The 57,671-nt window shown below is 49.5% G+C and carries 48 protein-coding genes and 1 tRNA gene (1 of these 49 only partly in view); 25 read left to right on the top strand and 24 right to left on the bottom strand.

The genetic code is table 11. The annotated features are described in order from the left end of the window. Positions 1 to 3: the 5' portion of an RNA-binding protein gene (locus DACE_RS01905; RefSeq protein WP_005997890.1), read on the bottom strand. 234 nt of this gene lie to the left of the window's left edge; only the first 3 of its 237 coding nucleotides appear in the window; it begins with the start codon at positions 1 to 3; its stop codon lies beyond the left edge, outside the window. A 385-nt stretch (positions 4 to 388) separates the two neighbouring features. Between DACE_RS01905 and DACE_RS01900 the strand changes: the two genes are divergently transcribed. The 12 genes from DACE_RS01900 (at position 389) to DACE_RS01845 (ending at position 17,299) form a co-directional block, all read left to right on the top strand. Then, positions 389 to 2,134: a hypothetical protein gene (locus tag DACE_RS01900; protein WP_005997888.1), complete on the top strand. Its 1,746-nt coding sequence runs from the start codon at positions 389 to 391 to the stop codon at positions 2,132 to 2,134. A gap of 196 nt (positions 2,135 to 2,330) precedes the next feature. Beyond that, positions 2,331 to 3,491, top strand: a complete 1,161-nt coding sequence (locus tag DACE_RS01895; RefSeq protein ID WP_005997885.1) for a NifS family cysteine desulfurase — start codon at positions 2,331 to 2,333, stop codon at positions 3,489 to 3,491. Between the two features lie 42 nt (positions 3,492 to 3,533). Then, positions 3,534 to 4,505, top strand: a complete 972-nt coding sequence (locus DACE_RS01890) for an iron-sulfur cluster assembly scaffold protein NifU (protein ID WP_005997882.1) — start codon at positions 3,534 to 3,536, stop codon at positions 4,503 to 4,505. 311 nt (positions 4,506 to 4,816) lie between these two features. Then, complete coding sequence (locus DACE_RS01885; protein ID WP_005997881.1) at positions 4,817 to 5,893, top strand: cytochrome c3 family protein; 1,077 nt, start codon at positions 4,817 to 4,819, stop codon at positions 5,891 to 5,893. A gap of 156 nt (positions 5,894 to 6,049) precedes the next feature. Continuing rightward, positions 6,050 to 6,565 (top strand): peptide deformylase, encoded by a 516-nt coding sequence (def, locus tag DACE_RS01880; protein ID WP_005997880.1) that lies wholly within the window; start codon positions 6,050 to 6,052, stop codon positions 6,563 to 6,565. A gap of 5 nt (positions 6,566 to 6,570) precedes the next feature. After that, the gene (fmt, locus tag DACE_RS01875; RefSeq protein ID WP_238326385.1) at positions 6,571 to 7,506 is read left to right on the top strand and encodes a methionyl-tRNA formyltransferase; all 936 of its coding nucleotides are present in this window, start codon (positions 6,571 to 6,573) and stop codon (positions 7,504 to 7,506) included. A 141-nt stretch (positions 7,507 to 7,647) separates the two neighbouring features. Then, positions 7,648 to 8,484 (top strand): zinc metalloprotease HtpX, encoded by an 837-nt coding sequence (htpX, locus tag DACE_RS01870; protein ID WP_040365939.1) that lies wholly within the window; start codon positions 7,648 to 7,650, stop codon positions 8,482 to 8,484. Between the two features lie 86 nt (positions 8,485 to 8,570). Next, a complete protein-coding gene (gene rsmB / locus DACE_RS01865) occupies positions 8,571 to 9,959 on the top strand; it encodes a 16S rRNA (cytosine(967)-C(5))-methyltransferase RsmB (RefSeq protein WP_040365898.1) in 1,389 nt (462 codons plus the stop codon). A 41-nt stretch (positions 9,960 to 10,000) separates the two neighbouring features. Beyond that, positions 10,001 to 10,654, top strand: coding sequence for a ribulose-phosphate 3-epimerase (gene rpe, locus DACE_RS01860; RefSeq protein WP_005997876.1), 654 nt, complete (start codon positions 10,001 to 10,003; stop codon positions 10,652 to 10,654). A gap of 10 nt (positions 10,655 to 10,664) precedes the next feature. Continuing rightward, positions 10,665 to 12,509, top strand: coding sequence for a bifunctional homocysteine S-methyltransferase/methylenetetrahydrofolate reductase (locus DACE_RS01855; protein WP_005997875.1), 1,845 nt, complete (start codon positions 10,665 to 10,667; stop codon positions 12,507 to 12,509). Positions 12,510 to 12,759: 250 nt separating this feature from the next. Continuing rightward, entirely contained in the window at positions 12,760 to 14,715 is a 1,956-nt protein-coding gene (locus DACE_RS01850) for an FAD-dependent oxidoreductase (RefSeq protein ID WP_005997872.1), read from the top strand. Positions 14,716 to 14,770: 55 nt separating this feature from the next. Further along, entirely contained in the window at positions 14,771 to 17,299 is a 2,529-nt protein-coding gene (locus DACE_RS01845; protein ID WP_081449908.1) for a molybdopterin-dependent oxidoreductase, read from the top strand. An 87-nt stretch (positions 17,300 to 17,386) separates the two neighbouring features. On the opposite strand, the gene DACE_RS01840 is transcribed toward DACE_RS01845, so the two are convergent. The 3 genes from DACE_RS01840 to DACE_RS01830 form a co-directional block, all read right to left on the bottom strand. Then, positions 17,387 to 17,782: a CoA-binding protein gene (locus tag DACE_RS01840; protein WP_005997868.1), complete on the bottom strand. Its 396-nt coding sequence runs from the start codon at positions 17,780 to 17,782 to the stop codon at positions 17,387 to 17,389. A 22-nt stretch (positions 17,783 to 17,804) separates the two neighbouring features. Then, positions 17,805 to 18,248 carry a ribonuclease HI gene (gene rnhA / locus DACE_RS01835; protein WP_005997867.1) on the bottom strand — a complete coding sequence of 148 codons (444 nt, stop codon included), beginning with the start codon at positions 18,246 to 18,248 and terminating at the stop codon, positions 17,805 to 17,807. A 164-nt stretch (positions 18,249 to 18,412) separates the two neighbouring features. After that, positions 18,413 to 19,036 carry a hypothetical protein gene (locus DACE_RS01830; RefSeq protein WP_005997866.1) on the bottom strand — a complete coding sequence of 208 codons (624 nt, stop codon included), beginning with the start codon at positions 19,034 to 19,036 and terminating at the stop codon, positions 18,413 to 18,415. A 294-nt stretch (positions 19,037 to 19,330) separates the two neighbouring features. On the opposite strand from DACE_RS01830, the gene DACE_RS01825 reads away from it, so the two are divergent. Next, a complete protein-coding gene (locus DACE_RS01825) occupies positions 19,331 to 20,047 on the top strand; it encodes a hypothetical protein (RefSeq protein WP_005997865.1) in 717 nt (238 codons plus the stop codon). A 299-nt stretch (positions 20,048 to 20,346) separates the two neighbouring features. Beyond that, positions 20,347 to 21,927 carry a sensor domain-containing diguanylate cyclase gene (locus DACE_RS16925; protein WP_005997864.1) on the top strand — a complete coding sequence of 527 codons (1,581 nt, stop codon included), beginning with the start codon at positions 20,347 to 20,349 and terminating at the stop codon, positions 21,925 to 21,927. Between the two features lie 39 nt (positions 21,928 to 21,966). On the opposite strand, the gene DACE_RS16920 is transcribed toward DACE_RS16925, so the two are convergent. The 9 genes from DACE_RS16920 to DACE_RS01775 all read right to left on the bottom strand — a co-directional run bounded on the left by DACE_RS16920 (position 21,967) and on the right by DACE_RS01775 (position 32,219). Continuing rightward, a complete protein-coding gene (locus tag DACE_RS16920; protein ID WP_162013577.1) occupies positions 21,967 to 24,336 on the bottom strand; it encodes a sensor domain-containing protein in 2,370 nt (789 codons plus the stop codon). A gap of 314 nt (positions 24,337 to 24,650) precedes the next feature. Continuing rightward, positions 24,651 to 24,728, bottom strand: a tRNA-Glu gene (locus DACE_RS01810). Positions 24,729 to 25,217: 489 nt separating this feature from the next. Beyond that, complete coding sequence (locus DACE_RS01805) at positions 25,218 to 26,600, bottom strand: multiheme c-type cytochrome (RefSeq protein ID WP_005997861.1); 1,383 nt, start codon at positions 26,598 to 26,600, stop codon at positions 25,218 to 25,220. Positions 26,601 to 26,640: 40 nt separating this feature from the next. Next, complete coding sequence (locus DACE_RS01800; RefSeq protein WP_005997860.1) at positions 26,641 to 27,168, bottom strand: cytochrome c3 family protein; 528 nt, start codon at positions 27,166 to 27,168, stop codon at positions 26,641 to 26,643. A gap of 179 nt (positions 27,169 to 27,347) precedes the next feature. Then, on the bottom strand, positions 27,348 to 27,785 hold the full coding sequence (locus DACE_RS01795) for a PAS domain-containing protein (RefSeq protein WP_005997859.1): 438 nt from the start codon (positions 27,783 to 27,785) through the stop codon (positions 27,348 to 27,350). 65 nt (positions 27,786 to 27,850) lie between these two features. Continuing rightward, on the bottom strand, positions 27,851 to 28,756 hold the full coding sequence (locus tag DACE_RS01790; RefSeq protein ID WP_005997858.1) for a protoglobin domain-containing protein: 906 nt from the start codon (positions 28,754 to 28,756) through the stop codon (positions 27,851 to 27,853). 71 nt (positions 28,757 to 28,827) lie between these two features. Next, on the bottom strand, positions 28,828 to 30,006 hold the full coding sequence (locus DACE_RS01785) for an FprA family A-type flavoprotein (protein WP_005997857.1): 1,179 nt from the start codon (positions 30,004 to 30,006) through the stop codon (positions 28,828 to 28,830). Between the two features lie 120 nt (positions 30,007 to 30,126). Continuing rightward, a complete protein-coding gene (locus DACE_RS01780) occupies positions 30,127 to 31,410 on the bottom strand; it encodes a multiheme c-type cytochrome (RefSeq protein ID WP_005997856.1) in 1,284 nt (427 codons plus the stop codon). A gap of 152 nt (positions 31,411 to 31,562) precedes the next feature. Beyond that, complete coding sequence (locus DACE_RS01775; protein WP_005997855.1) at positions 31,563 to 32,219, bottom strand: TetR/AcrR family transcriptional regulator; 657 nt, start codon at positions 32,217 to 32,219, stop codon at positions 31,563 to 31,565. Between the two features lie 658 nt (positions 32,220 to 32,877). Between DACE_RS01775 and DACE_RS01765 the strand changes: the two genes are divergently transcribed. Genes DACE_RS01765 through DACE_RS01740 form a run of 6 tightly spaced genes read left to right on the top strand, consistent with a single transcriptional unit; the run spans position 32,878 to position 38,541 of the window. Continuing rightward, positions 32,878 to 33,486, top strand: a complete 609-nt coding sequence (locus DACE_RS01765; protein WP_005997854.1) for a TetR/AcrR family transcriptional regulator — start codon at positions 32,878 to 32,880, stop codon at positions 33,484 to 33,486. Beyond that, on the top strand, positions 33,483 to 34,634 hold the full coding sequence (locus DACE_RS01760; protein WP_005997852.1) for an efflux RND transporter periplasmic adaptor subunit: 1,152 nt from the start codon (positions 33,483 to 33,485) through the stop codon (positions 34,632 to 34,634). The genes DACE_RS01765 and DACE_RS01760 overlap by 4 nt, the downstream gene beginning before the upstream one ends. Then, entirely contained in the window at positions 34,631 to 35,836 is a 1,206-nt protein-coding gene (locus DACE_RS01755; protein ID WP_005997850.1) for an ABC transporter permease, read from the top strand. Before DACE_RS01760 ends, DACE_RS01755 begins: the two co-directional genes overlap by 4 nt. A gap of 1 nt (position 35,837) precedes the next feature. Further along, positions 35,838 to 36,548 (top strand): ABC transporter ATP-binding protein, encoded by a 711-nt coding sequence (locus DACE_RS01750; RefSeq protein WP_005997848.1) that lies wholly within the window; start codon positions 35,838 to 35,840, stop codon positions 36,546 to 36,548. Between the two features lie 24 nt (positions 36,549 to 36,572). Further along, positions 36,573 to 37,034 carry a cytochrome c gene (locus tag DACE_RS01745; RefSeq protein ID WP_005997846.1) on the top strand — a complete coding sequence of 154 codons (462 nt, stop codon included), beginning with the start codon at positions 36,573 to 36,575 and terminating at the stop codon, positions 37,032 to 37,034. Continuing rightward, positions 37,024 to 38,541 (top strand): efflux transporter outer membrane subunit, encoded by a 1,518-nt coding sequence (locus DACE_RS01740; protein WP_040365893.1) that lies wholly within the window; start codon positions 37,024 to 37,026, stop codon positions 38,539 to 38,541. The genes DACE_RS01745 and DACE_RS01740 overlap by 11 nt, the downstream gene beginning before the upstream one ends. A 211-nt stretch (positions 38,542 to 38,752) precedes the next feature. On the opposite strand, the gene hcp is transcribed toward DACE_RS01740, so the two are convergent. The 3 genes from hcp to DACE_RS01725 form a co-directional block, all read right to left on the bottom strand. Continuing rightward, positions 38,753 to 40,381: a hydroxylamine reductase gene (hcp, locus tag DACE_RS01735; RefSeq protein WP_005997844.1), complete on the bottom strand. Its 1,629-nt coding sequence runs from the start codon at positions 40,379 to 40,381 to the stop codon at positions 38,753 to 38,755. Positions 40,382 to 40,645: 264 nt separating this feature from the next. Further along, complete coding sequence (locus DACE_RS01730; RefSeq protein ID WP_005997843.1) at positions 40,646 to 42,184, bottom strand: ammonia-forming cytochrome c nitrite reductase subunit c552; 1,539 nt, start codon at positions 42,182 to 42,184, stop codon at positions 40,646 to 40,648. Positions 42,185 to 42,410: 226 nt separating this feature from the next. Beyond that, a complete protein-coding gene (locus DACE_RS01725) occupies positions 42,411 to 43,772 on the bottom strand; it encodes a sigma-54 interaction domain-containing protein (RefSeq protein ID WP_040365892.1) in 1,362 nt (453 codons plus the stop codon). A gap of 369 nt (positions 43,773 to 44,141) precedes the next feature. On the opposite strand from DACE_RS01725, the gene DACE_RS01720 reads away from it, so the two are divergent. The 5 genes from DACE_RS01720 to DACE_RS01700 all read left to right on the top strand — a co-directional run bounded on the left by DACE_RS01720 (position 44,142) and on the right by DACE_RS01700 (position 47,219). Continuing rightward, positions 44,142 to 44,600, top strand: a complete 459-nt coding sequence (locus DACE_RS01720) for an HPP family protein (RefSeq protein ID WP_005997837.1) — start codon at positions 44,142 to 44,144, stop codon at positions 44,598 to 44,600. Positions 44,601 to 44,634: 34 nt separating this feature from the next. Further along, positions 44,635 to 45,087, top strand: coding sequence for a CGGC domain-containing protein (locus tag DACE_RS01715; protein WP_005997835.1), 453 nt, complete (start codon positions 44,635 to 44,637; stop codon positions 45,085 to 45,087). After that, positions 45,080 to 45,760, top strand: a complete 681-nt coding sequence (locus DACE_RS01710) for a hypothetical protein (RefSeq protein WP_005997833.1) — start codon at positions 45,080 to 45,082, stop codon at positions 45,758 to 45,760. Before DACE_RS01715 ends, DACE_RS01710 begins: the two co-directional genes overlap by 8 nt. Before the next feature lie 12 nt (positions 45,761 to 45,772). Continuing rightward, positions 45,773 to 46,777 (top strand): 4Fe-4S binding protein, encoded by a 1,005-nt coding sequence (locus tag DACE_RS01705; protein ID WP_005997829.1) that lies wholly within the window; start codon positions 45,773 to 45,775, stop codon positions 46,775 to 46,777. 73 nt (positions 46,778 to 46,850) lie between these two features. Continuing rightward, a complete protein-coding gene (locus tag DACE_RS01700; RefSeq protein ID WP_005997818.1) occupies positions 46,851 to 47,219 on the top strand; it encodes an STAS domain-containing protein in 369 nt (122 codons plus the stop codon). Positions 47,220 to 47,386: 167 nt separating this feature from the next. On the opposite strand, the gene DACE_RS01695 is transcribed toward DACE_RS01700, so the two are convergent. The 8 genes from DACE_RS01695 to DACE_RS01660 form a co-directional block, all read right to left on the bottom strand. After that, a complete protein-coding gene (locus DACE_RS01695) occupies positions 47,387 to 48,403 on the bottom strand; it encodes a hypothetical protein (protein WP_040365890.1) in 1,017 nt (338 codons plus the stop codon). A 133-nt stretch (positions 48,404 to 48,536) separates the two neighbouring features. Beyond that, positions 48,537 to 49,007, bottom strand: coding sequence for a hypothetical protein (locus tag DACE_RS01690; protein ID WP_040365889.1), 471 nt, complete (start codon positions 49,005 to 49,007; stop codon positions 48,537 to 48,539). Positions 49,008 to 49,010: 3 nt separating this feature from the next. Beyond that, on the bottom strand, positions 49,011 to 49,676 hold the full coding sequence (locus DACE_RS01685) for a hypothetical protein (RefSeq protein WP_005997816.1): 666 nt from the start codon (positions 49,674 to 49,676) through the stop codon (positions 49,011 to 49,013). A gap of 17 nt (positions 49,677 to 49,693) precedes the next feature. Next, positions 49,694 to 50,722, bottom strand: coding sequence for a hypothetical protein (locus tag DACE_RS01680; protein ID WP_040365888.1), 1,029 nt, complete (start codon positions 50,720 to 50,722; stop codon positions 49,694 to 49,696). 55 nt (positions 50,723 to 50,777) lie between these two features. After that, entirely contained in the window at positions 50,778 to 52,424 is a 1,647-nt protein-coding gene (locus DACE_RS01675; protein WP_005997814.1) for a hypothetical protein, read from the bottom strand. Beyond that, on the bottom strand, positions 52,408 to 54,342 hold the full coding sequence (locus DACE_RS01670) for a hypothetical protein (RefSeq protein ID WP_005997813.1): 1,935 nt from the start codon (positions 54,340 to 54,342) through the stop codon (positions 52,408 to 52,410). Before DACE_RS01670 ends, DACE_RS01675 begins: the two co-directional genes overlap by 17 nt. A 107-nt stretch (positions 54,343 to 54,449) precedes the next feature. After that, positions 54,450 to 55,946, bottom strand: coding sequence for a DNA primase family protein (locus DACE_RS01665; RefSeq protein WP_005997812.1), 1,497 nt, complete (start codon positions 55,944 to 55,946; stop codon positions 54,450 to 54,452). 126 nt (positions 55,947 to 56,072) lie between these two features. Further along, a complete protein-coding gene (locus DACE_RS01660; protein ID WP_040365886.1) occupies positions 56,073 to 57,320 on the bottom strand; it encodes a site-specific integrase in 1,248 nt (415 codons plus the stop codon). Between the last annotated feature and the right edge of the window lie 351 nt (positions 57,321 to 57,671).

Raw genomic sequence — 57,671 nt, 5'->3', positions numbered from 1 at the left:
CATGGTGCCAAAGATGTACGGAATACAGAAAGGAACAACGTGTTGCGGACGTTACGGATGACCGGTAACTTTTTTCCGGGCTGCGTATTTTCGGATTAATGGCTGCGGTGAGACCGGCTGTCGAACCGCCGATAATGGCAATTCCCGGGGTAAGCATAAACAGCACTCTCCTGTTAGCGGGAACAAGAAAGAACGTTCGTTGTGTGCTTTATATGGATTACTCTATGTCGTCAGTGTCAATCCTTGTCTTTTTGGTTAAGTGACTGTAATTTCATACTATTTTTTGAAAATAATTCCTGTGTAGGCACTGGTGGGGGGCTTTAAATCTAACCTGTTTGGTCAATAAACCGGCTTGCCAATCTTTTGTAGACGGGGTAAAGTTGCGCCCATGAATACGATAAATAACCACACTTCACAGAAACCGCCCGTTGTTGCCTCGGAGTTGCTGGAAAAATACTCCTCGGCTATTACGCTGTCGGACATGGAAATTTTCATCTACCCCGACCTGCTTTACAGCCTGGTGCTGGCGAACATCATGTCGCCGGTGGTCTGGCAGTGGCGTGATGATCCATGGTTCGCCAAAATTGACACAATGAACCCTTACCGGCGCATTGTTCGGCTCAAGCAGTTCATCATGGATCATTATGATTTTAATCTCGATCTGGATACCTGGGGCTTGACCCATAAGGATACCGAGCTGGATCGTTTTAAGGATGTGATGGACCCGGAGATCATTGCCGAGAGTAATGCGTTGTTCGGTTATACCGGGGATCGCTACTACTTCGACATGAATATCCGTAAGCATTTCGGTCTCGATAAATACGATAGCGATATGATTCCATACTGGAAGACGGAAACCGTTGAGGCCATGGATGCGTTCTGCTATCGCGACGGCTACCGGAACGGTGCTGGCGAATGTGTGTCGCTGTCCACTCTGTATGCGGCGGCATTGTTCGTCGTGTGTAAAATTCCGTTGGAAGATATCTTCCTCATGGCGACGCCGCTGCACTCGCAGAACTTTGTCGATGTCAAGGAAGGGCTGGTTACCAATAACCGGCGCATTGTCACCAAAAACATGTGGTTCAACGGCACGGAACTGTCGGCTCGCGCCCAGCGCGCCTTGCGGAATGAGCAGGTGACCATGGTGGCGCATTGCAGCGGTAATATTCATGTGGTTTATCCCGACGTGAGTATTGACCCTGAGGCCTATCAGCGTTTCTCCGACAAGTTAGTGACCTATCTCAAGGTTGATCTGAACCAGGAGATTCTCTGTAATTTTTTGCGCGAACACAGCTCGTTGCAGAAATGTTTTCAGATCAGTCAGATGCGCCACGGTAAAAAACGCTGGATTGCCGCAGAAAAGGTTTACAGCTATGAGCATGGCAGCTCGTTTAAAGCCAGCGATAATACCCGGGAGAAATTGCTCGACGAGATCGATTCCTATGATTATTCTCCGGAACCGCTTGAAGGCCGGATCGATTTGGAGCGCTTTGAAGCCTTTTTCAAAAAACACCCCAAGGTCAACCTCGACAAGCAGAAGATGCGCAGTGCGCTGGTGGCGGAGTTCAACTGCCCGCAACAGAATGCCTGTGAATTGATTGACAAACTGCGCGAGTTTGTCGAAATAAGTCCGCGGCTGCCGGAGTATGAAGAAAAGAGTGTCGTGGATGTGCCGCCCATTGTTCTGACCCAGGAGATGGACCGTCACCAGGTGATCGATGCCTTGACTGCGATTCGCCAACAGAATCCGGTGGTGGATCTGGGCTTTTATGCACTGCGCGATCTGCGCAGTTGTGATTGGGGTCCATTTGTCAAAGCGGCGATGGAGCGCAATCCGGTAGCCGTTGTAGCAACGGAAAATTTGAGTGATGACGCAGTGATTGAGCAATTGTCCGCCATGGAAAATGCCTCCATCTATTCCGAGGGCCGCTTGGCCCAACCGGATGAAGTGTGGAATTTTCAGCGCGGTGATGGTCTGGAGCGGGCGTTTTGCCTGGCCGATATCTGGCGAGCACGCTATGCCGACGACGAGATTGTCCTTGATGTTCAATCCGGTATCGCACGCTTGTCTTTTGGTGGTCGCCAGGTTGAGTGGTCGACAGCAAAAGGGTTGGAGCACCATCTGCTCCTGTAAGTCACCACAGCAGGAGATCTTTTATACTTGAGCAGTTCGATCAACTATGTTGACGGGCTGCTTTTTTTCATTTATGGTAGGCAAAGCTAAACCTTTCAGGTCATATTTAGGCCGCAGGTGTGATGACGGACACAATGGCGTGCCGCACAGAAGCGCTATTTTTTTCTTATCTTATCTCGATTAAGGCGGAAAGTTTATGGAACGAATCTATCTTGACAACAATGCCACCACCATTGTCGACCCGACAGTGCGTGAAGCCATGGATCCATTTTATTGCCACATGTACGGCAATCCCAACTCCTTGCACTCGTTCGGCATTGAAGTGCGTCCCTACCTTCATCAGGCGATGGAACAGATGTATGCGGCCATCAACGCCGGTGATGAAGATGATATTATCATCAACTCCTGTGCCACCGAGGGCAACAATACGGTGATCATGGGCATGTACTTCAGCCTGCTCAAGGAGACACGCAAAAAGCGTATTGTCACCACGCAATTGGAGCATCCGTGTATTCGTGAAGCCTGTCGATTTCTTGAAACTCAGGGCGTCAAAGTGACCTATCTGGCTCCGGACCGTCAGGGGTTGATTACGCCGGAAATGGTTAAAGAGGTAATTAGCGACAAGACGGCTCTGGTGTCAGTGATGTGGGCAAACAATGAAACCGGCTTGATTCTGCCGATAAAAGAGATCGCCGAAGTCTGTAAGGAGAAGGGTGTTTATTTCCATACCGACGCGGTGCAGGCAATCGGCAAAGTGAAGGTCGATATGCAGGATGTCCCGGCGGATTTTCTTACCTTCAGTGCCCATAAGTTCCATGGTCCGAAAGGGGCGGGCGGCCTGTATGTGCGTAAGGGGGGCATGTTGCCGCCGCTGTTACACGGTGGTGAGCAGATGGGTGGCCATCGTGCCGGAACCGTTGATGTGCCGGGGATGGTCGGCATGGGCAAGGCGATGGAGATTGCCGTTGAGAGTCTGGAATACGAAAACACCCATGTGCGCCGTCTGCGAGATAAGTTCGAAGATGCCTTGATGCAGATTGATGATGTGCTGGTGGTCGGTGACCGCGATCTTCGCACGCCGAATACGGTGTATGTCAGTATCCGTGGTGTTGAGGGAGAGGCGATGATCTGGGACTTGAACCAGAACGGCATTGCCGCTTCAACGGGCAGCGCCTGTGCATCGGAATCACTCGAAGCCAGTCCGATCCTTACGGCCATCGGGGCTGACAAAGAGCTGGCCCATACCGGCGTTCGTTTCAGTTTGTCACGCTTTACCACGGAAAAAGAGATTGACTTTACCATTGAGGTGGTCAAAAAAGCCGTGGTTCGTTTGCGTCAACTGTCCACCTCATACTAAGACCCTGGCGGGTCAGGGTTCACGAATATAGGAGTTACCGTTATGGGTAAAAATGATTTGATTGGCGGCTCTCTCTGGGAGCAGTATTCACAAAAAGTATCCGACCGCATGAACAATCCGCGTTATTTCGGTGAGCTGACCGAAGAGGACGCCAAGCGTCTCGGCGGGCGACTGGTGATTGCCAACGAGGGCGCTGAGTCCTGTGGCGATACCGTGCGACTGTTCTGGGTTGTTGGTGACGAAGATGAGGTGATCAAAGCGGCAACCTTTAAATCGTTTGGTTGCGGAACCGCGATTGCCTCCACGGATATGATGGCGGAGATGTGTATCGGCAAGACCGTTGATGAAGCCACCAAGATTACCAATTTGGATGTTGAGATGGCGCTGCGTGACACCGAAGACCAGGCGGCGGTGCCGCCGCAGAAAATGCACTGTAGTGTCATGGCCTACGAGGTGATCAAGCAGGCTGCGGCCATTTATCGCAATGTTGATGTCGAAACGTTGAAAGACAAGGATATTGTCTGCGAATGTGCCCGGGTGTCGCTGCAGATGGTTGAAGACGCGATCCGTATCAATGATCTGACCACCATCGAAGAGATTGCCGATTACACCAAGGCCGGCGCTTTCTGCAAGTCCTGTATTGAACCGGGCGGCCATGAAAAGCGCGATGTGTATCTGGTTGATATCCTCGCTCGAGTGCGTGCCGAGATGGAGGCGGAGCGCAATCCGGAAGGCGCCAAGGTGGATGATTTTGTCACCCTGTCGATCGTCAAGCAGGTCAAGGAGATTGAGGCCGTTCTCGACCGCCATGTCCGTCCGGCCCTGGCTGGTGATGGTGGTGGTATTGAACTCGATGATGTTCAGCCAGGTGAAAATGATGGCCAGGTGTATGTTCACGTCAAATACAAAGGGGCCTGTAAGGGCTGCGCCGGAAGTGTTGCCGGTACTCTTGGCTTTGTTCAGACAATGCTTCAGGAAAACCTCAGTGAAGCCATTCGCGTGGTTGTCGCCTGAGGCTGAGCGGTTATCCTCCCTGTGATTAAGGGCGTGGATTGAACTCACATTTAAACAACACGTCAAGGAGAGGGATGACCCTCTCCTTTTTTTTGTGGGGGATTTGCCCACCTGCTGCTGAACCTACCCCACATGAGACCTGTCTCAAAATTAGAAAATGATCCCAGTGAAACAGCTCTGACAATATTTTTCGTAACTACAGCTACTTATGCCTTCTTTGTGGGGTTATGAGTAAGCCCTAAAATGTTGGCCCGCCTTTTGCTAGACCATGTTAACCATCTGATTGATGTGCGTTTGATGTAGAGGGTTGTATGCGTGGGATTGTTATTTTATGTCTATTGCTGATGGGGGCGGATACAGTCTGGGGGATGGTGTCCGGACCCTGTGCAAACTGTCATACCATGCACAACAGCCAAAATGACTCGGCGGTCTATGCCGATGGACCGTCGAGTCATTTGCTCTCTAATAGCTGTGTCGGCTGTCACAGCCACGCCACCGATACCATTGTTGAACTCGGAGAAACGCGCATCCCCATTGTCTTCACCCAGAACCGGCCGACTTATCCGGCTGTTGGTACGCCGACTTCCACCTTGGCCGGAGGGAATTTCTACTGGGTGTCCCAAGAGGGCGGTGATGCTTATGGTCACAATGTCTATGGAATCTCAGGCGAGGATGGCACGTTAACCACCGCACCGGGAACGTCTCTGGGGGCGAGTGGCGGTGGTGCCGGTGAATGTGCGGATTGTCATGCCACGTTGGCCAGCAATAACCCCATCAGTGGGTGTACCGGTTGTCATGTGCCGCATCATCATGCCAATGACTCTGCTGATGTTGTTGATGGCGCGGGAGGTTGGTACCGTTTTCTCGGTGAGAATGAGGCCATGGTGGGTGATTCCGGAACCTATGGTGTTACGGGCATTGAAGACGAAGATTGGGAGCAGAATCCAACCTCAACACAGCACAACACCTATATGGGAACCACAGAGGTGTATGAAAAAAGCGTTAACTCCTATATGCGCACGGAATCCATGGGTCAGTTTTGCGCCGGTTGTCACGGCAATTTCCATCACGATATGAATGAGGATCAGGCTGGACTTACTGGCGCCTGGATTCGTCATCCCTCTGATGTGGTGTTGCCGGATACTGGTGATTATAAGGAATACACGGTCTATAATCCGTTGGTGCCGGTGGCGAAAACATCACTGACCGGCCAGAAAAACAGTTCTGAGGTGGTGCCGGGTTCAGATGTGGTGACCTGTATTTCCTGCCATCGTCCACACGGATCACCCTATCCGGATATGCTGCGTTGGGATTATGCGGCAATGGTTGCCAGCGCGGGCAGCAATACCAGTGGTTGCTTTGTTTGTCATAGCAGTAAGGATGATTAGACCATTTCTTGATCAGACATGAGGGAAGAACAAGGGGAGAAGCTGAGCTTCTCCCTTTTTTGCGTCTTGCGCATCAGTTGACTTGGCTCAGGGGGCGTATTATCATACTTAGATTGTTGGTTGAATGCGTGATAACACGGAAAGGAATTGCTCTCCATGAGCCTGTTGAAAATATATCATTATCCGGACGCGGTATTAGCTGAAATGTCCGAACCGATTGCTGTTGTTGATGACGAGATTCGTCAACTCGCCGCCGATATGGCGGAAACCATGTATGCCGCACCCGGAGTTGGTTTGGCGGCCCCGCAGGTGGGTATTTCCCGGCGATTGATTGTGCTTGATTGCGGTGGTGAAGAGAATCCGGAGCTGATCAAAGCCGTTAATCCGGAAATCCTCGAGCGACAGGGCGACTCGTGCGAAGAGGAGGGGTGTCTGTCGGTGCCCGGTTACTACGCGGCAGTCAAACGCAGTTCCTGGGTTAAGGTGCGCTATGTGGATATGGACGGTCAAACCGTTGAGCGGGAGGCGGAAGGGCTGTTGGCGATCTGTTTCCAGCATGAGATCGATCATCTTGACGGCAAGCTGTTCGTCGACCGTTTGTCCTCCCTGAAAAAGGGGATGTTTCGTAAGAAATATCCGAAAATTCTCGAACAGCAGCAGGAGCAGTTGTGATTAATATTCAAACCATTCGTACGGTTTTTATGGGCACCCCCGATTTTGCTCTGGATACACTACAGGGCCTGATTGAATCCGGCGTGCAGATGGTCGGTGTTTATACCCAGCCGGACCGGCCCAAAGGGCGGGGCAAAAAGCTGGCCGCACCGCCGGTCAAGGAACTGGCGTTGGAGCACGATATCCCGGTGTTTCAGCCACAGAAACTTCGCGATGAAGAGGCGGTGAAGCAGTTGCGCAGTCTGTCGCCTGACCTGATTGTGGTGGTGGCCTACGGCCAGATCCTTCCTCAGGCGGTTCTTGATATTCCCAAGTATGGCTGCATCAATGTCCATGCGTCGCTGTTGCCGCGTCATCGCGGAGCAGCGCCGATTAATAAGGCCATTGTCGATGGCGATCCGATGACCGGAGTCACAACCATGATGATGGATGTTGGCTTGGATACCGGTGACATGCTGGTAAAAAAATCGTTGTCCATCCATCCCGATGAGACGGCCGGCCAGCTTCATGATCGTCTGGCTCCATTGGGGCGTGAAGCGATGGAGGAGACATTGGCGCGTTTGTGTGCTGGAACCCTGGCGCGTGAAAAGCAGGATGACAGCTTGAGCACCTATGCGTCGATGATGAAAAAAGAGGACGGTTGCATTGATTGGAGTAAGGAGGCCCGGCAGATTCATAATCTGGTGCGCGGCCTTGATCCGTGGCCGGGAGCTTATACACTGCTGGACGGTCAGACGCTCAAATTGGCAAAAACCCGCTGTGTTGAAGGGCAGGGGGAACCGGGACAGGTTCTCGAAGCCAGTGGTGAAACGGTCATCGTTGCCTGTGGGCAGGGGGCGTTACAGTTGGGGGCGTTGCAGTTGCCGGGCAAAAAGATGCTCAGTGCTGCTGATTTTCTGCGTGGCCGTGGTCTGGAAAAAGGAAATCTTCTCGGTAGTTGATGGCGGATACGGTTATTTGCACAGTCCGCTTCTGGGGACATCTCCCTTGAAAAGCGCTTTGGGGATGGTTAGATTGTCGCTCAAATGGGGCGATTGGCGCCGTACTTCTAACCGGACCTATCCAATAAAGAGGAAATAATGCTGAACAATTTGAAGACCGTTGGCCTGATGGCCTTGTTGACCATCATCCTGATGGTGATTGGTGGTGCAATTGGTGGCCGTGGCGGCGCCATTGTGGCACTGGTTCTGGCTGGTGTGATGAATATCGGATCCTATTGGTTTTCCGATAAGATCGTCATCCGTATGTATAAAGGACAGGAAGTGAACAGCGGCATGCTCTACGATGTCGTCAGTGAGCTGTGCGAGCGCAACAATCTGATCATGCCGCGCGTTTACATGATTCCGCAGGACACACCCAACGCGTTTGCGACTGGGCGTAATCCGCAACATGCTGTCGTGGCTGCCACGCAGGGGATTGTTCATCTGCTCAGCCGTGAAGAGCTGATGGGCGTGATGGCTCACGAGTTGAGCCATGTCCGTCATCGCGATATTCTTATCGGTTCTGTCGCAGCAACCATCGCCGGAGCGATCTCATATCTGGCCCAGATGGGGCAGTGGGCCATGTTGTTCGGCATGGGCGGCAGCGATGATGAGGATGGCGGCGGTAACATGTTTGTCATGCTGATCACCATGATCTTTGCGCCGATGGCGGCCATGCTGGTGCAGATGGCGGTATCGCGCTCGCGTGAGTATGCGGCAGATCGTGGCGGCGCTGAACTGTGCGGCAATCCGCACTATTTGGCCAGTGCCCTGCGTAAGCTGGAGTCGGCCAATCATCAGCGGCCCATGCATGATGTCAACGATGCAACCGCGCATATGTTTATTGTTAATCCGCTCAGTGGTAAAGGGTTGCAAAGTCTTTTTTCCACCCATCCCCCCATGGATGAGCGAGTGCGTCGATTGGAAGCGATGGCGTAACGCTGTCGTTACGAGGGCAGAACGTTTCACGAAATGTGCGGGGGTGTGCCGACGAGCATACCCCCGCTTTGTTATTCGAGGTGTGTGTGGCAAAAAAAGCAGAGCCTAACGTCAAGGATGCGCGACGCATCGCTTTTGATGTGTTAACCCGGGTGGATGAGGGCGGTTATTCCGATCTGGTGTTGGATGCCGCACTGGAGGCGAATCCTGGCCTTGATCCGCGCGATCGTGCCTTGGCCACGGAGCTTGTTTATGGCGTGCTGCGCCGTCGCGGCAATCTCGATTTTATCCTCAAAGCCTATAGTCGTCAGCCGCTGAAAAAATTGCAACCCAAGGTGTTGCGTCTGCTGCGTCTGGGGATCTATCAACTGTGCTATCTTGACCGGATCCCGGATCGGGCCGTGGTTCACAGCATGGTGGAACTGGCGCGGCGCTGTGGTCTGGAGCGGGTCAGTGGTTTGGTCAACGGTGTGCTGCGTAGTTATTTGCGTGAGCCGAATCGGGTAGTATGGCCCGACCCGCGCCGGGATACCCAGGGCTGGCTGGAACATGGTCTGTCGTTGCCGCACTGGTTGGCGCAACGCTGGCTGGTGCAGTATGGTGCCGAGGGGGCCATGGCACTGGCTGAGAGTCAGTTGAGCGCACCGCCCGTCACTGTGCGCGTCAATACCCTGAAAATGACGCGGAACGCGTTTGTCGCTCAGCTTAAGCAGCGTGATATTGCGGCCGAACCGACCCGTTTTGCACCGGAAGGTGTGGTCTTGCCCCATGCCGGTGATCTACAGCGTTTGCCCGGACGCGAAGAAGGCTGGTATCAGGTGCAGGATGAAGCCAGTATGCTGATTGCACATCTGTTGTCGGTCGAACCCGGTCAACGCCTTCTCGATGGCTGTGCGGCACCCGGCGGCAAAACCACCCATCTGGCCGCATTGACCGACAATCGTTCAGAGATTCTCGCCCTTGATCTTCATTCGCAACGGCTTGAGATTTTACAGCAGGGCGCCAAGCGCCTTGGGTGTCAACAGATTCGTACACTGGCGTGCGATATGACCCAGCCGTGTGAGGACTTGTCTGCAGGTGGTTTTGATCGTGTTCTCATTGATGCACCGTGTAGCGGTCTGGGGGTATTGCGGCGCAATCCTGAGTCGCGTTGGCGACGTAAACAGACCGATATCAAGGTGCTGGCCAAAACCCAGCGGCAAATTTTACATCAGGCTGCAGAATTGGTTGTTCCCGGCGGCCTGTTGCTTTACTCTTTGTGTACCACGACCCCGGAAGAATCCACTGCGGTGGTGGCGGACTTTCTGGCCCACCATCCCATGTATGTCCAAGTTAACCTGGCCAACCGTGTTCCGAAACACTGGGAGGGGTTGTTTGATGATGACGGACAACTTGTAACGCGCACTGGTGAGCATGGCCCGATGGACTGCTTTTTTGCCGCTGGTTTTTATCGTCAGCCGGAGTGCTCATTTTAACGTTTATCCTGAACAGTTCCCGTAGCGGGAAGGAGTGAACCATGATCAAGATTTCTCCCTCGATCCTTTCGGCGGATTTTGCCCGTCTTGGTGCGGAAATTCGCACCGTAGAACAGGCCGGAGCCGACTATATCCATGTTGATGTCATGGATGGCCACTTTGTGCCCAATATTACCATTGGCGCGCCGGTTGTCGGTGCGTTGCGTCAGGTGACCGAATTGCCCCTTGATGTTCATCTGATGATCGAGAATCCCGATCTGTATATCCCCGACTTTGCCAAAGCCGGCTCCGATATTATTACTGTTCATCAGGAGGCGGTACCCCATCTGCATCGGACCGTTCAACTGATCCACAGCCTGGGCAAGAAAGCGGGTGTTTCAATTAATCCGGCAACACCGGCCGGGGCACTGGAGGTCATTATGGCCGAGGTGGATCTGGTGCTGGTGATGACGGTGAATCCCGGCTTTGGCGGACAGAGTTTTATTCCGGCGACACTGAACAAAATTACCCAACTGCGTGAGATGATCGATCGCACCGGCCGTGACATTGAGCTGGAAGTGGATGGTGGTGTCAAGGCCGACAATATTGGCGAGATCGCCGCTGCCGGAGCTGATGTGTTTGTCGCGGGCAGTGCCGTGTTCAATGCTCCCGATTATACCCAGGCCATTCAGGCGCTGCGGGATAACGTCAAGTAAAGGCTAAGCCATGAGCACCCCACCATTTATGCAGCGCATCCAGGAAACCGTTCTGATTGGCGATGGCGCTATGGGTACCCAGCTTTACAGCAGGGGCGTCCCGGCGGACAGTTGCTTTGAACGGCTCAACCTGACCCGACCGGAGCTGGTGACTTCAGTCCATGAAGCCTATGTCAAGGCGGGTGCTCAATTACTGGAAACCAATACGTTTACCGCCAATGGGGTGCGGCTCGGTGGTGTTGGCCTTGATGGTCAGGTGCGCCAGATCAACGAGGCCGGTGCGCGTCTTGCCCGGAAGGCGATAGGCAGTGGTCGTGAGTGTTTTGTGGCAGGATCCGTCGGGCCTTTAGGTTCGCGAGACAGCGAGGAAACCCATTCTGTCGACGATCAGAAGAGCCTGTTTCGTGAGCAGATGACCGGTCTGGTTAATGGCGGTGTCGACCTGCTGCTGCTGGAGACGTTTGCCAGTCTGGCCGAACTGCAGTTAGCTGCATCCGTGGCGGTGGAATTCGGTTTGCCGGTGATTGCCCAAATGGCATTTTTCGCTGAAGGGCGAACCCGTGAAGGGCTTGATGGCGGACAGTTTGTTGCCGCGTTGAAAAGCGATGTTGATGTGGTTGGCGCCAATTGTGGTGTGGGACCGCATGAAATGCTGCAACTGGTTCGTCAGATGGTGGCAGCAACGTCTGGGCCTGTTTCAGCCTTTGCCAATTCGGGTTTTCCCCAGTATGTCAATGGCCGCCACGTCTATCTGGCCACACCGGATTATTTTGCAGCGCGTGGTCTGGAGATGGTTGAGGCTGGAGCCGGGCTGGTTGGTGGTTGCTGTGGGACGACTCCCGAGCATATTGCGGCGTTAACGGCGCAGATTCAGGGGGTGAAGCCGAGCCGTGTTGCGGTGCCACATCCGGTTGAACGGCGAAAGCCGGTAGCTGTTGAGGTGGGCGAATCGCGCCAGACGACCGTGTCGCCGTTGCTGGACCCGGCGCGAAAAACTGTGCCGATCACTGTGGAGCTTGATCCTCCGCGCGGCCTGGATTGCTCGTTGACGATTGAACGCGCCAAACTATTGGCGCAAAATGGTGTCGATGCCATCAATCTGGCTGAGAACCCTTTGGCCCGTATTCGCATGGGAAATCTGGCTCTGGCTGCAAAAATTCAGGATGCCACCGGGATCCCGGTAATTGCTCATGTCACGTGTCGTGATCGTAACCTGATCGGTTTGCACTCCGATCTGATGGGGGCGCATTTGCTCGGTTTGCGCCATATTCTCGCTGTTACCGGTGATCCGGTTTCTGTTGGCGAGACCAGCGGTGCCACCAGTGTGTTTGATCTCAACTCCGTCGGCCTGCTTGATCTGCTCAGTCATTTGAATCAGGGACGCAATATGCTCGGTGCTGATCTCGGAGAGGGGACCGGCTTTTGCTTGGGGGCGGCATTCAATCCCAACGTGACCCATCTGCAGGGGCAGGTGAATAAGTTGAAGAAAAAACTGGCGGCTGGCGCGCAGTTTTTCCAAACGCAACCTGTTTATTCGTCGACTGTTTTTCAGGATATGGTTCAGGCTCTGCAAGATGTTTCTGCGCCTGTATTTCTCGGATTGTTGCCGTTGGTCAGTGAACGTAATGCGGAATTTCTTCATAATGAGGTGCCGGGAATTACGCTGCCCGACGAGGTGCGGAAAAGGATGCGTGGTACTGTGGGCGACAGCGGTGTCGTAGCGGGGATGGGCATCGCCTCCGAGCTGGTTCGCTCCTGTGCACCTCAAGCTGATGGTTATTATATTATGCCCCCCTTCGGCAAGGTCGATCTTGCCTTGCAACTTATCGAAATTATAAAGGCAACATCCGCCTGACCTTTTTTTCTTTTACAGGTCCTCCTTATCCCTGCCGGTTGTTGCATTTATCGGCAATTGTTCACCTGGCTGGAGCCACCAGCCGGCTAAATTTATCCTTGATTTGCGACAGGCATTTGTGGTATTTAGCTGCATACTGTATACAAAATGTCAGTGGTGATTTACGACAAAAAGGGCGGCTAGTCGCTCTTTTTTGTGCGGAATAAGGGCTCTCTTGCTGGCGAGGGCGTGTGTATAACAGGAGGTCATATTGTCTGATATAGTTTTTTCCAGCTGGGGAAGAGAAATCGTCGATAACCGTAACGGCGGTGAAGCCGATCTGGCATCGTTGAAGCTGAAGCTTCCCACAGAGTATCTGGACGGTAAAGTCGGTGCCTTCATGGGCTGGGATGGTGTTGTTCTGCTCGACGGCGAAACCGATGTCGTGGCGATGGCCGCTGAATACATGAAGCGGGTTCAGGAAAAACACTGCTGTGGCAAGTGTACTCCCGGTAAAAAGGGAACACGTGTCATGCAGGATACGCTGGCTCGGATTCTCCAGGGCCACGGCGAAGAGCGTGATCTGGAAATTATTGAAAACCTGAAGTCGTTGTTGGAAGGCTGTAAATGTACACTGTGCATGACGTCAGCGATCCCTGTTCTTGACACGGTCAAGTACTTCCGTGATGACTACATGGCCTATATCGGTGGTGGTAAAAAGCCGAAACCGGCAGCCAGCTATCACGATAAGCTCACTGCGCCCTGTATTGATCGTTGCCCGGCGCATATTGATATTCCCGCTTACATCGAAGAAATCAAGAATTATCGTTTCGAAGACTCGTTGTCGGTAATTCGTGAGCGGATGGCGATTCCGGCTGTGTGTGGCCGTGTGTGTCCGCATCCCTGTGAGACCGCCTGTCGCCGCGCTCTGGTTGATGAACCGGTCAGCATTATGGTGATGAAGCGTGTTGCATCTGACCATGAATGGATGCACCATAAAACGCCGCCGATGCTTCCTGCTGCACCCACCGGTAAAAAAGTTATCGTTGTCGGTGCTGGCCCGGCCGGATTGACCTGCGCATTTTATCTGGCTCAAAAAGGCCACAAAGTCAAAATTATCGACATGCTGTCGGAGCCCGGTGGAACCGTTGCTGTTGGTATTCCGGATTACCGCATGCCGCGTCCGTTGCTGCGACGCGAAGCTGAGATTGTTGAAGCCCTCGGCGTTGAGATTGAGTATGGCGTTAAGTTGGGCCGTGATGTTTCTCTGCGTGAGCTCAAAGAGAACTATGATGCCGTGTTCCTCGGTACTGGCGCATTCAAGTCCAAGCCGATGGGGGTTGAAGGAGAAGATGCCGGTTACGAAGGGTTCTCCGAAGGTGGTATTCATTATCTGCGAGCTGTTGCGCTGGGCCAAGGCATGGTCACGCCGAAACGTGTGGTCGTTGTCGGTGGTGGTAATACCGCGATTGACTGTGTCCGTGTTGCGTTGCGTGAAGGTGCGGAAGAATCGATCCTGGTTTATCGTCGTACCCGTAACGAGATGCCTGCGGAATCGTACGAGGTCGATGATGCCGATGAGGAAAATGTTCGCTTTGAGTTCCTCGTTAATCCGACCCGTTTGATTACGGAAAATAACAAGATCACTGGTGTTGAGGTGATCAAGATGGCCTTGGGTGAGCCGGATGATTCTGGACGGCGTCGTCCGCAACCGGTTGAAGGTTCCGAATATATCATCCCGTGTGACATGGTCATCCCGGCCATTGGTCAGGACCCGGATCTGGGTTATCTCGAAGATGGTGATTACGGCATCAAGCAGACCCGTTGGAATAGTATCGTTACCAACGGCGGCACTATGATGACGGATGATGATGGTGTGTTCGCCGGTGGCGACTGTGAATACGGGGCAATGACTGTTGTTCTGGCCGTTGGTCATGGCAAGCGCGCGGCCAGTGTCATGCATCGTTATCTGATGGAAGGCAAATCCATCCTTGATGACGAAGAGGCTTTGGAAGATGTCGTCAATCGCTTAGGTGTATTTGATGCGGATGAAAACGTTCCCAACGTTGGTGGTCTGCATCGTGAACACCAGCCTAAGGTCGATGGTGCGGAGCGTGCCACCAACTACGAGGAAATTGAGTTAGCCATGCCTGAAAGTCAGGCGGTGGTTGAAGCAGATCGTTGTTTACGTTGCTACCGGGTGGCAATGGTTGCCGTCGAACAGTAGTCGGTATCAGACCTGCACAAGAGCTGAAAACGGACACTAGCGTTAGGATTTCCATATGAGTCATAAAGGTGAAAAGTCAATGGTCAACCTCACAATTGATGGTCAACAGGTACAGGTAGAAGAAGGCCAAACCATCATTTCTGCTGCAGAAAAACTCGGCATCAAGATCCCAACGATGTGCTACCTGAAAAAGGTATCTACGACCGGGGCATGCCGGGTTTGTCTGGTTAATGTTGAAGGTGTTGAGGGTTCTGTTACTGCCTGTAATACCGTGGCGACAGAGGGTATCGTTGTAACAACGACCGGTGAAGAGCTGGTGAATAAGCGCAAAGATATGATCCGGTTGATGCTGGTCAATCACCCGCTTGATTGCCCGGTTTGTGACGCTGCCGGCGAGTGTGACCTGCAGGATATCTGCTATGAGCACGGCATTCTTGATCAGCCGTTCACTGCAGAAGACGTTGCTGCGGCAAAAATTACTGATTGGCCGTTGATTGAAAATGTCCCCTCTCGCTGTGTTCTGTGTGAAAAATGTGTCAAAGTCGGTTATGAGTTAACCGGCATTGGTGACTTTACCGTGGTTGAACGTGGTGACATGGCCTACATTGGTCGTAAGCCAGGCAACGACATTGATCCCTATATTGAAGGGAATGCTGTTGATGTCTGTCCGGTCGGCGCCATGATCTCCAAGCCTTTCAAGCACTCTGCACGGAGCTGGACGCTGGATAAAGTTCCTTCCATTGGATATGCCGGTGGCAGCCTGGAGCAGGTGGACCTGAATGTCAAACAGGATAAGTTGTTCCGCATTACCTCTCAGGACGATGCCACGATCAACAATGGTCTGCTCGGCTTCGATTCGAGCTTTGGTTACGGCTTTGTCAACTCGGAGAAGCGACTGCTCAAGCCGGTGGTTAACGGCGAAGAGTCCACTATGGCTGATGCCCTTAAGGCTGTTGCTGATAAAGCGGCGGAATTCGGTGGAAGCGCTGTTGCAGGTTTGTCTTCGGCTCGTCTGACCGTAGAAGAAAACTACCTGTTCCAGAAGCTGTTCCGGACAGGATTCAAGAGTAACAATATTGACAGTGAAGCGCGGTTCGGTATGCAGCGTGCGTCCGATACGCTGGCTGAAGTTTTAGGACTGCGTGGCGCAAGTGCTGCAGCTCAGAAAATTGCTGGTGCGGATGCTGTGCTGGTCTTTGGTTCCGACATCACATCGGAACAACCGCAGATTAATTATCTGATCCAAAAGGCGTATCGTCAGAACGACGCCAAGCTGCTGGTTGCCAACATGCGCCAGGTGCGCATCGCCAAAGAGTCGCATTGCTTTCTGAACTATGCACCGGGCAGCGAAGCAGCTCTGGCCGCTGCTCTGGCCAAACTGATTGTTGAGAATGGTCAGGCTGATGAAGCGTTCCTCAAGCAATATGTTAAAAACAGTGCTGATGTGAAAAAAGCTCTTGCCAAAGTGGATGTGGCTAAGGTCGCTGAGGCTTGCGGAATTGACGCTGCTTTGCTCACTGAAGTTTCTGAACTCTTAGGTGCGGCGGAAAATGTGGCCATTGTTTTTGGCGGTGATGTTACCAAATCGGCACTTTGTGAGGAGACGGTCAAGAGTCTTGCAAACTTGGCGATGGTCAGTGGTGCCTTGGGCAGTGAAAGCGGTGGCCTGTATCCGGTTGATGAAAAACCGAATATGCAGGGGCTGCTCGATGCTGGTGTCACTCCTGAGTATCTGCCGGGTTATGTTGCTAACAGTGACGCTGGCATGAATGCTCAGCAAATTCTTGAAGGCATTGAATCTGGCGTAGTGAAGATGCTTTATGTTGCCGGCACCAATCCTCTGGTCAGTTATCCGGACAGTGCCCGTTGGAAAGCCGCCCTTGAGAAGGTTGAATTGCTGGTTGTTCAGGATATCCTGGCATCAGAGTTGACCGAAATGGCCAGCGTTGTCCTACCTGCTGCGGCCTATACGGAGAAGTCCGGTACCTACATTGCTTGTGATCACACTGCAGGTGTTCTGGCCAAGGCCGTGGCACCGAAAGGTGGCTCGCAAAGTGATAAAGCGATTTTTGCCCAACTGCTTGAGGCGACAACGGGGAGTGCTCAAACCCTGTGCAATGAGAAAATTCTCGCTGAAATGGCTGAAAGCTGCGATCTGTTTAGTGTCGTTGGCCTGGCTGGCGACCGTTATCAGAGTAGTTGCACCAAGAAGGGCTATACGCCTGCCGCAGCGGCATTGACTTTCTCAGATTGCGGTCATGTGGCTGAAGCCAAAGGGTTGATCCTGATCTCCGGTAAGATGCATGCGCATACCGGTGTGACGTCAACATACGCTGCCGGAGCTCTGGAAATTGCTCCCGAAGGGTACATTGAAATCAGCACTGCCGATGCAGATAAAATCGGTATTACTGACGGGGCTGTTGTTACCGTTAAGACGGGACAGGGTTCGGCACAAGGTAAGGCTCGCATCAGCAGCTATGTTCCTCAAGGTGTCTTATTTGCTCCGTATCATTTTGCTGAACTGAATATTCAGCAGGTGATGCCTTCCGGGGCAAACTATACAAGTGTTGAAGTCAGCAAGTAGATCACGTTGCACGATTACTAAAAAAGCCCCGGCGCATTGCGCCGGGGCTTTTTTAGTAAATTAGTGTTTAATGTCTGTTGGCTGTGGTTAGTGTTCGTGGTAATGCAGAACCACCAGCAGACAACTACCGTCGGCAATGACATTGATGCCATTTTCCTTGCATAGAGCAACTGCCTCGTCGCTTTCAGCTCCGGGTTGCATCCAGATGTTTTTAATCCCTTTGACAATCGCCGATTTTACCACCTCTGTGGTGATCTTAGGTGGGGTGATAATGGACAGGCTCTCCACATTATCGTCAAGGTCGGCGACGCTGGAGACACAGGGCAACCCCTCAATCGTTTCAGCGCGCGGGTTGATCGGTGTGACCTGTTTGTTGTTTTGTTGATAACAGCGCAAGACCTTGTTGCCATATTTGTCTCGGTTCGTCGATGCGCCGGCTACAGCATAATGGTTCGCGGATAGAAATGTTTCAATCTGGTCCATACTCTCTCCTTGATCAATTCATTTATTCAGCCAAGTCTATAGCAGTCCGGGCAAGTTCATCGCAGCGCTCGTTCTCTTCGTGGCCGGCATGACCTTTAACCCACTGCCAAGTGACCTCGTGGTCTTGGGCCGCACGCTCAAGGCGTTCCCAGAGGTCGCGGTTAAGAACGTCCTTTTTCTGGGAGTTCTTCCAGCCTTTTTTTTTCCAGCCTGAGAGCCATTGTGTCATGCCCTTGTAGACATATTGAGAATCTGTCGTCAGGGTGACAATGCATGGTTTCTTCAACGCTTCCAATCCTGCAATAGCTCCAAGCAGTTCCATGCGGTTGTTGGTGGTTTGCGCTTCATAACCACTTAGTTCCTTAATGTGGCTACCACAGCGTAACAGGGTGCCATAACCGCCAGGGCCGGGGTTGCCACGACAGGCGCCATCACTATAAATTTCGACATGTTGTTTTTGAGACATGCCCGTATCATAACAATGTCGCGGTAACAGGGCTAGTAATGTTTAAGCGTTTTCGGTGAATGGTGTGAATACGTGGTAGGGTGATACTGCGATGTGTCCACGCGTGAGGAGATAGAAAACACCGTGAGTGTCTGATGCTGATTCTGTTTTATCCTGTGGTTAAATCAATAGGCCTTTGAAATGTAGTCGGGGTTCATGGCTTTGTTCAGTTTGTTGATAAGCTGACTTTTTTGTACTTTGATGATTGGCATATCCCAGCAGCCACCATACCTTTTCCATGAAACCTCGGCGACGATATCTTGTGAAGATTTAAAAACCCACTTATGCGCGATGCAGTGTTCGCTGGTTGATTGTGTTTCTTCGTGAACAAACGTCATCTGGTACCATTTTTCAAGAATGTTGCCAAGCGCTTCCAACGCTTCTTCCGGTTCTTGATCTTCGACAGCGAGACGAAACCGGATGCGAAAAAGTTCTTCATCACAAAAGTCATAAACAGGTTGGGTGATGGTTAAGTCATGGAACTGACCGGCGTCACTTTGCCGTGTGTAGGAGCTGTAAACAGTTTCTTGGTTCTCAAAATCATTGAACGTTGCTCTGCGAATACATTCCATTAAAGTGTCAGGCTTGGAACCGAATTCTGTAAAGTCGAAAGTTGTGGAAGTTGTAACGGTTTGGATGGTTTGAGCTGATACAGTTTGTAATGACAAAAGCAAAGAGCACAAAACGTATACAATTGTTTTCACTCTCAACTTTTTGTCGGAATTATGGGAAGTCAAAAAAACTGTCATATAATTTACCTCATTTAATTTTTATATATTAACTGTTGTTCAGGGAATTGTCCAGACTCCGTATTTAAATTTTTAGAGGTTACTGAGTGGCAAATAGGTTTGCCCATAGATATGGGATGTGTCTATTTAAAATCATATCTGGGGGGGGGAAGGTGAGAGATGGTTTTATATTAAAAGGATTGAATTGCAATAATTGGACTAGCTAATATGTGTAGCGCAAAGTATTAAAATGTGAAATGGTGAAACAAACAAGGAAGGGACGATTTTGGGCGAAGCCTGAAGTGTGATGAAAAAATGAAATCTGGACAATCCAACGAGGGAACGGTTTTTCTTGAATTTATTATCGATGAAAAAGAGTGTGGGGATGATGTTGCCATAAGCGGGATTATACGAGTGCCGATTGTTGCTGACTTGTTAAGCCCTGAACAGCGAAATGAACTCTATCTGCATAAAAACAACAATGAGTCGATGACTCAGATGCGTGTTGATCTTGTTGAGTACGCTTATGAAGGGGCGCAGCCTCAGTGGCAGCGACAGCTGGTTACGGAAATCGCTAAGTACAACGACTGTGAAAAAGAGTCCGTGCAGGCTCTGGTTCGTGATTATCTAGCTCAGCGTGCAGACTTTCGTTGCCTGAAACAAAAAGAGCATGAAGAAATGCGCCAGAAATTTAAACGCATTCCTGTTGAAAGTTTAGTTTGCTACAGCGATTCCATTGGGGTGGGACCTTATGTGCGCGTTCCTTTGGGTGCCGAGAATGGTGAGGCCACATTGAATCGGAAAATTTTAAATGAAATGAGACCATATTTCACTGACACTGCCGTTTTTTTGGCGAAATTTCAGCAAGCAAGATTGGTGGCAGAGAATCACAATGAGGCTCTGGCGGAAAAGTTACAGGCGCTGTGGGCTGCAGATGGTGTCAGTCGGCAAGAGGATAAAAACAAAGAGCAGCACTATTTTGGTGATGTTGAACTGGTTGTTGAGTTTGATGACGAATTTCAGGTCGCCTGATAAAGACATGCCAATCCTTTGTAGAATTGATGAGCGACCAATTGAACTAAATCAGTCATGAGACTGATTGGTGCTTGCACGTTGAATGGCATGAGGGAATTCATCGTGCGTCTCTTTATTAAGGAAGTTCTTCGCAAGCCCCGCATGTGTGCGGGGTTTGTTTTTTTGAAATAGTACAGAGTGGGCTGATGGGAAGCTATGGCGAGGCTGTAAGAATAATCGCTATATAAAATGAAAAACCCACCAAGAGTGTTATCTTAGAAAGTAATAAAGTTAGTTTTATGAGGAGAATGCGTTGAATGTCCATTCGTGGCCGCATAATCAGCATGGTTTTGCTGTTGGAAATTGTTCTGATGGTGACGGCAGCGCTGTTGTTTTTTAATGAGCATAAAAAAAGGGAACATGAAACCCTTTTTTATATCGGCAATAGTCTTAAGAATCATTTTGAACGCAACGCCAGAGAAACCGAACAGCGCTATTCCAGCCGCGTAGCCGGTTTCGTCAAATCCAATCCAGCTGTCATTGATGCCTTTATCCGGAAAGATTCAGCGCGGATGGTACATTTACTAGAGAGGAAAGTTGAAACTCTGCATAAAGAGGATGATTTCTTCTATTGTATTACCTTCGTCTTTAGTGATGGCACTATATTTTATCACAGTAAAGATTTACATAGAATCGGCCAAAATGTTGCGTCAATTCCGTTTGCCAGAGAAGGTTTTGAGAGTCGAAAACCTGTGTCGGGACTTGTTCTATCTCTGGCGGGGTTAGCTTATCGCTACAGCTATCCGGTCTTTGATCAAGAGCGTTATGTGGGTATGATCGTGCTGGTTGTCGAGCCAACGCGGGCGATCACCATGCTTGCCGATGATTACAATGCTGAGTGTGGCATCTTTGTTGATCGAAAATATGTTGCCCGATTTGAAGATAAAAATGTCCGCGAGATTAAAGGACAGGCGCTGGTTGCATGGCAAGGGAAGTCCTTCTCAGACGCCGGCTTTACAGAAGCGTTGTTTAAAGCAAAGGCTCTGGAGCGTTTTGAGTTCAGTGGTCAGATATATCGGAGGTTTGCACCGCTGCCAATACAGAATTACCGTGGAGAGAAGATTGGCGAGGTGCTTACGGCGCTCAATACAACGAAAGAATATCATGAGTTTCGTGCCTCATTGATGCATGCCGGTGGCCTGTTTTTCTGTGTCTTTATTTTGACACTGATGAGCCTGTTTGGTGGGACGGGTTTTTTTCTGAAACAGGTCCGTTCTCTTCAGGAGAGTCTTGAACTCAAGGTTGCAAAAAGGACCTCAGCTCTTCAAGCGTTAAATGAAACGTTGTCATTAGAGATACAAGAACGTAAGAAGGCTCAGAGAGCCCTGAAAGAGTTGAGTGAAAAAGATGTGTTGACCGGGATTTACAATCGGCGGAAATTCAATACCTACTACGAAACGGAGTGGAGTGCCGCAAGGCGCGAAGGGCGCGTGTTGTCACTGTTGATGATCGATATTGATCTGTTCAAGATCTACAATGATCGTTATGGCCACCTTGCGGGTGATCAGGCTCTTCATCAAGTTGCCATCACGTTGAACCAGACGGTATCGAGGCCGCGTGACTTTGTTGCCCGTTATGGTGGAGAAGAGTTTATCTGTCTATTGCCGGAAACCTCACAGCAGGCAGCTGTCCAGCTGGCGGAAACAATGAGGCAGCATGTCGAAGATCTGCATTATATCCATGAGTTTTCCGATACCGCCAACGTGATTACTGTCAGTATCGGCGTGGCAAGTGTGATTCCTGAGAAAAATCAGGCAAAAGAGGAGTTGATTGACCTTGCGGACAAGGCTCTGTATCTGGCTAAAAGAGACGGAAGAAATTGCACTCGCATAGCCTGATAGTGGGCGGGCCGAAGAGTTCTTTTTCAGGTGCTTTTGTCATTCGCGGTTGTCAGGGCTTCCGTCTGTGAAAAAATGATCAAAGGGCTCTTTGGCCACGGGAGGGCTGTACAGGTAGCCTTGTCCCACTTCACAGCCCTTTTCCTTGAGGAAAAGTAACTGCTCTTGTGTTTCAATCCCCTCAGCGACGACCTTGAGATTCATACTGTGGGCCAGTGCGATAACGGCTTTGGTAATTGAGGCGTCATTGTCGTCCGTTGTGATATCGCGAACAAAGGACCGGTCGATTTTTAAACGGGACAGTGGAAAGCGTTTCAAGTAGCTTAAAGAAGAATAGCCTGTACCAAAATCGTCGATAGCAAGGTGGATCCCTTTCGCTTTAAGTTGTTTAAGAATGTTGATGGCTGAATCAATGTCATCCATAAGCAAGCTTTCTGTTATTTCAAGTTCAAGCCATTCGGGTTTGATCCCTGTTGTCTGAACAACACGCTCGATCATTTCAAGGAAGCCGGGCTCTCTGAATTGGCGTGGTGAAATGTTAACGGCAACACGAATCGGGCTGTGTCCGGCATCCTGCCATTTCTTATTCTGAAGACAGGCTTCCTGTAAAACCCATTCACCAATCTCGATGATTACTCCAGTCTCTTCAGCCAGGGGAATGAAATCGTTAGGGGAGATCATGCCCATCTGCGGATGTTGCCAGCGCAGTAACGCTTCACAACCGACAAGTTCACCCGATTGAATGTCGAATTGCGGTTGATAATAGAGGACAAACTGGTCCTGATTGACGGCTTTGCGCAAATAGCTCTCCAGCTCGATGCGTGTTTTTGCGCGGCTGTTCATTTCGGCCGTATAAAATTGACACTTGTTGCCTCCCAGCCCTTTGGCCTGATACATGGCGATTTCGGCAAAGGCCAGCAGTTCTTTGGGGTGTTGGGTGTCGGTTGGGGCAATGCTGATTCCCATACTGGGGGTGATAAACAATTCGTGACCGTCAATTGTAAATGAAGGCAGGATGGTATCAATAAAGTTTTTTGCCACGGTACTGACGTGAGAGAGTTCCTTTATGTCCTCAATAATGATCAGAAATTCATCACCACCCATGCGGGCGAGAGTATCTGTCTTACGAATTGAAGTGCTCAGGCGTTTGGCAACTTCCTGAAGTAGTTGGTCGCCAATCTCATGGCCCAGAGAATCGTTGATGTGTTTAAAGCGGTCCAGGTCAATAAACAGCAGGGCTGTAAAAAAAGGTGAGCGGTGGGTTTTGAACGTTGCCCGCTCTAACCTATCAAAAAATAATTCTTTATTTGGCAGGTGGGTAAGCTGGTCGTGCGTCGTTACAAACTGGAGATGCTGCGTTTTTTCATTGAGTTCAGCTTCTGAGTTTAAAATATCAGTAAGATCGCGGGACGTTTCGATGATCCCGCGGATTGAATGGTCTTCATTGTACAGTGGTGATGCTTTAATTTCATAGGTCCTTTTCTCATGGCCAGCCCGTAAGTGCTCGTGAATTTCACGGGCTTCTTTGCCCGTTTTGAGAACTTGGCAAAGGGGACATTTTTGATTGGTGTCTGAGCACGGCGTATCTGACCCGTGAGAAAGCTGGTAGCATAAGGTCGGGCCAGGCTGCAGTGCGTGTTCGGGGTGGCTCTCCCTGGCCGCCCGGTTAGCCAGGATGACGTGGTAATCAGTTGAAATTGCCATAATCGGATCCGCGATGCCATCGATGACTGTTTGTAGGAATTCCCGCTCTTTTAACACCGCTTGGTCAGCATTCTTGTGTTCGGTAATATCCTGAACCAGAGCGACGGCGTAGATGGAATCGTTATCACTGACAATCCATTTGCCGGTAAAGTGTCCGATAAGGGTTGAGCCGTCTTTACAGAGATAGGTCTTCTCGAAATTGCACGGCTCATTCAATTTGTCGCGGAACCGGGCTAAGCGGTTTAATGTTTCGTCACGCACCTGAGGCGGTGTGACATCGAGGATCGTCATGCTTTTCAATTCGTGCTCAGAATAACCAATCATTGAACAGAATGCGGGGTTGGCATTGAGGATACGTCCTGCTGTGTCATAAGAATACATGCCCGCACCACCATGCTGAAAAAACGCATAGAACTGTTCAGGGCGGCTGTCGTGATTTGCATTGCGTTGAGTCGATCGACGCGAATGGTAGATCTTGATAACGCCGGCACAAAAAAGAATTACCAGGAGGAATCTTGCCAGACTCGTTGTGTTTTCCGACAGGTGGAGTTGTTGCTGCAACCCCAAGCCAAGGGCGGTAAGGAGTATTGCTATTGAAAGCACCCTGAGTCCGTTTTTCTCCTTTGCCTGCTGCGCCATGATCCACAGCAGCAAGGAGCAAAGGATGAGTAGAAACGATGTCAGCAGAACGATAGTCGTGCCCATAAACATGCTTATACCTGCATCTATAAACAGAGTTTGTTTTTTTGTTACGTCCGATCTCGCGATAAGAAAAGATTTGTTGATTCTAGCAAAGATAAAATAATTTCAGACGATTTTCTTTTTTTTAATGCGCGTGACGTTATCAGAAAGGTGGGGCGAGCGTGTACCTGAGAGACTGTGGTCGAAATTGCAATGACGTTCGTCATGTTTATGAAGGCTGTCGTGGGAGATGATTTGGTGAAATACCAGCATCCCACTTCTTTGGTGTAGACCAAGTAAAAAGCCCTGCCGATCAGTGATCAGCAGGGCTATATCTTTGGCGTCCCCAGGGGGATTCGAACCCCCGTCGCCGCCGTGAAAGGGCGGTGTCCTGGGCCAGGCTAGACGATAGGGACTTATGTATAAAAATGGTGAGCCGGGGGGGGATCGAACCCACGACCATCTGATTAAAAGGAACTTGATCCGCCAGGTGTGGTAGGTTGGTAACTGCCTGTAATTAAAAGATTAAATTCTGTTTCAGCGTGCCATTAGCTGGTGATTCGCTTGATTTAGGGTGGTTCGGTGCAACTATCTGCAGTTCTAAGGTTTTTATTGAAAAATGGGGTCATGCCCAAGAGTCAATCTAACGTCAATCCGGCCCGAAAACCAACCTAGGGGCAACCTTTTCACTCACCGTTTCTGCGGGCCCCGTTATCAGAATCCAATTCTTTTGCGCCTTAGTTTCTTGGCTAAATCCCGACTGTGACCATTTACACAAAGGATTTTACAAGCCCAGTATATATGGGAATCTCAGTGTCTCTGTTTTTACGCATCGTCCAGTTCTGATAACGCCCCCCTGTCGCATACGAGACAGGGGGGCTGTTCAGTCAGAACCCTGATTGGGATTATGGTTTGCCAAATAGAACCGGTGGTCGGGTTGTGTCCCCAGTGGCATTGGGGAAGTCTTTAAAGATATATGCTTTTTCTCCTGTCTCAATCAGGTGTCGAGCTTCTTGCATAAACCCATTATACCGGTGTTTGCACTCATAGAAACCATGCCACCAAGCATAATCTGGTGCCATCATTGCCGTCCCCATGCGTGCTCGACGACCTTCGTGGTGCCACAGCTCGTAGAATTCGACCTCAAGATGCTCATCGAAAAATTTACTCTTATCGAGAAGACCTTTGCTGTAAAGATCATCAAGCATGGCTTTTGCCGGTTTGTAATACACTTCGTTGTACTCGTTGATCACGGCATCGGTTTTGGTGTAATGGTCTTCAACCCAGTTTTTGGCGTGGCATTGTTTACACACGTCTTTCATCTTGTTGCGCTCGGTAACCCAGTTGCTCTTGGCTGGGAATGGTTTGAAATCCTCTGGGCGGACCGTGAGCGGTGCCTGCAACTCCCAGCTTAACCGTTCTGTGACATCGTGGGTTGTCATTTGATTCCCGGAACCACTCATGTGACAAGATGCGCACGTGGGTCCTCGATAATCAATGCCTGGTGTCCAGGTCCCTGGTGCGGCATCCCAATTGTAATCGTCACCAAAGGCGGCATAGATATCACCGTGCTTGGATTCGGTAAAGATTTCAATCTGTGGATGATCCGGACCTAAATGGCATTGTCCGCAAGCCTCTGGCTTGCGAGCTTCAGCTACAGAAAAACGATGGCGCGTATGGCAACTTGTGCAGCTTCCCTTGCTGCCGTCAAGGTTGATGCGTCCCACTCCGACATTCGGCCAGGTTTCTGATGAAAGCCGCCCTTGGTCATCCATCTCCAGAATCGTGCCGTGGCAGTAATAGCACCCTGCCTGGCGTTCGATATCGGAGTTCATTCCCTTGTTCAGCCACGGATCGACCTTCCACATGATTTCAATCGTATTGGCATGTTTGCTGACGCTGTACTCTTTGACTTCGTCGGGATGACAGCGAGAACAGTCTTTTGGGGTGACGACTTCAGCGATGGGCACGCGGTATTCAGAACGGCCCCACGGGGTGTCATTGCGTTGATATTGCTTAAAATGGGTCTGGCTGATATCCGAGTCTGTCTCATCGGCTAAGTGGCAATCAAGACAGGTAATGTTAGCGCTTGCATGGCGGCTCTCCGCCCAGTCCGAGAAAATGCCCGGATGCTCCTGTTTATGGCATTCCAGACAAGCTTGTGCTTGTTTGGACATGCTGCGTTCCAGGCGAAAATCTTTGAGTTTAACTTGGTTAGCAGCAAATGTTGTTCCTGCCAGAACCAAACCGAGAATTACAGAGACAACAACAGTTATTGACGTTTTCATGGCAGTTCCTTTCTCCCTAGAATGGCATCACGCTGTGTTGTTACAATTTTTGACTATAGGAATAGCTGGATTTGGGTTTATGCACTAAATATCTGTGACAGTCGGTACACAATTTTTCGTAACCTTCTCGGGCATAGACGACAGTTCTATGAGCCATCATGGCACCACGCTTATCAGGCATATAGAGCAGGTTTCGATGGCATTTCATGCATTGATCATTGCTGATGTCTGCCCAAGCATGGTGACGATTTTTTTCGCGATCATATTCATCAAGAAACAGATGCGCGACAACATCCTTGACTCCATGATAGGCCTTAGCATAGAAAAAATCGAAAGTGTCATGCGGTGCTGGAAGGTGACAGTCCATGCAATCCGCTACAACGCCCTGAGTGTTAAACCCATGACTGGAGGTTTGCCAGTCCCGGTAGGCAGGTCGTATTTCGTGACACATGGCGCAGAATTGCGGGGTGGATGTGCGTACCATGGTGTAATAACCCATACTCATAAGGGGCACACCAAGAATAACCCCGGTTGCCACCAGCAGTACGGCTTTCATCCATCTTTTCATGCAAACACCTCCTTTCAGTACAAAGTTGCTACCTTTTGCAATTTCGGTGTTGTAACGGGGGCTATTTCGATCCGCTGCACCTCCTTTCACATTTAGGTGTTTGACGACTGAGAAAATTTGTTAAGTTTGCATCATGTCACCAGTTTTCTGATGCCGATATTTTTGGCAATAAACTAAAACTATTCTGGTTGAGCTTTGAGTTGTTTGATCTGATTCTTCAGCTCTTTTTCTTTGTTTTTTTGCTCGCTCGAATCTCTCATGATGGCGGCGACACCTTGCATCACGCCGTTATTATCTTTAATCATAATGATTGAAAAATCGCTGAATAACGCGTGTCCATCCTTGGGTAAGGCTGGAACCGAAAGGAGGTCATCGCAGTACTTGCTTATCCCCTCTGAGATGACTCTGATATAGCCGTCGTTGTGTCGTTGACGAAGTTTCTCCGGGATGATCAGGTCAAGTTGTTTGCCGATGGCCTCCTCTTTGGTGTAGCCAAAAATCATCTCCGCCCCGCGATTCCATAACTGGATATTTCCGGCACGGTCTGCAAACAAAATAGCATCTGGTGCCTGGTCGCAAATCATGGCCTGGATATACTGTTCAATCTTAGCTTCCATTACTATCCTTTCGCTACGTAAGTTAATGGGTCTTTTTATTCAGTTAGACCATCGTGCTGGCAAATTTAGTGCATGTTTTTTTTGTCCTGTCTGCCGATGAGCCAGTAAGCAGCGGCGAGCGCAACGATTACGCCGCCAATAATAATGAGCTCATGAGATTTTTCAGCAGATAAAGAGTATATCAGTACTTTGCGAATAAGCGCGGCCATGGCCAGCATAATAAAGGTGCCGATGTCGAAAATTTTTCCCTGCAGGTGTTTTATTTCTTCATGGATCAACTCTATCGCTGCCCATAAAACCAGCAAACTGCCGAGAATAGTTAGAATTCCTTTTTCTACCCCTATATCCGAATAGAAAAGGAGGTAGATATCGTAACCAAATAGGCTGATAGAAAAAATTGCCACAAATGCCAGAGCTATGGCCAAAAATAGATTTATATAGGAGTTGAACTTTTTTAACCCGATTAGAATTGTTTTTTCAAAACCAGAGAGTGATAAAAACTTACCTAGCTCCTCTTCGCGGTAGGAGCTGGTTAGTACATCGAGGTTCATGTCGATTATTTTTTCTATAGCAGCCAGTTCGGCAATGCGCTTTTTTTTGTCAACTTTTTCGTCGACAGAATTTTTAATTATAAAAGTCCTGGTGAAGGTGAATGCCGAGTTGACATAGTGGGTAGGTAAACCAATCTTCACATGGATTTCGCCTATTTTATACAGATTGGTGAAATAAGTGAGGTCGTAGTCGCCGCAAAATAGATTAAGAAACCACTGCTTAATTTTTACTCGATGGTGCGAAATGATATCTTTGTTTTTTAAGAATTGCGCAGTTTTGCCAAATCCCCAGATGTAGTCATAAAATTCACTGATAAACTTTTCGGCGAGGGCTCCCATGCGCGGTTGCAGCTTGTGTAAAATATCCGCTTCTTCCACGGTAAATTGATAGTCCTCTTTTAAATCGCGATACAACAACATATTGTTTCCTTTTGATATGCCAAGCTGAACATCGGTAACAATCTAATATTTCGGAGAAATCTGTACACAGATTAGACAAAGCCCTGCTCTTTGTGTTTAGCCGCTATCGTTTTCGCCAAAGTCTCAAGGGCGGCAAGATCCTCCTCGGTTGGAAACCCTTTTACCTGTACCGGTTCAATAATTTCGACTTTGAGGTTGGGAACCATTCCAGCCAACACTTCTACTGTTTTACCGCCCCAACCATAGGAGCCGATAATCGATAAATATTTGCTTCGCGGACGTAAGGCGTTGGCTAAAAAGGCGCAGTAAGCGGCGGCGGGATGGGGGCCGGCAAGCACCGTTGGGGTGCCAACAACGATTGTTCCAGCATCGACTAAAGCTATCGCCAGTTTGCCAATGTCGGTAACTGATAAGTTAAACAGCTCGACGCGAACACCCTGCTCAGTAAGCATGGCGGTGAGGTGGTCTACCATTTTTTTAGTGCTTTTGTGCATGGAAACGTAGGGCAAAATGACCACATTTTTCAGTTGTCCATCGACCCAGTCTTTATGGGCATCAATGATAAAAGATGGTCGTTTATGCAGTGGACCGTGGCTGGGAGCGATGATGTCAATTGCATAAGGTGCAAGTTTTTGTAGATGCTTTTTGATGCTATTGCCAAAAGGCATCATGACTTCGGCGTAGTAGCGTTTTGCCGCTTCGTAAACACGCGCTTCATCACTGGCGAATAGCTCAGTCGTCGCAATATGGGAGCCGAAAAAGTCGCAGCTGAAGAGAATCTTATCCTCTTGAAGGTAGGCCACCATGGTTTCTGGCCAATGCACCCATGGGGTATGGATGAACTCCAGCGTTTTATCCCCCAGGCAGAGGATTTCTCCGTCTGCGACAGTGATAATGGCGTCTGCGGCGATATCGAGTATATCCATGAGTATCCCTTTAGCCTTGGGGCTCGTTACTAGTTTGGCTTCGGGATATTTAGCCAGGATTTTAGGAATGCTGCCGGAGTGATCTTGTTCAGCATGCAATGATACTAGATAATCAAGCTTGGTAACATCCTTGAGCTGAGCCTCAAGGTCTGAGAAAAACTCTGACTCTACGCTGTCTATCAGAGCTGTCTTTTTGCTGCCTGCAATAAGGTAAGCATTGTAACTAGTTCCATCTGGCAGGGGGATAAGCTCATCAAAGAGGCGTGCTTCCCAATCGATATACCCCATCCAGTAAATATCGTCTTTAATTTTGCGCGGATTCATAAACCTCTCCTGAGTGCGGTTGTATCACCTGCCCAACTTAATCGACTATTATTGCCTGCCTCTTGAGTGTTGAATATGTGATGGCCGCCCCTGAATGGGGCGGCCTAATTCTTTTGTCATTTACTTCTGCTGGTCAGCACGCAGTTGTTGAGCCAGATGTTTTATCTCACCTAAATCCTGAGTCATCATGTTCCAGCCGTACCAATAGGCATAATCCGGATTGACATGGAAGAAGGCTTGATAAGCGCGCATACGATGCTTGAAATACATCTGCAGAAGAACCTGATCAATGTAGGAAAGCTCATCAAGTTTCTCATTCCAGTTGGCACCGTTGGTATGCATTAATGCGAGAATGAACGGATAATTGTAGGGGTAACCTTCAGGCTTCTTGATAATCCCGTCTTTGTAAAGAGCCGCCACCGTTTCAATTGCATCGGCCATGAGGCGATCCGCTTTTGTCAAAATTGCATCACCCATGTCAAGCTGCTCTTTGGCGTAGGTGCGGGAATGGCATTTAGTGCAGGTATCGAGCATCTTGTTGCGTTCTTTTTCCCATGAAGCTTGATCCAGTCGTGCCATGTCGACAGCCTTGACGGCATCAAAAACGGCTGTCGGTTCACCCGTCTCGGGATGTAAAACGCCGAGGGCTTTGAGGATTGTAACGCGATCAGCTGCGGCCTGTGGGTCTTCCGGCAACGGTAAGCGAACACCGAGGAATCCCCAAGCAGTATGATTTTCATGGGTGCCATCGGGTAAGTGGCAGTCCTGGCATGTTGGTGCCGCTGCCCCTTCAGGAAGATCTCCATCTTTTTTGGCAAAGTAACGCGCACCATGTTTCGAGCTCGACCACATTTCCCACTGTGGATGGTCGTATCCCATGTGACATTGCTGGCAGGCTTTAGGGTTCTGGGCTTCTTTCAGGGAAAAGGCATGACGGGTATGACATTCGTCGCAAGAATTGTTCTGATAGCGATAGCCTTTGGCCAATTGGTCAGCCTTTTGCTCTTCACTCTTGATCCCCATGTTATGACAACCGCCACAGCCGCGGCCCCCTTCAATCAGTTCATCTGGGGCCATGTGAGTTGCCGGAATGGCATTCAATACGGTCCAGCCATAGTTGTGTTTGCCATGTGAGAACGAGGTGAACTGTTCTTCGTGGCACTGTGCACAGACCGCTTCATCGGGCAGTACAGCATTTTTGTAGTCGTCAGCAGAGGTGTGCGCATCTCCATGGCAGGTGTCACAAGTGACGCCGACGTGTGAATGTTGACTTGCTTGCCAGTCGGCAACTTGGCCGGGAGATGTTTTGCTGTGGCAATCAATACAGAGATCTCCAGCAAAAGCTACTCCAGCAGTCATCAACAGAGTGGTACAGATGAGTAAAAACGTTAAACGATTATCCATAGACAGCCTCCTTTGGTTGAAAGTAAACGCTATCTCATCTTTTTAAATATGCAAGATAGCGGCAGAACTTTTTAGACAAGTTGTGAATTTAAGTTCACATAAAATGTAAAAAATTTTATATTGTACTTTGTTTACAAATCCATAGTGTTTCCTTAGGGCCTTGGTTGACCGCTTTGTGAAGTAACCGAAATTGTCTTGGAAAATATCTCCCAAGCTGCTTCAACGTGAGATTCTATGTCAAACTCTCCATCACTCATCTGTTGCAGAAGAATTCCTGGTTGAATGAGGCCAAGATACATGTAGGACAAGACGTCAGGATCCAGTTCAGGACGAATTTTCCCCACTTGTTGTCCATCATAAAAAAGAGTCGCGACTTTTTTTAAGTAGAGTTCAACAGCTTTAAAGAGCCGTAACTTTCTTGTCGATTGAACACCTTCCGAGCCCGTGGCAAACACATAACGAGGAATGCCGCTGCCCTTGAGCACAAGGTTGAGATGAGACTGTAATAACAGGTGCAAACGTTTGAGCGGATCGTCTGTTTCTGCACAAACCCTCCTGACATTGCCTAAAAGGCGGTCTTGAAGTAAGCCGCTAACAGACTCAAGGATTTCTTCTTTGCCGGAGAAATGGCGATAGATCGCAGAAGGAGCAAGTCCGATATCTTCTGCTATAGCCACGATATTTAAAGCTTCCAGTCCATGCAGGCTGATCAACTTTAAAGACGTTTCAGCAATCTGTTCACGTCTGATAGCTGTGGCAAGGCGCTTGGTAAGAGGGGTTGTTTTTTGTGAATCGTTATTCGCAATCATGCCCAAATATTATCTGATCGCACGTTTTTTTCAAGCACGTTTGATTTTTGTTAGCTTCTTGGGATTGACATGTCTAAGTGCAACTACAGTTAACTTTTTGATTGAAAGAAAAGGATTGACGCTATTATCCGTATTTTCTACTTTCCACATGCAGTATCCCAGTAGTCCGCTCCCGCCCTTGAAACGGTGATGATCCGGGATGTTTACTTTTAAGGCCAGCTTTTTTCTGACCTGAGCCCCCATCTTCCTAATTGTCTCAATCGGTAGAATCCTATTAAGGACAACTTCCGTTCATTACAAGAAACATCCTTAAACAGAAAAAAATTACCACCAAAGAATACCTCGACAGTCTTAAAATTTATGTGCTAGAGCCAAACCAACGTTAAATTCCGCACCACTTCAATGGCAACAATATTGTTTTTTTTCACGAGCAAGAGAAGGTGTAAAACACGATAGCAATGGCACTTTTGTCTGCGGAAAGTGGATGCTTCCATGCTATGCAAACATACTTCTAATGGGACGAGCAGCTAGTTTAATAGCCAGGCTGGCGGCGCTGATTGTTTAGTCTATGGCGCTGACCACTTTTATAAATTAGTTGACTAATCGTTTTTGCAGAGCAAAGATAGTAATTGATTACTATCTTTCTTTGGAGGGCTATATGAATTTATCAAGCAAATATCTTCCGGCTGAGGAACGACGGGCGGTGACGGTAGAGGCGGTAATCGAGTTGGCGGGAGAGCAGAATCCGAGCGAAATTACTACGGCTTCCATAGCTAAACGAATGGGGGTGACTCAGGGGGCACTTTTTCGTCATTTTTCAAACAAGGATGCCATCTTACAGGCTGTTATGGAATGGGTGAGCGAACGATTGATGTCACGTATCGAAAAAGCAGTTTATGAAAAGCCCTCTCCTCTTGCCGCACTCGAAAGTATGTTTATGGCGCATGTGGACTTTATAATAGAGCATCCCGGTATTCCTCGTATGTTGTTTGGTGAATTACAACGCTCTGAAGAAACCGTACCCAAACGAATGGTGCATGCACTCATCCGTCGTTATGGGGAGCGTCTCAACCGTTTATTTGAACAAGGAAAGGTCTCTGGTGAATTTGATGTAAGGCTTGATAATGAGGCTGCGGCTACGCTTTTCATCGGAACTATTCAAGGATTGGTCATGCAATCATTGATAGCTGGAGATGTTAGCCATATGCGTCGCGATGCACCGAAAGTTTTTGCAATATATCAACGGGGTATCGGGAGCGTATCATGAAAAGATTGCCTTTCCAAAAACGTACATTGGCCCTTATAGCTGTACTTGTTCCTCTGCTTGCGCTTTTTGTCTATGTGGCCTTGCGTTCGGGGCCACTTGCTCCGGTATCGGTTGTATTGACCACGGTCGAGAACAAGAGCATCTCACCGAAACTATTTGGCATCGGAACCATTGAGGCTCGTTACACCTACAAAATTGGCCCAACGTTTGCGGGGCGGGTCATACGTTTGGACGTACACGTAGGTGAACGTGTCAAGGCCGGGCAAGTGCTTGGCGAAATGGACCCGGTGGATCTTGATGAACGTCTCAGGGCTCAGGATGCCACGTTGAAACGAGCAAACGCTCAATTAAAGGAAGCGCAGGCGCGTAAGGATTATGCGCAGACACAGGCTTTACGCTACGAGCAGTTACTTAAAGTGCGTTCCTCAAGTGAGGAAGTGGTAGCCACTAAACAACAAGATCTGTTGGTTGCGAAAGCAGGGCTGACTGCGGCACGAGAGGAACTATCTCGTGTACGAGCGGAACGAGAGGCGTTAGAGGCGCAGCGCAATAATTTGTCTCTGATTGCGCCAGTTGACAGCTTGGTCGTTTCGCGTGATGCCGATCCGGGAACCACCGTGGTTGCAGGTCAGTCTGTCGTGGAGCTGATCGACCCGAGTACTCTGTGGGTCAATGTCCGTTTCGATCAAATTCGTGCGCGAGGTCTCGCAGCAGGCTTATCAGCCCAGATCACATTACGTTCGCAGGCAGGTGAGCTGCAGGCTGGACGAGTACTGAGAGTCGAACCCCTGGCAGACGCGGTAACGGAGGAAACACTAGCCAAGGTTGTCTTTGATCAAATCCCTGATCCGTTGCCACCTGTCGGTGAATTGGCCGAAATCACGATTACCTTACCGACTCTTGCGGCAACACCGGTTGTCCCAAATGCCGCTATCCATCATATAGGTAGCAAATTGGGCGTGTGGCAGGTCACTAATGGCGATCTTCACTTTACAGCAGTTTCACTGGGGATTGCCGATTTGGAGGGTCGTGTTCAAATACGAGAAGGGCTCAAGGTTGGTGACCAAGTTGTGGCCTACAGCGAAAACGCCCTGAATGAGCATAGCCGAATTCACGTCGTTGACCATATCCCCGGGGTGACGCAATGATCAGCTTGGCAGGACGCGACATCTTGCACTCCTGGGGTAAGTTTGTCTTTACCGGTATAGGTCTTGGGCTACTCATTGGCATCACACTGTCTATGGCAGGAATTTATCGTGGCATGGTGGATGATGCCAAAGTGTTGCTCGACAATAGCGGTGCTGATCTCTGGGTTGTACAGAAGGACACTCTTGGTCCTTACGCTGAGTCATCAAGTCTCTACGATGATATCTGGCGAGGGATGCAAGGCATGCCGGGAGTGGAGCGGGCAGCGAACATCACTTATCTCACCATGCAGGTGAGCAAACAAGATGGTGACGTACGTGCCATGGTCACTGGCGTCACTTCTGGAGAACCTGGGACACCCGGGTGGCCGCCCTATCTAGTCGCGGGTCGCCAGATTACTCGGAGCCATTACGAGGCCGTCGCCGACATCGCTTCCGGATTTAAACTTGGCGACCGTATCCAGATCCGCCGCAATCACTATACTATAGTCGGCCTGACCAGAAGGATGGTCTCTTCCAATGGCGACCCAATGGTGTTCATTCCTCTTAAAGATGCCCAGGAAGCACAGTTTCTCAAGGATAATGACGCCATCCGAGAGCAGCGTCGACGCACGGCCGAAAACCCTGCTTTCAACCGGCCCGGAGTGCCAGGTTTGCTCGATGCGGTTATTGCTTCGCAAGGCACCAACCCATATGTCAATGCGGTTTTGGTGCGGGTTGAACCAGGTCATGCCCCGGAAGAAGTCGCTGAGTCGATCCGCCGCTGGAAGCGCTTAACCGTCTATACCCGCAGCCAGATGGAGGAGATTTTGGTTGGTAAGCTGATCGCGACCTCCGCCAGACAGATCTTCATGTTTCTGGTGATCCTTTCGATTGTCAGCTCCGCCATTGTGGCCTTCATCATCTACACCCTGACACTCGGGAAAATTCGTGAAATTGCTGTCTTGAAACTGATCGGCACTAAAAATCGCACCATTGTCGGTTTGATCATGCAACAGTCCATCGCTTTAGGTTTGATCGGCTTTGTGGTGGGTAAGATTTCGGCAACGTTATTGATGGCGCCAATCTTTCCCAAATATGTGCTGCTGCAACCACTCGACTCCGTTATGGGTTTTATCGCCGTGGTTATGATCTGCGTACTGTCGAGCATTATCGCCATTCGTGCCGCGCTCAGAGTCGATCCGGCCGAAGCCATAGGGGGCTGACATGACTGCTAAAGGTATTCGTATCCAGGGGTTAAAAAAACGTTATGGAAGTGGCGATACCGCCGTTGATGCCCTAAAGACCGTCGACATGCACGTTGCGCCGGGCGAGGTCGTTGGACTGATAGGTCCTTCTGGATCTGGCAAAACCACGCTCCTTAAATGTTTGGGAGCGGTGATCGAGCCGACCGCCGGAAAAATGATACTCGGAGATGACGTCATATATGATGACGGCTGGAAGGTCAAAGATCTTCGTGCCTTGCGGCGGGACCGGATAGGCTTTGTATTCCAAGCACCTTATCTGATTCCTTTCCTCGATGTCACCGACAACGTAGCCCTTCTGCCCATGTTGGCGGGAATGCCAAATGCCGAGGCGCGTAAACGGGCAATAGGATTGTTTAAAGCGCTTGATGTGGAGCATCGCGCCAAGGCCATGCCATCTCAACTCTCTGGTGGAGAACAGCAACGAGTGGCTATTGCACGTGGCTTGGTGAATCGTCCCCCGGTAATACTGGCCGATGAACCGACCGCTCCGCTTGATAGTGAGCGCGCCCTGGCCGTAATCCGGATCTTGAACGATATGGCCAAAAAATTCGAGACCGCCATTATTGTCGTCACCCACGATGAAAAAATCATTCCCACCTTCAAACGCATATATCACATCCGTGACGGGGTAACCTATGAAGAAGAAGGCGAAGGACGTGGTTTCGAATGAGATCAATACAGAAAGGTATTCAAAATGACAAAAGACGTCTGGCTTAAACGAGTCGCATTGGTTGTACTCATGACTATTTTAACCGCAATCAGTTCTGCAACGTGGGCCGAAGAGAACGATAGTGCAGTCAAAGCGCTCTCGCTGAGAAATATCATGCAGGAATTGAGCAATAGCATGCAGATAGTGATTGATGCCATTTACAGAGAGGACTGGGAACAGGTGGCGGGAACTGCGCCTCAGATTGCCAATCATCCACAGCCGCCGATAGCAGAGAAGATGCGCATTTTAGGTTTTGCAGGTTCCAATGTGAGCAACTTCAAAAGTTTTGACAAGCAGACACATCAAGCCGCAAAGGAATTAGAAGAAATCGCCATGAGAAAAGACGGTAAAGGGGTGATAGCACAGTTCGCAACACTCCAAAAAAGTTGTCTCGCTTGTCACCAGAGTTTTAGAAAAACCTTCAAGGAGCATTTTTATGGGAAATAATAATATGGTTGTTCATTATGCTCTGATAGGAATGTGTCTTCTGACGTTGACAGGATGTGCTGTTGGGCCTGACTTCCAGCGCCCGGCACCCCCTGATGTGATTGGTTATACTCCCACCCCGCTGGCTACAAGTTTGAATTCCTCCCCCACCACGCTGGGTGATCCACAAAACATTATTAAGGCAGAACGACTAACAAAACATTGGTGGCGAGCGATGGGTGCCGACAAACTAGACATGCTCATCAGCGAGGCCCTGGAACGTAATCCAACCCTGATGGCGGCAGAGGCTAATTTGCGTCAGGCTCAGGAACTTTACGCGGCGAGGGCTGGTTCGACGCTTTATCCACAATTAGAGGGCAACTTGGGTGGCCAGCGCCAACGCTTCAATCCTGGAACATTAGGACAAACCGGAGAAGCACGGGAATTCAGTCTCTACAACGCTGGCGTGGGTGTTCGCTATACATTTGATCTGGCCGGGGGAAATCGTAGGGCGTTGGAAGCTCTGGCTGCCCGGAGCGATTATCAGCAGTTTCAATTGGAAGGTGCTCGTTTGACATTGGTGGCAAATATCGTCACAACGGCCATCACTCAGGCAAGCCTGAAAAGGCAGACTGAAATTATAGAAAACATCTTGAAGTCGCAGGAAAACCAACTCGAACTAACCCGGGAACGCATTCGTCTTGGTCATGGAGAACCGGACGATGCGTTAGCCCTGCAGACACAGTTGGAGCAAACGCGCGCCAAACTGCCGCCGTTACGTTATCAACTTCAACAAAACGAACATTTTTTGGCCGTTCTTGTGGGTAAAGCTCCAGGAGAGAGTTTGTTGCCGTCGTTTACCTTGGAGGATTTCACCTTGCCGCCGGAGTTGCCATTGTTAATCCCCTCTGAACTGGTGCGTGCAAGGCCGGATATTCTCGGTGCTGAAGCGTTGCTGCATGCCTCTAATGCAGAATACGGGGTCGCAATATCGAAACTATATCCCCAACTCAACCTTAGTGCCGATCTTGGATCGCAGGCACTGACGACCGGTGCGTTGTTCGGCGGCGGTTCTGCTGTTTGGAGTCTGGTGGGGCAGCTGACACAACCCCTGTTCAATCCAGGCTTGCCCGCTGAAAAGAGAGCAGCTCTCGCCGCTTTCGATGCGGCTGCGGCAAACTACCAATCCGTTGTTCTGGAAGCTCTTCGCAACGTAGCTGATGTACTGAGGGCATTGGAGAATGATTCAAAAAGGCTGGAGGCTCTTTCTGTCGCTGATTCCGCTTCAGGGAAGTCCCTAGAGTCGACACAGCGCCGGTATAAGCTTGGAACTGTAAGCTATTACGATTTGCTTATCGCACAGCAGCAACGGCTTCAAACTGAGCTCGATTTGACTAAAGTCCAGGCAAAACGATTGGTTAACACTGTTGTTTTTTGCCAAGCAATGGGTGGCGGATTAAATGGCATTACCGAATACACAGGACGGGTGGCGGAGGATCAAAGCGCCGAGTCGGTCGCCTCGCGATAGTTTAGAGGACCTACTGCTATCTCACGGAATGAAAAGCAGGTCTGAGAAGATAACTGGAAGGCTATACATTCTGTCTTTTTATAACGATATTTAGTTCGTTGTGGGTTGTTTCTAAAAAATAATCCAATGGGTGCTACCAATATCTTGATTAAGCGGGCAACCTAGGCTGCCCGCTTAATCAAGATTTATGTTAACTATGTTCGCTTAAGTTTCATTTTCCAGCCATGATCGCGGCGACATCGGTTTTAACTTCACCGATCGGCTTGATATCAAAATTTTCGACCAACACCTTGGCGACATTGGGCGACAGGAATGCTGGCAATGTCGGTCCGAGGCGGATGTGTTTCACACCGAGATGAAGCAGCGCCAGCAACACGACGACGGCTTTTTGTTCATACCAGGCGATGTCATAGGAAATGGGCAGGTCATTGATGTCGTCGAGTTCGAAGACCTCTTTAAGCTTCAGTGCGATGTAGGCCAGAGAGTATGAGTCATTGCACTGACCGGCATCAAGCACACGGGGAATGCCGCCAATATCCCCGAGATCAAGCTTGTTGTAACGGTATTTTGCACACCCGGCGGTTAGGATAACCGCGTCTTGTGGTAGCTCTTGGGCAACTTCGGTAAAATAGCTGCGGCTGGTATGGCGACCATCACATCCCGCCATGACGACAAAACGCTTGATGGCTCCCGATTTAACCGCGTCAACAACTTTGTCTGCCAGAGCCATGACCTGGGCGTGAGCAAACCCTCCGACAATTTCCCCGGTTTCAATCTCCACCGGAGCCGGACAGCTTTTCGCTTTCTCGATGATCTCGGAGAAATCTTTGTTGCCACCATCAGGGCGTTCCGCGATATGGGTGACTCCAGGCCAGCCGGCCATGCCGGTGGTGTAGATCCGGTCTCGGTAGGCGTCCTTGACCGGAGTGATGCAGTTGGTTGTCATCAGAATCGGTCCGTTGAAAGAAGTGAACTCCTTGTCCTGCTGCCACCAGGCATTGCCATAGTTACCGACAAAGTGATCGTATTTCTTGAATTCTGGATAGTAGTTTGCCGGCAGCATCTCACTGTGCGTATAGACATCAACGCCGGTACCTTCGGTCTGCTTAAGCAGCTCTTCCATGTCTTTAAGGTCGTGGCCGGAAATGAGAATGCCGGGGTTGTTGCGCACCCCGATATTGACCTTGGTGATCTCCGGATTGCCATAGGTTGACGTGTTGGCTTCGTCCAGTAAGGCCATGGCTGTCACGGCTACTTCTCCGCATTTAAGAACCTGGCCAATCATTTCTTCGACACTTAGCTCGCGTGTTGTGCCGGCCAGTGCTGAAATCATGAATTCATAAATATCGTTATTCTGGAAACCCAACATCGCCGCATGATCCGTGTAGGCGGCCATGCCCTTCAGGCCGTAAATAAGTAATTCACGTAATGAGCGCACGTCTTCGTTTGGCTGTGACAAAACACCGACCTGGGCGGCTTTGGCAGTGTACTCGGATTCAACACCGCTCCAGTTGACAACGTCTTCATTACTATTGAAGCCAGTGGACAGCTTCAGGGTGTCACGTTTGGCAATAGTGGTCTTGATGAGTTCTTTAATCCGTTGGTTGTCAAAGTTGGCGTTGGTAATGGTGGCGAACAGGGCTTGGCAGATGAACAAGCCGATGGACTCGTCCAGTTTGTTCTGTGATTTTGCCTCTTCAGCGACAACGGCCAAACCCTTCAAGTTGTAGACTAATAGGTCCTGCAGTCCTGCGGTGTCCTCTTTTTTTCCGCAGACGCCGGCGATGGTGCAACCGGTTCCTTTCGCGGCTTCCTGACATTGAAAACAAAACATACTCATGTGATTCTCTCCTGGTTTGATTGAGTGTTAAGGATACGTTTTGTTGTTACGTGTTATCCTTCATCGGCGTTTCTTGAGGCCACTATGACGCAAATAGAAAAAGAAGAAATTGATACAAATCAAAAAAATTACATATGGATGATGGCGGACAGTTTATTCAAGCTCTCCCCAAAGAATCTTATATCCAAACCTAATCGTGTCAATTCGTGAGGTATCCCCAACGACGTGGGGATACCTTTTCTAAAATTAGGTGTCTTAGTTTTTTTACTGTGGCAATGCAGCGTTCGCAGACGGATGTGTTATTTGATGGGGCTCTTCCGACAGGCTATCGGGATAATGAGGTGTCTGTGGCAGTACAATTTCCATGTCGGGGTTGAAGTTCAGTTTCTTATTTCCACGGTTATACAGGTACTGGTCCAACTCCAAATCAACAATCTCTGGAATCGTTATTCCTGATGTGATGATGGCCTCACGGAGTAAGCGTTCTGCAGTATTTGTGTACTTTTCGGTATCGTTCAGGATGCGAGTAGCTTCCGCCGGGTTGTGAAATCCGGTGGAGTTTTCATTTTGGATAAACATCAAGCGGTAAAAAGCCTGTTCATAGGCCTCTTTTGCCTGCTGATAGAAAGAAGTGGTGGTAATGGTTCCTGCTGCGGAGCTGTGATGAGCCAGCTCAAAAAGCTTTGCCACCCCAGCCAGGGCGTAGCCTGTGTTGATCATTGCCGTTGCCGTGTTGTCCTGAATGGCAAAAACCATCTCCCGCAGGCTATTGGGGTCTTCAGTGTGACAGGCCGCACAAGCTGTTAGGTCGTTTTTTAACGGACTCATGATCCGATGGTCGGAAATTGTTTGGTCCGCTGCACCTGTACTCGGCATGTGGCAGTCTGCACAGGATAAACCCGCTTGCCAGTGTGGACTGTCTTTGGAGAAAAATTCAAACTCCGGGTGACGCACAAAGCCGAGTTTGAATCCCGTCACGCTTTGTGTCCACTCTTTATAGGTGGGATCGGATTTGATCGTGGCAATAATGTTTTCAACACTGATGTTTCCCCACTGGCTCCCGGACCATGGGAAAAGAACATCTGTTGTCTTCATTTGCGCATTTTTCGGCATGGTGTAGGTGACGTGACACTGTGCACACACTAGAGTCCGTTTATCCTGATTGGATAAATCGGATGGTTGCTTTCCAATCTGGGGCAGGGCTTTGCCCAGAGTAAAACCGCGAGAGATTTTGAGAGACAGATCGTCCGTGTTATGACAATCAACACAAGTCACTCCCAATAATTGGTCTTGAGCCGGGATATCATCACGTAATTCAGCATACGATTTTTTGAAGTAGTCCTCACCCAATTCAGTCTGCAAATCTTGGGCATATGGTGTTTTACAGCTTAAACACGAGCCTCCTGCTTTGAGACGGGTTGGCTCAATATCCACTTGGTCTTCAATCATGTACACATGCCCACGTGGTTCGGTAAATTCAGCTCCGTACCCCCAGCCATTCAGTAACAAAGCCAAGTAGGGGTACTCATCAATTTTGCTGTAAAGGATGCCGTCTGTGTCATAGCCACGCTTATATTTACTTTTGTCCGCAGGCGTTGGCTCGGCTGTCGCTTTCCAAGACTCATATTGTGCTGGGTAGGTTTTCCCAAGCTCAATAGTTGTTAGGCCTTTTGTTGGAATTCCACGAGCATTATGGGCTGACGTTATTGTGTTGCCATTCACAGCAATCATGATGGCAGAGAGCAGAAACAAAAGGAATAGCGATACGCGTAATCTGGCACTGAAAAAATGTTTCTTAGGCATGCTTCCGGACCTTTCTTGATGGGCAAGGGTGACAGCAAACGTGGTGGTTCTCTCCACGTGCAGCTTGATTCTGTTGTCGGTCCCTCTGGCATAGGGCGTGCCAAAACTAAGGTCGGTAAGGAATGTTGTTGAAAATTAAACGTTTTTTTTCTTGCGGTTGAGGAAAGGTTGAGTCTGTTGCTGGTTGTGGAATGTTACGATAACGTAACGTGGTGGGTGGAGATCGTTACGTTTCTTGCCATTTTTTCAGTTTTTCCCACAATGTTTTTCGCGATATTTTTAACAGCTTTGCCGCCTCATTTTTTCTGCCGTTCGCTCGGCGTATAGCGTCGCTAACGATCTGCTGTTCTAGGTGTTGCATAGTCACTGTCAGTCCCTCGTCCATAAGGGCTGCCCCCTGTGAAACAGTGGCGGCGGTCCGCGTGATTTCATCCGGTAAATCTTCAGGAGCGAGGTCGCCATCCTGACAAAGCGCTACTGCGCGTTCTAAAACATTTTCAAGTTCACGGATGTTGCCAGGGAAAGGGTAGCGCAAAAGTGCCTGGATGGTTTCTTTACGCATCTTTTTCAGGGGTTTATGCATCGCGGTGGAGAATTTAGCGAGAAAAAGATTGGCTAGCGGCAAAATATCTTCACGTCGTTCCCGAAGCGGTGGTAGTTGAACCGGTATGACATTGAGTCGGAAAAACAAATCCTCTCTGAAATGGCCTTTTTCCATCTCTTCACGCAAATCTCTGTTGGTGGCCGCAACAATACGAACATTGATACGGATCTCTTTTTCTCCCCCGATCCGTTGCACCTTCTTTTCTTGTAACACCCGCAGTAGTTTTGTTTGGGCGGACAAGGACATTTCGCCAATTTCATCCAGAAAGAGGGTGCCACCATCGGCTTGTTCAAATTTACCAGAACGCGCCTGACCTGCTCCAGTAAACGAGCCTTTTTCATAGCCGAAGAGTTCTGCCTCAAGGAGGTTCTCTGGAAGCGCGGCACAGTTGATGTTAATCATGGGTCCGTTTTTTCTGGTGCTTAATTCATGTAACGCCCGGGCAACCAGTTCTTTGCCGGTACCACTTTCGCCGGTAATTAACATGGTAGAATCAAGTTTGGCTGTCGCCAAAATGGTCTTGAAGACGGTTTTCATTGCAGCGCTTTTGCCCATCATTCCGGCAAGGCCCTCTCCGGCCAGAAGCTGGCGACGTAATTTCTCGTTTTCATCTTTTAGTTGGCTTTTTTCAGTGACATCTCGGCTGACCATCAAAGTGCCGGTATAAACTCCAGAGCTATTACGGATTGGGTAGTAGGTATTTTCAAAGAATTTTTTTTTCACTCGAATCGTACGCGTGGAATGATTAAGTTCGCCTTTCTTCAACTTGATTAACAATTGGGATAGGGGCGCTCTGGCTCGCGGGGTGTGCATATCCAAAAGTTGTCGACCAAGAAATTTGTGCGCGCGGATACCGCGGATCTTTTCGGCTGCGGCATTGATGAAGCGGATCGTGTCATCCTGATCAGCAAAAACCAGCCCCTCTCCCATGCTTGCTAAAATGGTCTGAAAAACAGAAATATCCATCATCTCAAAAGAGTCCAAAGAATCCTCCGCAAAATTTTCTTATAAAGGTTACGGATTCGTAACATTTTAGGCATCGTGACATATCTATGTGATTGAGATCAAGCTTTTATATAATACGTAGATATTTTTTCTTTCTTTGCAAGTTGCCGTATTCATGAGGGAAATTGTAGGAAGTTTTAAATTCCTGCAGAGGTGAACTGTTTCTTTACAGATCGGTATGGTTGTCGCAATGGAGCTAAACGCACGCGCAAACACTTCACTGTGAAAGGAACAACCGTGACGAAAAGACATAACGCAATTTTGATGAAACGCCACATGCTGGTACCGAATTGCTTGAAGCGTCTTCCTAAGCGTTACCATGCGCCTCTGGTGGGGCCACGCTCTTCGATGACATTTCACGATTCATTGTGGAGCTTCCTTAGTGGGACGTTCGGTATTTTGGTCATTTTTGGGCTTACCGAGCTGTTGGATTTTCCGTTGCTGATTGGTTCCTTTGGAGCTTCTGCTGTTCTTTTATTCGGCGCTGCAGACTCACCTTTGGCGCAACCGCGTAACGTGATTGCCGGACATGTTGTTTCCGCTGTGGTTGCCGTCTGTGTGGTAGCGCTTTTGGGTACCGGCCAACTTGCCATTGCCGTGGCCGTTGGGCTAGCTATTTTTGTCATGAACGTAACCCACACAACGCATCCTCCGGGAGGTGCCACGGCTTTGATCGGTGTGCAAGGAGGCGCAGGGCCGGAATATATTGTTATTCCCGTGCTCCTCGGAGCGTTAATCCTGCTGTTGACGGCTCTCATAACAAACAATCTGGTTTATCACCGGAAATATCCGAAACACTGGTTTTGAAAATTTGTCACGAAGATAAAGGAAAAGAGAAAAAATGACCGAGATCAAGGAAAAGACATATCTGGTGATTGTACAGTGCCACATCGTTCAAGAGCGTTGTTCAGGTTTTCATTGCGAAAAGGCTCTGCATGATCGAACCGGTAGTTTTGCCGTATATCCCGAAACCATAAATTTTCGCAGTCTCTCATTGACGTGTGGCGGCTGCTGCGGCCGAGCACTTCATCGAAAACTGACGAACTTGATACGTCAGGCACAAAAGCGTGACGGGATCAGTAAAGAGGACATTGTTGTGCATCTTTCTTCTTGTATCACTAAAGACAATTATCATGCGCCAACATGCCCCCATCTCGATTACCTGAAAACTCTGATCGGCAAGCTTGGGCTTGATCTGGTCGAAGATACCTGGATCAGTAAAACGGCTGAAAAGAGGCGCCAGGAAGGCCTTTACCGTAACAATCAATGCATGAAGGAGACGCCCCATGGTTAAAAGAGGCCTTTTTTGTCTTTTAATGGTTTTGCTTTTCCCTTTTTCAGTAACAGCCATACCAACGATTACATGTCATTGCTTTCAGGACATGAGCTATAACCCTGATCAACCGGCCGCCGCTGATGAGTATTATTTGGCGTCAGTGCAAAATTCCTTTTTTGCCGCAGTGTTTAATACGGACAGAAAGTCGGTTGTAAAACAGAAAAGAAATGGAGTGTCCTCCGATGATCTTTGGATTGCTTCTTGGATTGGAAAGATAGCTGATATCCCAGCGCAACGTCTTTTAGCTCAAAAAAGGGCGCAGGGAGAATGGAGCGCCATTCTGAGCTCTTTATCACCAACAATTAAAACACAACGAAATTCCCTGGCTCAGGCTTTGAAAGCCTGTGTCTCAAAAGAATTTATGGCCCAAGCTGTTGTTGAGGATGTTTTTGTTCATTATTCCATCCTCGACCAGAGGGCTTTGCGAGACCTTCGGAACGCGGGTGCTTCCAATCAGGAGCTGGTTATAGCGACCTTGCTCTCGAAAAAGACTGGTGAAATTCCACAAAGCATCTATCTGAATGTGAAAAACGGCATGAAAACCTGGGGTGAATACATCAGCTTGACACAGCTGTCAATGGACGCCTTGAGAGATGAGTTTTTCAGCATGTTGAACGGCGCTCAAGGTTAAAGGAGAAATGACATGCAAATTAAGTTGAACATTGAAAAAATGACGGTTGTACGCTCGATTGTGCAATGGAGCTTCTTTGTCTGGATTTTGATTATTGGAATCCAGTTTGGTTTTTTTGTCAGACATTTTGCGATGAAGGGAGAGTCCTTCTTTGTCAATAGACCTGCAGGCGTTGAAGGGTTTTTACCCATTGGCGCGCTGGCAAGTTTAAAACACTGGCTGTATACGGGTCAGGTTGACCGGATTCATCCGGCAGCCTTGGTTCTTTTTCTCACATTTTTAGCAATGAGTTTGTTGGCAAAAAAATCATTTTGCTCCTGGCTCTGTCCGGTCGGTACCGTTTCCGAGGGACTCTGGAAGTTTGGCAAGTGGCTCTTCGGGCGCAGTTTTCATATGTGGGGATGGTTGGATTTATTGTTACGCGGGGGGAAATATCTCCTGTTGCTGTTTTTCGTCAAAATCCTGGTACTTGATATGCCTGTTTATGCTCTTGAACAGTTTTTGCAAACACCCTACTGGGCGATCAGTGATGTCAAAATGCTTTACTTTTTTACTAATATGTCGCTGACGACCATATTTGTTCTTCTTCTATTGGCGGGGTTCTCTCTTTTCTATAAAAATTTCTGGTGTCGCTACCTGTGCCCTTATGGTGCCTTGCTGGGATTGATCAGTTTTTTCAGTCCGTTGAAAATCCGTCGCAATGTTTTGACTTGTACTGATTGTGGTCTTTGCAGTCGCGCCTGCCCGTCTCGATTGAACGTTCACCGTCTTAAAACCGTCAGTAGTCCTGAATGCTCTGGCTGTCTTTCCTGTGTTGATGCCTGCCCGACTGCGGCCGTACAGATGAAACTTTCACTCTGGTCAGCTTCACTGCCGCGTTGGACTTTTCCTGTTGTCGTTTTGGTTGTTTATGCCGGTGGAGTTACTCTCGGAATGGTAACGGGGCACTGGGATAGTTCGTTAGGTTACGAGGACTATCAGCGCTTGATTCCGATGACGAATTTTTTGAGCCATTGATTTTAACGAGCTGAAATCTCGGAGTTTGTGTTTCTGTTTGCAAAGTCGGCTGATGGCCCTTCTGGGAGGCACCATGTACGAATTAGAACGTAAAAGCATCCAAAATAGTGAGGGAGGTCCCTGTCAGGTCCTCGCTGTCCGCGGTAACCTGGGGATTGCTGTCGTCCGCAAGCTTAAGGATGATCTGCTTGCACTATTGAAAAACAATGATTCTGTCGTGATTGATTTAACTGAAGTTAGTGATATCGATTACAGCATTTTACAACTGATGTGTTCTGCCAATAAATACGCCCAAAAGCACGGTAAAACCTTTAAACTGACAGGACAAAATGCTCACGTTGTTATGGTCGAAGCGCAATCCGTCGGGTATTTTCGCGCCGAAGGCTGCAAGGACGCCAAAGATCCGACACGATGTTTGTGGTTAGCGGAAACCTCCGCTTAATCTATGTCAGTTTAGCCCTGGCTCCTATCGCGATATGGAGACTTTCCTAGCTGACTACGGAGATTGCCTGCCAAGGGGGTTCTACCCCGTCTCTATAGACGGTTTGGAAGGGGCATTTCCTGAATAGAAAAGAGCTCCAGGCTATGTGGCCTGGAGCTCTAAATAATTTATCCAAACAGCTCAGATATCCGATTCTCGATAGAATCTCTAAATTCTTTTTCTTTCAGCCATTTTTTAACCTGGTCATGTATATCTGTGCGGTCTTTGTCGTGGAACTCTGGTATTTCCCCTGATAGCACTTCAACGTTTCCTCGTGTTTTTGACGCCTTTTCGGGCCATCGAAAGGGAGTGTCGGAAACGACAACAACCTTTGCCTTTCTCTTCAAGTTATCTTGCTCGAGCTTTTTCTCTCTATCATAGCGTTTAATAATTGAGATGATTTGATCCAGCGATAATGAATCATCGCTATCAGGATCGATGGTGCCATCTTCTGCTAAGATATGCCGAATTTCCTCTGCAGCATATTCGTAGTTATATCTTCTCTTTTTTAGCCTCAACAAATCTTTATTTAAGGGCGACTTTGGCGTTAGTTTTCCAGTCTTTTTTTGATTCTGGAGGGCGTCAAAAATTTTCTCATAGGCGGCAAAAACGTAAAACACCTGTCTTTCTTTGTCACGTTGTAAAAGACCTTCTTTATTTGCCTTTTGCGCTTTTTCTATATGACTCTGCTTAATTTTAAGACTTTTGTTAAGGTGTGCAGATCTCGGTCTGAATGAAAGAGCACGCCATGCATCGATTAAGACTAAGGCTGCAGGCAAAATTTCATCCAGAGTCTCTGCGTACTGAATCGTTTTCAGCGCATAGACAGCACAGAGATCTTCAGGTGCAATTTCACCTTCCAAAACCGAATTTGTGTATCGGTCAATGTAGATTGCTACATCAAAGAGCCGATCGATGGGAGGATGATGCACTTGGCTTCTTTGGCATTCGCTCTCTTTTTCAAAGAAGAGAGCGGGCTTAATGGTTTCCCAGATGTCATCAATATCGTCGTTGGTATAACCATCAAGTTGAACTTCAGCAATGCGCTTGGCTATTGCCATTCGAGAGATGAGGTTGCTTTTTTCCGCTTCCCATCCGGCCAGCGGTAATGCTGTTTCAGGGGTGTTTTTAGGTGCGTTTGACATTGATCTATCCCTAGCTTTGAGAAAAAAGCATGTTAACGAGTTTCCTGTAAGTTGGCAAGGAAAGGGCATATTCACCACTATAGGGGGATGTGGGGGAGCCCCCCAACAGCAAACACGCTATTGCGTAAGGACTTTACTCCAGGCCATGCCCCTGACTTTTGCCAAGTAGCCCCCGAAAAGGCAGAGAATCGAACAAAGACTCAGCTTCAGCAAATTGCTCCCTTTGCCTTATAACAAGAGTCAAACTATCCATAAACGTATCCAATTCCGACAGTCGCAAAACATGATGGTACTCGCGCAATACGTTCAAAAGCCCACCGTTACCATCAAGCTCTATATTCTGCCCACATTCGCCAAGAAAAAGGCAGATTCTCACCCAGCCAGTTTTGCCGATATCCAACCGTCCGAGTATTCCCCCAGGGTGATAGCCAATCGCCTTCTCAGGGTGTTTATTGCGCCGCTTGATCAGCCGGAACTCCCCAGGAGCAGCCCTTAAGGCTATCAGTTTGTCAGCATGGAGAAAAAAACAATGGCTGGGACTTGCTAACGCAAGTCCCAGGCGGTTTTTATCGCATATAGGACGACCATACGACCGTGATCTCATGGTTTATCCAAGCAGGTTCGAAATGGACTCTGACACGCCAGACTTACCATCCGGCAGCTCAAAATAGCGAGCCCCCTCATAACCAGCGATGAGATCGGCCAAGCGGTCCTCGCCCATGATCTGATAGCGACACACTAGGTAGTAAGCGGCCAGCTTGCCAGCATCAATCTGAAAACTGTCGATCCGCAGGATGTCGGACTCATTACGGATCGGAACCCCCTGGTTCCCCATGGCGATATTGATAGCACTGTGGTCAGGCAGGACACGCCCCAGAAGCTGACCGAGTCCATCGCGGCGATCCGCCGGTGCTTTGGGACTTTGCAATTCGACGGTCGCGTATTTCGGGTTGTCAGCAAACTCGATCATGGCAACGAACTTTTCAGGGGTAATGTAGCGTGGCAGAGCCCCCTCTGCCGCGAGTGCCACCTTGATTTCTTTGCCATAGTTGACAAGACCAATCTCTGCGGGTGTGAACGGCTTTCCCTTGTATGGTGCTGGAGTCTTCGCTTTGATGTCGAAGGGAGGGAAGGTCGACAGGTTAGACAGCCCCTTGCGAATCTTAGCGTTGTCCATCGTCGAAGAAAAAACAGCCCTCAATACCCCTGAAGAACCTTCTGGGGGCTCCGGCAAGCTTTCGCAGCCAGCCACCGTATTCGTTTTTACATCCATTTTTTGTATCTCCTTGTCTAGTCAAAAGGGTCAAAATCGACCCGAGATCCTGCTTCATCGCGAAGGACGATGAAGCGTGTATAGTCCAGCCGCAACCGTTTTACGGCCAGATAAGTACAGACAACTGCGTCTGCATCGAGGATGAACTCCGCCACGTCTTCGACATCGCCTTTGCGAACACTGATCACCGCTGCCCGCAGAGTTGATGTTTCCGAGGTATAACGAGCCACAACCTCACCATTTGGTACCTTCGTGTTGATATACGTTTGTCGGAAATCTCCTTTCTCGATCTCGCGGACGAGATCGCCCAGTGAGCGGGTCACATCGAGGTTTTCAACCAGAAGCTCAAAGCGCCTGATCGACAGCCGAATCATGCGACCATAGGGATTAACAATCGAAACCGCCATGTCCCTCCCGGTGCCTTCAATCGACATAACACTGAGGTGGGCTCTGGTCTTTGCTTCGAGTAGAGTGGATTCATTCGAGTTGAAGTTGTCCGGGTCAATTCGCTTTAGCTCTTGTAATACCTCGTTAATCCGGCCCGACATGATCGGGCCTTCCGTTTCAACCTGAGCGAGGTAATCCACTATTTGATTGCAGCTCATGGCATTGCGAACTGCAGTTGTAAGCGGGTAGGAGAACTCAGTGGCGTTGTCCTCTGGCAGACCAAGGCTGATTCTCGCGGTCTTTAATGCGTCCGCTAAAAATTGTTCAAAAGGTTCCATATCGCCCTCCAGCGGTTCGGGTGCATGATCGTTGCGTTGCCGCTTCACCTGACCCACGACAGAAAGCGGTAGCAGCCTGATGTTGCGTTTTTTGGGATCTGTTTTCGCAGCGACCTTTTCTTGGTGATATGCATTCGTCGCGATCAAATAGACCATTCCAACTAGTTCAGAAACTGATAGCTCTCCTCCTTTAAACAGAGCGTCCATCATTTCCTTCAGCGTGTAACGCCTGGTTCTCACTTTGTCGTCATCAACAACCGCCCGCAGAATTGCGGTAACGTGTACATTCTTTTCGAGGATGTAAAAGGCGTCAGTTTTCATAACTGAGACAATAACGGATGTAGACAGACAACAAAATTCCCCCGCTTGAGTTCCCTCAAGCGGGGGGATCAATGGTCAACTCGATAAACACGGCGGGGTCCAAACCCAGCAATCGAGCCATTTTTCGCAGTTGACTGCGGTTGGAGGCAGAGTGACTCAGCTGATGAGGAATGAAGCGAGTTTGTCGGATTCGGCGGTAAATTTTTTCTGACAGGCCAAATTCGCTCAGCTCCTCTTTGATCAACCAGACAGGAGGGCGGATCTTGGAAAATTCGGGTTGAAGAAGGCAGGTGACGAAATTCTCCAGGCAGGACTGAGCCGCTGGATTTTTCGGAGCAGCGCTGCGCTCGCGTGTCGTAGGGGCGATAATCCGCGCCAGTGCGCGACCGTCAGCATTCTTCAAGCCAAGGCGACGAAAATAGGATTCCACCTCAACGCGATCAGATGTCGGCCTCGGGTTGGGGGTGTATTCACCGTCACTGAGGGTTTCAAGTATCGTAGGGGTAATAACCTCAGGAAAGGACAACAAGAGAGCGTCCTTCCCAGGTAACTCTCCAGCTCGATACAACTCGCGCCAGCGGGGGAAACAGCGCCCGTTCATGATCAACTTGGCCACCTCCGTCACCAGGACGCGGTTGTCCTGAACATCGTCACCATAAAACAAACGCGATTCAGCATCAGACCAGTCGATCAAAAGGACCGCGCACAATTCAGCAGTCAGCTTTTTCAGCAGCGGGTGGGGACGAATAAACCCTTCTTCCCAATTGGCGCGTTTCGCGTTTTTGACATCAGTCGTTGACCACTGCGCTTTAGATCCTTGCAGACTCGGCGGTAGTTTTTTCCATTGCGTCGAGACAAGACGGGCAATTTCGGGATAGTCTGGAAAGGCACCGTCGCCGATACGTAGCAGCTTGCCTTGAGTCACCCCGCGCAGAATAGTTCTGACAACGGTCGCAGCCTCTCCCCCCTGGAAACGAACGCTTTTGCCACGCAGTCGCACCCGATCGATGACCTCATCGGGGCGGGCAACACGGCCACTGCGACGGATGTTGTCGACCTGATGACGGTGGATCTTCATCTGCTCCAAAGATGAAAACGGAACTGTGTAGGGCTGGGGAAGTAATCGCCCTGCTATGATGGTTTGAGTCCGGGCAAGGACGGGCAGCCTTTTCATATCGAAGTCGCTATTGAACTTGCGGAGAGCACACTGCTCCACCAGCCCAAGTTGCCCGTCACTTTTCATGATTTTTGTGTAGGTCGGCAGGGTGTACAGGTTGTAGGTGAAAATCTCGTCGCGACCGTTCTGCGTCTCATCGATCTGCGCCTGAATCCAGCGCCCTTCAAAGTTACGTAGCAACTCCTTGTTTGCCAGAACGAAACGCCTCACAGAACCATCCTTGATGATCTCTTTCAGAGGAGGCTTGATCGAAAACTTCGCCAGGATCAAGACGTGTTCTCCCGAGCTGTCGAACCCGATCTGACCGCGCGATTTAACGGCCGAAACGTTATCCGCCATCCCCTTGATCTCTAGACATGCCCCCTCGTCCGGTGCTAGGCGACGTCGCGCCTGCTGGTACATTTGGAAGGGGACAAGGCGGTTAAACTCTTCCTCCAGTTGACCACAATCGAAGGCCTCAAGAACGGCCGAGACGCTCCAGTCCGCCGCCTTATTCGGCTTTAAAATCTTAAATATCTTCTTCATACTCAAGCTCGCTTTCAACGTAATAGGTTCCGGCGACAGAAAAGGATTCGTCAGAAGGGAGACCGACTAGATATCCGTCGGTCGTGCAGCTAGCGATATCAATCCACTGCTCAGCTGGGCGACTCTGATTAAACGCCTCGACCGCGAACATCAGGGAGGAGAGGGTCGCTCGACCTGCGCCGGTGGTCAGGGCGGCAACGATCGGGTCAGTGACTTTGGAGGGGCCGAGAGGTTTGGTCTCGAACGTGCTGGCGCAGGTGACGTTACGCGGATTGACCCCTTGGCTGAATTTTCCGTAAAGGCTGTTCATGAACTCCTTCAGCAGCTTTTCATAGACGGCTGCTGAGCCGTCGCCCGCATCTGATGCTGCCCGGTATTCATTGCGTTTTACAGCCAACTCAGAAAGAAATTCTCGTAGGTACATGGTGACAGAGCCGTCCGCTGCTCGTTTAACAGGAAACTCCAGCGACCAGATCGCATCGATCTCGGCACCGGCATCAAACGCCAGCATGATCTCCTGGTGGGTGGCAACCGTGATCCCTGAAGACGGATAGACCAGACCATAGCGGGGATGGTGAACATGCAGACAGGGGTACAGCACAGATGAGGGAAACTTGAACCGGACACAGGCAAAACCGGGAACCAGGTAGGCTGGAACCTCGCCGCTCACCTTCTTCAGATCCCACTCCTTATGCCATTTGATAAGCAGGTTGTTGTTGTAGACGCATGCGGCCTTGCGGATGCGACCGGCAATCCCCCTTTTCATCCCACGCAGCGCCCACTCCAGATCCTTTGGAGATTTGTTGAGAGCCTCCTTTGCCCGGTTGATCGCATCCAGGGGAACATTGTCGGCCAACAACGCTTGGACGCGGTCCTCGGACAATTCGTAGGTCTGGAACAGCGTCGTCACTTTCCCACCAAGGTCGACTACTGGGATCATCGACATCAGGGTAGCGTAGGCACCTTTTTCATCGATATCGACCCATGTTTTATTGGTGGTTGATGGGAAATTGGAAGTCTGTCCTACCAAGAGTCCTTCGTTCCGTCCGCCGAAATACGCTCTTTTGACCAGCCTGATCGCGTCGGTGAACTCATTCGACTGCAGTTTCTTCAGATGCTTTTTGACCCAGGAATTTTTCTTCAGGAAGGCATGCACAGCCGCCGAGCCGATGGTGACATAGAGCCGCTCGATCCTCCCGGTGGACAGTTGATTGAGGGCATCCTGAAGCAGGAAGAACAGCCGCAGTGTTACCTCAGAATCTTTCAATGCGTATCGCTCGAACCCTTGCGGGTCTTCGCGCAGGTAGATGTCCATATTCTCGATGTGATGCTGGGATATCTCCTCCTTCAGGGCGTCTTTTTTGCCGAGGAGGGTTGATAAGTTCTTCAGACTGCGGTGAGTGGCAGGGGCGATCAGGATGGTGTCCGAGATTCTCACATGGACTTCGCAGTCCCCCTTGATCGTGAATGAGATGGGCGCCAGCAGGACGATGGGGGAGTTACGAACAAGCGAGATCGCTTCGGTCACATACGGGACGTCACGATCAGCCAGGATCGACATCTCTGCGGTGCTGTGGTGGGCAACGATGTTGATGAAAATTTTTGCCCGTCGGTGAGACTCTGGAAATTTTCCACCATTCGCTGCAAGGATGATCCTCTCAGCAATTTCGGGCAGGGTCGGGGCTTTGCCGTTTGGTTCATAATAGATGGTGTTGGTTATTGAGTGCCGTGAGGCCACTGCCACCTGAGTAGAGATCGGGCGGTTTTTGTGAAAGCGTGTTACCCACTCCGCATCGAGCGCGGCAAAGTAGGCGAAGTTGTAAATCGGCTTTTTGTTATGGAACTCAACAACATCAAAAAAACGAGCGTAATGGGTCGGGATTTCTGTAAAGGATGGTATTTCTTTCGATGTTTCCATGTCATCTCCTCGAGGTTTTAGTTGCCCTTGACCATAAGAGATAACGTTGTGGAAGTACCGACTCCCGCTTGGTGGCTGCCAAGCGGGGATCGTTTTCTGATTGAAAGTTAGTGGACAGGTGTATCGTCCAAGGTTTCGGGTTCAGAGCTGTCGCGCAAAAAGCTTCGTCCGAACGCGTTTAAGGCAATGTGCTCGCGATAATTCCCGTCGCGATGATGCTTAGCTTCCGTGCCGAACCCTTTGATCATATTGCTGAAAGCCTTGACGTTGACTGCGGGTGACTCGTCCCCCGTATGCTCTTTATATAGGTTGAAAGCGGTCATCAGGTCATGCGTCTTCTCCCTGTCACCAGGGTTTTGCGTACAGCACGCCTTGATGAATTGGTCAATTGTGATGACGGGAGTGATGACGGAAGCCGAATCCTGGTCAAATGGATTTTCACCTAACCCTTCCTTGGCCCACAACCGTGCCCCTTCAATTGCCCAAGCTAATATTCCTTCACCTTCTTCGTTTATCAGCTTCTGGGTCAGCTGCTTGTCCTGCTCTTCTGGCGGGATCGACACATGAAACGGAATGATGCAAACGCGGTTCAGCATAGCCTGATCGGATAGTGTAAACTCGGGCTTGGCGTTCGTGCCGATGAAGAGCTTGAGTTCAGGAGTGAACTCGAATTCACGCTCGTGAGGGTGACGAGCTGTAAGGGCATCGCCGCCGGTGAGAAGTTTGATCAGGGCTTCGTTAAATTTGTAGCGGCGGTCGGTCTCCGAAGCCGTGACAAAGCGGTAACCGATCAATTTAGCGATATCGGAGCGAATCGCATTGATTCGGCCACTCACCAGCGATTCGCTGGCCAACTGGACACAAAAGCACTGACCCAGGATGCCACGGAACACATTGAACAACAGGGTTTTTCCATTGTTACCAGCAGCGCCCCAGAGGATGAAGATTTTTTTCTCTGACACATCTCCGGTTAACGAATAACCGAAGATTTTTTGGATAAACGCGATCCCTTCCGGGTTGTCCGGGAATGCCCGTTCAAGAAAGGCGATAAATCGGGGACATTGAGCGTCCTTCTCGAATGCAAAAGGAGCGATCTTTGTCAGGTAGTCTTCACGATCATGATCTTTTAACTCACCAGACTTCAGATCTACAGTTCCGTTTTGACAATTGAGCAGCTCTTTGTGGGCATCCAGATGGGCGGGGAGTGGCATCAGGTCCGCAGCGAGTAAACCGGCGGCTCTGATTTTAGAGCGGCTCAGGCTTTTCTCAACAAACGAGGTATCTGGAAACGCGATATCATCGCGCTGCTTATCTTCTTTCAGGTAGCGAAGCCACGGGATTTCAACGGTGAGGATTTTGCGGATCGCTTCAACGATCTGCAAGGTGAGGCACTGATTCGTGTCCCGCTGCCAGTGACAACCGGTCCAGCGAAACCAGTTTTTTTGCGCATGGTGGAAGAAGATCAGCCTGTCAAAATAGAACTTGATACGTAGGGCATTACCGTAATCCGTTTGCAGCGTGTCGCAATCAAGTTCAGGGCCTTTTTCAAGGGGTAAGGGGTCAGCTTCAAAATCGGGTAAGACAGGTGATTTTTCATGTTCCATGGTGTTCCTCCTATAAGTTAAAAGTTAGCTACTGTTATGGCTGACAAGGAGACTAAACACAGCATCTCCGCTTGAGTGTGCTCAAGCGGAGATCCCGAATTGATCCATAAAATTTTCGGAACAAGATTATCCTTCACACCCCTCACATCCTTCACCGGAAGGCTCAAATTGACCGCTAATAGCCTCCAGGGCACGCTGTGCCGCCAGTTCGTTAGCATTTACCATCGACTCGCTAGAAACTCTGGCGTAAACCATGGTACTCGCGAGAGTTTTATGGTGGAGGGCCTCCTTGATCGTGAACAAGTCAACCCCTGATTGAAGCAGGAAAGTTGCGTGTGATCGGCGCAGATCATACAGATTGAACTCTGGCAATTCGGCCATATTGCATATTCGTTCAAAGGTCTTGGATACGCTCTGGAGGTGACCTGTAGACGACTTTCCGCGAGACGGGAAGACCCACACTGCTCTTTTTTTTCGTGCGTCATAGAGTTGCTGTAACAGATCCCGGGCGACCGAATTCAACGTCACAAAGCGGCTCTCTCCGTTTTTCGCCTGTTTGATATGGATCCGGTTGTCAATAAGATGAACATCGCACCAAGCAAGACCCAAGACTTCTGAGGGTCTCAGACCCAGGACAGCCAATATCATGATAGCTTTGGCCTGAGGTCGATCGATGAGCGACATAGTTGCCTTGATAAATCGAGGGTATTCGTCGCCTGAAAGATAACGCTCACGAGATCTGTTTACTTTGGGGCGACGTACACCGTCGCAGGGGTTCGCATCCACAAGATGTTGGTCGATAGCGCACTGGAACAGTTTTGACAGCAGTGAGAGAGCCTGCTTCGCCGTCGAGCCGGAGATTCTGCGTTCTGTTTTTTGGCTGACGGTCGTCAGAATCTGCTGAACGAATTCGCTGACCAGCCTCGAATCGATCTGCTTAAGGGGAATGTGACCAAAAACCGGTAGAATCCATCTCTTCAGCATGTGGCGAGACTTTTTCGGATGCTTGTGATTCTGGTCAATAAAGTCTTCAAAATACTCGTGGCAAAATTTCTCGAGGGTTTTTATCCGTCGCTCAGTGAGAGTACGGCGAGGGTCCAGGCCTTCCTGGATCATCTGTCGATACAGTTGTGCTTTCTGGACAGCATCCGGCAGTGTGATTTCTCCGAGGGCACCGAGCGCGATGAAAGTCGTTTCGTGCAAAAAGGTCATCTTGAAGTGAAATTTTCGAGAGCCATTTTGCCATACGCTCAGGTACAGGTTTGGGACACTATGAAACGAATACGTCACATATTTCAGACCAGAGTCAATCTCTGGGCCTTTAGCTGACATCGCATCGGCTAGTGATGATATTTGTGGTTTTCGTTTCGCCATGACCATTCCCGAGTGAACAACAGTATCCAAAAGTTCGTACTGCCTAAGGTAATGGAATGGCTTTTAGAAGTACCTACACCCGCTTGGCACCACTCAAGCGAAAAAAAAAGTAAGCGATCCGTTCGTGAGCAGACGGTCTGATCGCCGTTTAATTGATATAACCCCAATGGCAACGTTACACCGCAATAACTATTCACATATGATTCCAGGGACTTATGTTTTGCCAGGGTCATATGGCAATCCTGTGGGTTTGAAGCGGAATGCGCACATATGGTGAATTTTTTATCGCAAAATATCCTTCACATCGTTCACAACCTTCACGCAGTTCTTCCAAGTAAAGACAGTGATGCT

This window comes from Desulfuromonas acetoxidans DSM 684 (assembly GCF_000167355.1).
In the GTDB taxonomy this organism is placed as follows: Bacteria; Desulfobacterota; Desulfuromonadia; order Desulfuromonadales; family Desulfuromonadaceae; genus Desulfuromonas; species Desulfuromonas acetoxidans.
Note: the sequence above shows the minus strand (reverse complement) of the source record. Positions and strands in the feature narration are given on the sequence as shown.

Coding starts and splice junctions, on each gene's coding strand:
- DACE_RS01900 (WP_005997888.1), top strand. CDS start 389: ATGAATACGATAAATAACCACACTTCACAGAAACCGCCCGTTGTTGCC.
- DACE_RS01895 (WP_005997885.1), top strand. CDS start 2,331: ATGGAACGAATCTATCTTGACAACAATGCCACCACCATTGTCGACCCG.
- DACE_RS01890 (WP_005997882.1), top strand. CDS start 3,534: ATGGGTAAAAATGATTTGATTGGCGGCTCTCTCTGGGAGCAGTATTCA.
- DACE_RS01885 (WP_005997881.1), top strand. CDS start 4,817: ATGCGTGGGATTGTTATTTTATGTCTATTGCTGATGGGGGCGGATACA.
- def (WP_005997880.1), top strand. CDS start 6,050: ATGAGCCTGTTGAAAATATATCATTATCCGGACGCGGTATTAGCTGAA.
- rpe (WP_005997876.1), top strand. CDS start 10,001: ATGATCAAGATTTCTCCCTCGATCCTTTCGGCGGATTTTGCCCGTCTT.
- DACE_RS01855 (WP_005997875.1), top strand. CDS start 10,665: ATGAGCACCCCACCATTTATGCAGCGCATCCAGGAAACCGTTCTGATT.
- DACE_RS01845 (WP_081449908.1), top strand. CDS start 14,771: ATGAGTCATAAAGGTGAAAAGTCAATGGTCAACCTCACAATTGATGGT.
- DACE_RS01840 (WP_005997868.1), bottom strand. CDS start 17,782: ATGGACCAGATTGAAACATTTCTATCCGCGAACCATTATGCTGTAGCC.
- rnhA (WP_005997867.1), bottom strand. CDS start 18,248: ATGTCTCAAAAACAACATGTCGAAATTTATAGTGATGGCGCCTGTCGT.
- DACE_RS01830 (WP_005997866.1), bottom strand. CDS start 19,036: ATGACAGTTTTTTTGACTTCCCATAATTCCGACAAAAAGTTGAGAGTG.
- DACE_RS01825 (WP_005997865.1), top strand. CDS start 19,331: ATGAAATCTGGACAATCCAACGAGGGAACGGTTTTTCTTGAATTTATT.
- DACE_RS16925 (WP_005997864.1), top strand. CDS start 20,347: ATGTCCATTCGTGGCCGCATAATCAGCATGGTTTTGCTGTTGGAAATT.
- DACE_RS16920 (WP_162013577.1), bottom strand. CDS start 24,336: ATGGGCACGACTATCGTTCTGCTGACATCGTTTCTACTCATCCTTTGC.
- DACE_RS01805 (WP_005997861.1), bottom strand. CDS start 26,600: ATGAAAACGTCAATAACTGTTGTTGTCTCTGTAATTCTCGGTTTGGTT.
- DACE_RS01800 (WP_005997860.1), bottom strand. CDS start 27,168: ATGAAAAGATGGATGAAAGCCGTACTGCTGGTGGCAACCGGGGTTATT.
- DACE_RS01795 (WP_005997859.1), bottom strand. CDS start 27,785: ATGGAAGCTAAGATTGAACAGTATATCCAGGCCATGATTTGCGACCAG.
- DACE_RS01790 (WP_005997858.1), bottom strand. CDS start 28,756: ATGTTGTTGTATCGCGATTTAAAAGAGGACTATCAATTTACCGTGGAA.
- DACE_RS01785 (WP_005997857.1), bottom strand. CDS start 30,006: ATGAATCCGCGCAAAATTAAAGACGATATTTACTGGATGGGGTATATC.
- DACE_RS01780 (WP_005997856.1), bottom strand. CDS start 31,410: ATGGATAATCGTTTAACGTTTTTACTCATCTGTACCACTCTGTTGATG.
- DACE_RS01775 (WP_005997855.1), bottom strand. CDS start 32,219: ATGATTGCGAATAACGATTCACAAAAAACAACCCCTCTTACCAAGCGC.
- DACE_RS01765 (WP_005997854.1), top strand. CDS start 32,878: ATGAATTTATCAAGCAAATATCTTCCGGCTGAGGAACGACGGGCGGTG.
- DACE_RS01760 (WP_005997852.1), top strand. CDS start 33,483: ATGAAAAGATTGCCTTTCCAAAAACGTACATTGGCCCTTATAGCTGTA.
- DACE_RS01755 (WP_005997850.1), top strand. CDS start 34,631: ATGATCAGCTTGGCAGGACGCGACATCTTGCACTCCTGGGGTAAGTTT.
- DACE_RS01750 (WP_005997848.1), top strand. CDS start 35,838: ATGACTGCTAAAGGTATTCGTATCCAGGGGTTAAAAAAACGTTATGGA.
- DACE_RS01745 (WP_005997846.1), top strand. CDS start 36,573: ATGACAAAAGACGTCTGGCTTAAACGAGTCGCATTGGTTGTACTCATG.
- DACE_RS01740 (WP_040365893.1), top strand. CDS start 37,024: ATGGGAAATAATAATATGGTTGTTCATTATGCTCTGATAGGAATGTGT.
- hcp (WP_005997844.1), bottom strand. CDS start 40,381: ATGAGTATGTTTTGTTTTCAATGTCAGGAAGCCGCGAAAGGAACCGGT.
- DACE_RS01730 (WP_005997843.1), bottom strand. CDS start 42,184: ATGCCTAAGAAACATTTTTTCAGTGCCAGATTACGCGTATCGCTATTC.
- DACE_RS01720 (WP_005997837.1), top strand. CDS start 44,142: ATGACATTTCACGATTCATTGTGGAGCTTCCTTAGTGGGACGTTCGGT.
- DACE_RS01715 (WP_005997835.1), top strand. CDS start 44,635: ATGACCGAGATCAAGGAAAAGACATATCTGGTGATTGTACAGTGCCAC.
- DACE_RS01710 (WP_005997833.1), top strand. CDS start 45,080: ATGGTTAAAAGAGGCCTTTTTTGTCTTTTAATGGTTTTGCTTTTCCCT.
- DACE_RS01705 (WP_005997829.1), top strand. CDS start 45,773: ATGCAAATTAAGTTGAACATTGAAAAAATGACGGTTGTACGCTCGATT.
- DACE_RS01700 (WP_005997818.1), top strand. CDS start 46,851: ATGTACGAATTAGAACGTAAAAGCATCCAAAATAGTGAGGGAGGTCCC.
- DACE_RS01695 (WP_040365890.1), bottom strand. CDS start 48,403: ATGTCAAACGCACCTAAAAACACCCCTGAAACAGCATTACCGCTGGCC.
- DACE_RS01690 (WP_040365889.1), bottom strand. CDS start 49,007: ATGAGATCACGGTCGTATGGTCGTCCTATATGCGATAAAAACCGCCTG.
- DACE_RS01685 (WP_005997816.1), bottom strand. CDS start 49,676: ATGGATGTAAAAACGAATACGGTGGCTGGCTGCGAAAGCTTGCCGGAG.
- DACE_RS01680 (WP_040365888.1), bottom strand. CDS start 50,722: ATGAAAACTGACGCCTTTTACATCCTCGAAAAGAATGTACACGTTACC.
- DACE_RS01675 (WP_005997814.1), bottom strand. CDS start 52,424: ATGAAGAAGATATTTAAGATTTTAAAGCCGAATAAGGCGGCGGACTGG.
- DACE_RS01670 (WP_005997813.1), bottom strand. CDS start 54,342: ATGGAAACATCGAAAGAAATACCATCCTTTACAGAAATCCCGACCCAT.
- DACE_RS01665 (WP_005997812.1), bottom strand. CDS start 55,946: ATGGAACATGAAAAATCACCTGTCTTACCCGATTTTGAAGCTGACCCC.
- DACE_RS01660 (WP_040365886.1), bottom strand. CDS start 57,320: ATGGCGAAACGAAAACCACAAATATCATCACTAGCCGATGCGATGTCA.